Source organism: Shinella sp. JR1-6, from assembly GCF_004284735.1.
GTDB lineage: Bacteria > Pseudomonadota > Alphaproteobacteria > Rhizobiales > Rhizobiaceae > Shinella.
In genome coordinates this window covers 56348-110830 of the sequence record NZ_SHMI01000008.1, presented here as the reverse complement: position 1 = coordinate 110830, position 54483 = coordinate 56348, and the positions used below count along the sequence as shown (strand labels likewise).

58 protein-coding genes and 1 tRNA gene (2 of these 59 only partly in view) are annotated in these 54483 nt (G+C 63.9%); 34 read left to right on the top strand and 25 right to left on the bottom strand.

Translation table 11 applies throughout. The annotated features are described in order from the left end of the window. From EXZ48_RS16355 to EXZ48_RS16345, 3 genes are all read left to right on the top strand, one after another. A protein-coding gene (locus EXZ48_RS16355; RefSeq protein ID WP_130517072.1) for an aldose epimerase family protein crosses the window boundary here: on the top strand, positions 1-781 show its 3' portion. It extends 236 nt beyond the left edge of the window; the window shows 781 of its 1017 coding nt (coding positions 237-1017); its start codon lies off the left edge, out of view; it ends in the stop codon at positions 779-781. A gap of 141 nt (positions 782-922) precedes the next feature. Then, a complete protein-coding gene (locus EXZ48_RS16350; RefSeq protein ID WP_130517070.1) occupies positions 923-2830 on the top strand; it encodes a methyl-accepting chemotaxis protein in 1908 nt (635 codons plus the stop codon). 341 nt (positions 2831-3171) lie between these two features. Further along, positions 3172-4182, top strand: coding sequence for an AraC family transcriptional regulator (locus EXZ48_RS16345; protein ID WP_023515114.1), 1011 nt, complete (start codon positions 3172-3174; stop codon positions 4180-4182). A gap of 71 nt (positions 4183-4253) precedes the next feature. Here EXZ48_RS16345 and EXZ48_RS16340 read toward each other — a convergent pair. Further along, a tRNA-Gly gene (locus EXZ48_RS16340) sits at positions 4254-4328 on the bottom strand. A gap of 220 nt (positions 4329-4548) precedes the next feature. Between EXZ48_RS16340 and EXZ48_RS16335 the strand changes: the two genes are divergently transcribed. The 4 genes from EXZ48_RS16335 to EXZ48_RS16320 all read left to right on the top strand — a co-directional run bounded on the left by EXZ48_RS16335 (position 4549) and on the right by EXZ48_RS16320 (position 7084). Next, entirely contained in the window at positions 4549-5058 is a 510-nt protein-coding gene (locus tag EXZ48_RS16335) for a prolyl-tRNA synthetase associated domain-containing protein (RefSeq protein ID WP_130517068.1), read from the top strand. Positions 5059-5115: 57 nt separating this feature from the next. Continuing rightward, positions 5116-6078: a thioredoxin gene (gene trxA, locus EXZ48_RS16330; RefSeq protein WP_050745568.1), complete on the top strand. Its 963-nt coding sequence runs from the start codon at positions 5116-5118 to the stop codon at positions 6076-6078. A 127-nt stretch (positions 6079-6205) separates the two neighbouring features. Next, complete coding sequence (locus EXZ48_RS16325; RefSeq protein ID WP_024271119.1) at positions 6206-6886, top strand: LON peptidase substrate-binding domain-containing protein; 681 nt, start codon at positions 6206-6208, stop codon at positions 6884-6886. A gap of 9 nt (positions 6887-6895) precedes the next feature. Then, positions 6896-7084, top strand: coding sequence for a Trm112 family protein (locus EXZ48_RS16320; RefSeq protein WP_023515566.1), 189 nt, complete (start codon positions 6896-6898; stop codon positions 7082-7084). Between the two features lie 86 nt (positions 7085-7170). Here EXZ48_RS16320 and EXZ48_RS16315 read toward each other — a convergent pair whose 3' ends face one another. Further along, positions 7171-8391, bottom strand: a complete 1221-nt coding sequence (locus EXZ48_RS16315) for a ubiquinone biosynthesis hydroxylase (protein ID WP_130517176.1) — start codon at positions 8389-8391, stop codon at positions 7171-7173. Between the two features lie 99 nt (positions 8392-8490). Here EXZ48_RS16315 and tesB point away from each other — a divergent pair, with 99 nt between their 5' ends. From tesB to EXZ48_RS16285, 6 genes are all read left to right on the top strand, one after another. Continuing rightward, a complete protein-coding gene (gene tesB, locus EXZ48_RS16310; protein WP_023515564.1) occupies positions 8491-9375 on the top strand; it encodes an acyl-CoA thioesterase II in 885 nt (294 codons plus the stop codon). 218 nt (positions 9376-9593) lie between these two features. Further along, complete coding sequence (locus tag EXZ48_RS16305; RefSeq protein ID WP_037408526.1) at positions 9594-9944, top strand: P-II family nitrogen regulator; 351 nt, start codon at positions 9594-9596, stop codon at positions 9942-9944. Positions 9945-9974: 30 nt separating this feature from the next. Then, entirely contained in the window at positions 9975-11336 is a 1362-nt protein-coding gene (locus EXZ48_RS16300) for an ammonium transporter (protein ID WP_130517066.1), read from the top strand. Positions 11337-11579: 243 nt separating this feature from the next. Next, entirely contained in the window at positions 11580-14246 is a 2667-nt protein-coding gene (locus EXZ48_RS16295; RefSeq protein ID WP_023516742.1) for a DNA translocase FtsK, read from the top strand. Positions 14247-14359: 113 nt separating this feature from the next. Continuing rightward, positions 14360-15016: an outer membrane lipoprotein carrier protein LolA gene (locus tag EXZ48_RS16290; protein WP_024271120.1), complete on the top strand. Its 657-nt coding sequence runs from the start codon at positions 14360-14362 to the stop codon at positions 15014-15016. 93 nt (positions 15017-15109) lie between these two features. Then, a complete protein-coding gene (locus EXZ48_RS16285) occupies positions 15110-15916 on the top strand; it encodes an exodeoxyribonuclease III (RefSeq protein WP_130517064.1) in 807 nt (268 codons plus the stop codon). Between the two features lie 138 nt (positions 15917-16054). Here EXZ48_RS16285 and EXZ48_RS16280 read toward each other — a convergent pair whose 3' ends face one another. Beyond that, positions 16055-16510: a cyclic nucleotide-binding domain-containing protein gene (locus EXZ48_RS16280; RefSeq protein ID WP_023516946.1), complete on the bottom strand. Its 456-nt coding sequence runs from the start codon at positions 16508-16510 to the stop codon at positions 16055-16057. Positions 16511-16580: 70 nt separating this feature from the next. Continuing rightward, complete coding sequence (locus tag EXZ48_RS16275; RefSeq protein ID WP_024271121.1) at positions 16581-17264, bottom strand: response regulator transcription factor; 684 nt, start codon at positions 17262-17264, stop codon at positions 16581-16583. Between the two features lie 110 nt (positions 17265-17374). Here EXZ48_RS16275 and EXZ48_RS16270 point away from each other — a divergent pair, with 110 nt between their 5' ends. Together EXZ48_RS16270 and EXZ48_RS16265 are read left to right on the top strand one after the other, a co-directional pair. Then, entirely contained in the window at positions 17375-17920 is a 546-nt protein-coding gene (locus tag EXZ48_RS16270; protein ID WP_023514082.1) for a L,D-transpeptidase, read from the top strand. Between the two features lie 131 nt (positions 17921-18051). Beyond that, positions 18052-18882, top strand: a complete 831-nt coding sequence (locus EXZ48_RS16265) for an aldo/keto reductase (protein WP_023514083.1) — start codon at positions 18052-18054, stop codon at positions 18880-18882. A 290-nt stretch (positions 18883-19172) separates the two neighbouring features. Here the strand turns inward: EXZ48_RS16265 and EXZ48_RS16260 are convergent, their stop codons facing one another. Together EXZ48_RS16260 and leuC are read right to left on the bottom strand one after the other, a co-directional pair. Further along, on the bottom strand, positions 19173-19685 hold the full coding sequence (locus EXZ48_RS16260; RefSeq protein WP_130517062.1) for a histidine phosphatase family protein: 513 nt from the start codon (positions 19683-19685) through the stop codon (positions 19173-19175). A 73-nt stretch (positions 19686-19758) separates the two neighbouring features. Next, entirely contained in the window at positions 19759-21168 is a 1410-nt protein-coding gene (gene leuC / locus EXZ48_RS16255; protein WP_130517060.1) for a 3-isopropylmalate dehydratase large subunit, read from the bottom strand. A gap of 364 nt (positions 21169-21532) precedes the next feature. Here leuC and EXZ48_RS16245 point away from each other — a divergent pair, with 364 nt between their 5' ends. Next, on the top strand, positions 21533-23428 hold the full coding sequence (locus tag EXZ48_RS16245; protein ID WP_130517058.1) for a hypothetical protein: 1896 nt from the start codon (positions 21533-21535) through the stop codon (positions 23426-23428). Between the two features lie 6 nt (positions 23429-23434). On the opposite strand, the gene EXZ48_RS16240 is transcribed toward EXZ48_RS16245, so the two are convergent. The 3 genes from EXZ48_RS16240 to rplS all read right to left on the bottom strand — a co-directional run bounded on the left by EXZ48_RS16240 (position 23435) and on the right by rplS (position 25716). Further along, a complete protein-coding gene (locus tag EXZ48_RS16240) occupies positions 23435-24241 on the bottom strand; it encodes an amino acid ABC transporter permease (RefSeq protein ID WP_130517056.1) in 807 nt (268 codons plus the stop codon). A gap of 9 nt (positions 24242-24250) precedes the next feature. Beyond that, the gene (locus EXZ48_RS16235; protein ID WP_050745560.1) at positions 24251-25048 is read right to left on the bottom strand and encodes a transporter substrate-binding domain-containing protein; all 798 of its coding nucleotides are present in this window, start codon (positions 25046-25048) and stop codon (positions 24251-24253) included. Between the two features lie 149 nt (positions 25049-25197). Beyond that, positions 25198-25716, bottom strand: a complete 519-nt coding sequence (gene rplS / locus EXZ48_RS16230; RefSeq protein ID WP_023512165.1) for a 50S ribosomal protein L19 — start codon at positions 25714-25716, stop codon at positions 25198-25200. A gap of 304 nt (positions 25717-26020) precedes the next feature. On the opposite strand from rplS, the gene EXZ48_RS16225 reads away from it, so the two are divergent. After that, positions 26021-26767, top strand: a complete 747-nt coding sequence (locus EXZ48_RS16225; protein ID WP_023512164.1) for a sulfite exporter TauE/SafE family protein — start codon at positions 26021-26023, stop codon at positions 26765-26767. On the opposite strand, the gene trmD is transcribed toward EXZ48_RS16225, so the two are convergent. From trmD to EXZ48_RS16195, 6 genes are all read right to left on the bottom strand, one after another. Continuing rightward, positions 26749-27444: a tRNA (guanosine(37)-N1)-methyltransferase TrmD gene (gene trmD / locus EXZ48_RS16220; protein ID WP_130517054.1), complete on the bottom strand. Its 696-nt coding sequence runs from the start codon at positions 27442-27444 to the stop codon at positions 26749-26751. The two genes, EXZ48_RS16225 and trmD, sit on opposite strands and share 19 nt — an antisense overlap. Position 27445: 1 nt before the next feature. Then, positions 27446-28024: a ribosome maturation factor RimM gene (gene rimM, locus EXZ48_RS16215; RefSeq protein WP_023512162.1), complete on the bottom strand. Its 579-nt coding sequence runs from the start codon at positions 28022-28024 to the stop codon at positions 27446-27448. 199 nt (positions 28025-28223) lie between these two features. After that, on the bottom strand, positions 28224-28589 hold the full coding sequence (rpsP, locus tag EXZ48_RS16210; protein ID WP_130517052.1) for a 30S ribosomal protein S16: 366 nt from the start codon (positions 28587-28589) through the stop codon (positions 28224-28226). A 35-nt stretch (positions 28590-28624) separates the two neighbouring features. Continuing rightward, complete coding sequence (locus EXZ48_RS16205; protein ID WP_023512160.1) at positions 28625-28948, bottom strand: chorismate mutase; 324 nt, start codon at positions 28946-28948, stop codon at positions 28625-28627. Positions 28949-28959: 11 nt separating this feature from the next. Further along, a complete protein-coding gene (ffh, locus tag EXZ48_RS16200; protein ID WP_130517050.1) occupies positions 28960-30516 on the bottom strand; it encodes a signal recognition particle protein in 1557 nt (518 codons plus the stop codon). Next, complete coding sequence (locus EXZ48_RS16195) at positions 30516-30824, bottom strand: hypothetical protein (RefSeq protein WP_130517048.1); 309 nt, start codon at positions 30822-30824, stop codon at positions 30516-30518. The genes ffh and EXZ48_RS16195 overlap by 1 nt, the downstream gene beginning before the upstream one ends. Here EXZ48_RS16195 and EXZ48_RS16190 point away from each other — a divergent pair. From EXZ48_RS16190 to EXZ48_RS16155, 8 genes are all read left to right on the top strand, one after another. Next, complete coding sequence (locus tag EXZ48_RS16190; protein ID WP_130517046.1) at positions 30824-31906, top strand: MBL fold metallo-hydrolase; 1083 nt, start codon at positions 30824-30826, stop codon at positions 31904-31906. The genes EXZ48_RS16195 and EXZ48_RS16190 overlap by 1 nt on opposite strands. Before the next feature lie 79 nt (positions 31907-31985). Next, entirely contained in the window at positions 31986-32885 is a 900-nt protein-coding gene (dapF, locus tag EXZ48_RS16185; RefSeq protein ID WP_130517044.1) for a diaminopimelate epimerase, read from the top strand. Then, the gene (gene mtaB / locus EXZ48_RS16180; protein ID WP_130517042.1) at positions 32882-34159 is read left to right on the top strand and encodes a tRNA (N(6)-L-threonylcarbamoyladenosine(37)-C(2))-methylthiotransferase MtaB; all 1278 of its coding nucleotides are present in this window, start codon (positions 32882-32884) and stop codon (positions 34157-34159) included. The genes dapF and mtaB overlap by 4 nt, the downstream gene beginning before the upstream one ends. A 12-nt stretch (positions 34160-34171) precedes the next feature. Beyond that, the gene (gene ftsY, locus EXZ48_RS16175) at positions 34172-35689 is read left to right on the top strand and encodes a signal recognition particle-docking protein FtsY (RefSeq protein WP_130517040.1); all 1518 of its coding nucleotides are present in this window, start codon (positions 34172-34174) and stop codon (positions 35687-35689) included. Then, on the top strand, positions 35686-36336 hold the full coding sequence (locus tag EXZ48_RS16170; RefSeq protein ID WP_023512154.1) for a septation protein A: 651 nt from the start codon (positions 35686-35688) through the stop codon (positions 36334-36336). Before ftsY ends, EXZ48_RS16170 begins: the two co-directional genes overlap by 4 nt. Positions 36337-36452: 116 nt before the next feature. After that, complete coding sequence (locus EXZ48_RS16165) at positions 36453-38015, top strand: alkaline phosphatase (protein WP_130517038.1); 1563 nt, start codon at positions 36453-36455, stop codon at positions 38013-38015. Between the two features lie 133 nt (positions 38016-38148). Further along, positions 38149-39978, top strand: coding sequence for a translational GTPase TypA (gene typA, locus EXZ48_RS16160; RefSeq protein ID WP_023512152.1), 1830 nt, complete (start codon positions 38149-38151; stop codon positions 39976-39978). Positions 39979-40194: 216 nt separating this feature from the next. Next, positions 40195-40701: a GNAT family N-acetyltransferase gene (locus EXZ48_RS16155; protein WP_023512151.1), complete on the top strand. Its 507-nt coding sequence runs from the start codon at positions 40195-40197 to the stop codon at positions 40699-40701. Between the two features lie 14 nt (positions 40702-40715). Here the strand turns inward: EXZ48_RS16155 and EXZ48_RS16150 are convergent, their stop codons facing one another. Further along, on the bottom strand, positions 40716-41318 hold the full coding sequence (locus tag EXZ48_RS16150) for a hypothetical protein (RefSeq protein ID WP_130517036.1): 603 nt from the start codon (positions 41316-41318) through the stop codon (positions 40716-40718). 138 nt (positions 41319-41456) lie between these two features. Between EXZ48_RS16150 and ppa the strand changes: the two genes are divergently transcribed. After that, a complete protein-coding gene (gene ppa, locus EXZ48_RS16145; RefSeq protein ID WP_024271123.1) occupies positions 41457-41990 on the top strand; it encodes an inorganic diphosphatase in 534 nt (177 codons plus the stop codon). 6 nt (positions 41991-41996) lie between these two features. Here the strand turns inward: ppa and EXZ48_RS16140 are convergent, their stop codons facing one another. The 8 genes from EXZ48_RS16140 to hemC all read right to left on the bottom strand — a co-directional run bounded on the left by EXZ48_RS16140 (position 41997) and on the right by hemC (position 48688). After that, positions 41997-42302 (bottom strand): DUF167 family protein, encoded by a 306-nt coding sequence (locus EXZ48_RS16140; protein ID WP_130517034.1) that lies wholly within the window; start codon positions 42300-42302, stop codon positions 41997-41999. 20 nt (positions 42303-42322) lie between these two features. Continuing rightward, on the bottom strand, positions 42323-42613 hold the full coding sequence (locus EXZ48_RS16135; protein WP_024271125.1) for a YggT family protein: 291 nt from the start codon (positions 42611-42613) through the stop codon (positions 42323-42325). A gap of 145 nt (positions 42614-42758) precedes the next feature. Further along, positions 42759-43475 (bottom strand): glutamine amidotransferase, encoded by a 717-nt coding sequence (locus EXZ48_RS16130; RefSeq protein WP_130517032.1) that lies wholly within the window; start codon positions 43473-43475, stop codon positions 42759-42761. 2 nt (positions 43476-43477) lie between these two features. Beyond that, entirely contained in the window at positions 43478-43963 is a 486-nt protein-coding gene (locus EXZ48_RS16125; RefSeq protein WP_023515703.1) for a TerB family tellurite resistance protein, read from the bottom strand. A gap of 83 nt (positions 43964-44046) precedes the next feature. Next, on the bottom strand, positions 44047-45654 hold the full coding sequence (locus EXZ48_RS16120; protein ID WP_130517030.1) for a heme biosynthesis protein HemY: 1608 nt from the start codon (positions 45652-45654) through the stop codon (positions 44047-44049). A gap of 13 nt (positions 45655-45667) precedes the next feature. After that, on the bottom strand, positions 45668-46918 hold the full coding sequence (locus tag EXZ48_RS16115; protein ID WP_130517028.1) for a COG4223 family protein: 1251 nt from the start codon (positions 46916-46918) through the stop codon (positions 45668-45670). Positions 46919-47029: 111 nt separating this feature from the next. After that, positions 47030-47755, bottom strand: coding sequence for a uroporphyrinogen-III synthase (locus tag EXZ48_RS16110; protein ID WP_130517026.1), 726 nt, complete (start codon positions 47753-47755; stop codon positions 47030-47032). 3 nt (positions 47756-47758) lie between these two features. Next, positions 47759-48688, bottom strand: coding sequence for a hydroxymethylbilane synthase (gene hemC / locus EXZ48_RS16105; protein WP_130517024.1), 930 nt, complete (start codon positions 48686-48688; stop codon positions 47759-47761). Positions 48689-48763: 75 nt separating this feature from the next. Here hemC and tsaD point away from each other — a divergent pair, with 75 nt between their 5' ends. The 5 genes from tsaD to EXZ48_RS16080 all read left to right on the top strand — a co-directional run bounded on the left by tsaD (position 48764) and on the right by EXZ48_RS16080 (position 52343). After that, positions 48764-49858: a tRNA (adenosine(37)-N6)-threonylcarbamoyltransferase complex transferase subunit TsaD gene (gene tsaD, locus EXZ48_RS16100; RefSeq protein ID WP_130517022.1), complete on the top strand. Its 1095-nt coding sequence runs from the start codon at positions 48764-48766 to the stop codon at positions 49856-49858. After that, complete coding sequence (locus tag EXZ48_RS16095; RefSeq protein ID WP_130517020.1) at positions 49855-50841, top strand: NAD(P)H-dependent glycerol-3-phosphate dehydrogenase; 987 nt, start codon at positions 49855-49857, stop codon at positions 50839-50841. Before tsaD ends, EXZ48_RS16095 begins: the two co-directional genes overlap by 4 nt. 43 nt (positions 50842-50884) lie before the next feature. Continuing rightward, positions 50885-51178, top strand: coding sequence for a YciI-like protein (locus tag EXZ48_RS16090; protein ID WP_130517018.1), 294 nt, complete (start codon positions 50885-50887; stop codon positions 51176-51178). 6 nt (positions 51179-51184) lie between these two features. Then, a complete protein-coding gene (locus EXZ48_RS16085; protein WP_130517016.1) occupies positions 51185-51616 on the top strand; it encodes an EVE domain-containing protein in 432 nt (143 codons plus the stop codon). Between the two features lie 64 nt (positions 51617-51680). Then, positions 51681-52343 carry a methyltransferase gene (locus EXZ48_RS16080; RefSeq protein ID WP_130517014.1) on the top strand — a complete coding sequence of 221 codons (663 nt, stop codon included), beginning with the start codon at positions 51681-51683 and terminating at the stop codon, positions 52341-52343. A 15-nt stretch (positions 52344-52358) separates the two neighbouring features. Here the strand turns inward: EXZ48_RS16080 and EXZ48_RS16075 are convergent, their stop codons facing one another. Next, complete coding sequence (locus EXZ48_RS16075) at positions 52359-52823, bottom strand: hypothetical protein (RefSeq protein WP_130517013.1); 465 nt, start codon at positions 52821-52823, stop codon at positions 52359-52361. 299 nt (positions 52824-53122) lie between these two features. Here EXZ48_RS16075 and sdhC point away from each other — a divergent pair, with 299 nt between their 5' ends. The 3 genes in view from sdhC to sdhA are tightly spaced (at most 10 nt apart) and all read left to right on the top strand, a layout consistent with a single transcriptional unit that may run on beyond the window. Then, positions 53123-53515 carry a succinate dehydrogenase, cytochrome b556 subunit gene (gene sdhC, locus EXZ48_RS16070; protein ID WP_050745541.1) on the top strand — a complete coding sequence of 131 codons (393 nt, stop codon included), beginning with the start codon at positions 53123-53125 and terminating at the stop codon, positions 53513-53515. Positions 53516-53525: 10 nt separating this feature from the next. Continuing rightward, positions 53526-53906, top strand: a complete 381-nt coding sequence (gene sdhD, locus EXZ48_RS16065) for a succinate dehydrogenase, hydrophobic membrane anchor protein (RefSeq protein WP_023514882.1) — start codon at positions 53526-53528, stop codon at positions 53904-53906. 6 nt (positions 53907-53912) lie between these two features. Beyond that, on the top strand, positions 53913-54483 hold the beginning of the coding sequence (sdhA, locus tag EXZ48_RS16060; RefSeq protein ID WP_023514883.1) for a succinate dehydrogenase flavoprotein subunit. 1271 nt of this gene lie beyond the right edge of the window; the window shows 571 of its 1842 coding nt (coding positions 1-571); its start codon is at positions 53913-53915; its stop codon lies beyond the right edge, outside the window.

The window sequence follows — 54483 nt, the reverse complement described above, 5'->3', positions numbered from 1 at the left end:
GGGTGGGCGCTTCTCGATCGACGGCGTGGATTTCCAGCTTGAATGCAACGAAGGTGGCGTCACCCATCTGCACGGCGGTAGCGATGGCATCGCCCGACAGAACTGGCGGATTGCCGCACAAGGTCCGGACTTCGTCACCCTGTCGATGATCGATCCAGCCGGCCGCGCGGGCTATCCCGGCACCTGTGCCATTTCCTGCACCTACCGGCTTGCCGGTGACGGCGTGCTCTCCGTCGTCTACGAGGCGACGACGGATGCGCCGACCCCCGTCAACCTCTGCCAGCACAGCTATTTCAACCTCGACGGCGGGGCAGATGCGCTCGGCCATGAGATTCGTCTTGCGGCGGAGCACTACCTGCCCGTTGACGAAAGGTTGATACCGACCGGTGACGTTCGCCCGGTCGCCGGCACGCCCTTCGATCTGCGGCAATGGACGCCGCTGGACCGGCAGATGCAGGACGGCGGGATCGCCTTCGACCATAATTTCTGCCTCTCGTCTGAGCGGCAGGCGAAACGGCCGGTGATCGAGGTCCGTAGCCCGCAGTCCGGTGTTTCGCTGGCGGTGCTGACCACCGAGCCGGGTGTGCAGCTCTATAGCGGTGCCCATGTCGCCCCGGCCGCTCCGGGGCTGGAGGGCCGCCGCTACGGGGCTTTCGCCGGTTTCTGCCTCGAAACCCAGGTCTGGCCGGATGCCGTCAACCATGGCCATTTCCCGAATGCCGTTCTCCGGCCCGGTGAAACGTTGCGGCAGGAGACGGATTACATTTTCCGCAAGGGGTGAAATCCTAGATTGTGGTGCCGGAAGGCAATAAAATCGAAACCTTTGTGCCTGAAAAACCAATCTCAGGACCCGGCATGATGCGGGGTTGTGCGGGATTGAACGCGCCAGGACAGCGCCGGTCGCCCTCAGGGGACGTTGTCCATGAAAATCTCGGATCTCTCCATTTCCAGAAAAGTTGGTCTTCTCGTGCTCTTGATGGGCATCGCCGCCGGCACGATCGCTGCTGTCGGAGGCGGGGGTCTGCGGGCACTCGGCGCGGCGTTTCAGGACACCGGCGGACGGGAGGAAGTGGCGCGGGAAGCCATGGACCTGCGCATCGACGTCATCGCGATCAGCCGCATGACCTACCAACTGGCGCTTGCACCGGAAAAGGCCGCAGACTTTGCCGCCGAGACGGAAAAGCGCGCCAAGGAAATGCTCGATCGCCTGCCGAAGATCGCCTCGACTGCCGATGCGGAGGAGGCAAAGCTGCTCGATGGCGTGCGCGCATCGCTGGCGCCCTATTTCGAAGATATCCGGGCCATGGTGGCCGTTGCCGGCTCGCCGCAGGGCCAGGACCGTGCCGTCATGCTAGCCGCGCTCGACAAGGCGCTGGAGGGGCAGAAGGCCGTTACCGTTGCGCTCAAGCTCTACACTACCCATTCGGCCGAAACGCTTTCGCAATCGCGCGCCGATGCCATCGCGCGCTCGACGACGACGCAGGTCGTGCTTCTGGCCACTGCCTTCATCTGTATCGTCGCGGGTATGCTGCTCAGCACGCTGCTCGCCCGCACCGGCATCGTCCGCCCGATCCAGCTTCTGACCGGCGTGATGTCCAATCTTGCGGCCGGCAAGCTTGACGACGCCATTCCCTGCACGGAGCGCAAGGACGAGATCGGCGCCATGGCGCGCACGCTCGATGTCTTCCGCGCCAACGAAGCGCATATGCGCGAGATGGAGGTGCAGGAAGCTGCCCTGCAGACACAGAGCAGGGACCTGCAGTCGAATATCAGCACGATCGTGGCCGCCGCCGCAGCGGGCGACTTCACCCGCCGCATCACCAAGGCCTATGAGGACGAGGACCTTCGCCGCTTCGCCGCCGGTGTCAACGAACTGGTCGAGAATGTCGACCGGGGCGTCAGCGAAGTGCGCCGCGTGATCGCCTCGCTCTCCCATGCCGACCTGACGCAGGAAATGGCCGGCCATTTCCAGGGCGATTTCGCGGAGCTCCAGGCGAATGTCAACGGCGCCATGCTGACGCTGCGCAGCACGATGACAGGCATCCTCTCCACTGCCGGCACCATTACCGGCAATTCACGCGAGCTTTCGGCCGCCGCTGACCAGCTCGCCCATCGCACGGAGCAGCAGGCGGCCTCGCTGGAGGAAACCGCTGCCGCGCTCGAGGAAATCACCACGACGGTGAAGACCTCGACGACCCGTGCGCTCGAAGCCTCCGAGATTGTGCGCGAGACCAAGCACAGCGCGGAAAAGTCCGGCGGCATCGTGCAGGACGCCATCGATGCCATGGGGCGCATCGAGCAGTCGTCGCAGAAGATCAACCAGATCATCTCCGTCATCGACGAGATCGCCTTCCAGACGAACCTCCTGGCGCTGAACGCCGGCGTCGAGGCTGCCCGTGCGGGCGAGGCAGGCCGCGGCTTTGCGGTCGTCGCCCAGGAAGTGCGCGAGCTCGCCCAGCGCTCGGCCAATGCTGCCAAGGAGATCAAGACGCTGATCAACGCTTCGGCAGGCGAGGTGAAGGGTGGCGTGGCGCTGGTGCTGTCGACCGGTGACGTGCTCTCGGAAATCAAGGACCTCGTCAATCGCGTCAACGACCATGTCGTCTCGATTACCCGGGCGGCACAAGAACAGTCTGCGGCGCTCGGCGAGATCAACACAGCCGTCAACCAGATGGACCAGATGACCCAGCAGAACGCTGCGATGGTGGAGGAGACGACGGCGGCGAGCCAGGTGCTTGCCAACGAAGCCGCCCAGCTCCAGGCTGCGCTCTCGCAATTCCACATCGGCGACGGCCGCGACAGCGCCACCTACCAGCGCCGAGCCGCGTAAGGTCTTTCCGTATCACACGCCCAAGGGCCAGCGACCGGGATCGGTCCTGGCCCTTTGTCCTTGTCGGGGCGCTGGACGGCTTCTTCAGGCCGTCCCAGAGGGCACTGCTCGTGTTGTTTGCGTTCGGCGTGATGCTCGTCCACATGTTTCCTGTGCACTGGCTCGGTGGGCCGGAAACAGGGAAAGAGCGGATATCGAAACCTCGGCTTGCAGACCCACCGGTCGGCAAATCCGCGCCACGATCGCACCTTCGTCGTGTCCTCAATCGCGTTTGAGGTCGCCCTTGACCGCGATTGGCATCATGATGATCGCCAACAACGCCAACGGATTCGTGCTGCCCCGTGCTCTTCGTTCCCCTGCCTTTCGTCGTCGCCCTCCTGCTCCTCTCCCGCTTCGTCGCGCTCCTGCGCCAGCAGGATGGCGGCAATCGGCCGTTTCTGGCCTTGATCGCCCTCTGCATCCTGCAGTCGGTCGCCGTTGGCCTGCGCTGGGGCTATGATGTGTCGGCGGCGCGATATGTCCTGCCCGTGCTGGCGGGTGGCCTGCCGCCGCTGGTGCTGGCGAGCTTTCAGAGCTTGATCCACCGCGACCGGGCGGAGATTCCCTGGCTCAATGCTGCGCCGCCGGTGCTCATCCTCGCCCTTCTGGTGTTTGCGCCCTATCTCATCGATGGCGCACTCGTCGTCATCTTCGTTGGCTACGCCATCATCCTGCTGCGGCTCGCCTATGCCGGGCCCGACGGGTTGGACGAGGCGCGGCTCGATGGCGCCGCCGGCGCCCACAAGGCGCTTCTGATTGCTGCGGGTTCGCTTTGCCTCTCTGCCTCTTTCGATATTGCCGTACTGCTCGATTTCGAATGGAGCCGGGGCGAGAACGTGCCGATGCTCGTCGGCAATGCCAATCTGCTCGTCCTCTTCCTTGTCGGTGTCACTGCGACGGTCGCAGCACGCGCCCATGCCCTGCCGTCTGCTCCCGAGGAAAGGGACGAGGGTAGCGGGACGAACGAGCGGGACCGAGACGTGATGGAGCGGATTGATCGGCTTCTCTCGGAGCAGAAACTGTTCCGTGACGAAAATCTGACGCTTGCGCGCCTTGCCCGACGGGCGAGCGTTCCGGCCCGGCAGATTTCCGGTGCGATCAACCGTCTGACCGGCAGGAATGTCTCGCAATACATCAATGATTTCCGCATCGCCGAGGCCTGCCGGCTGCTGCGCGACACCGATATGCCGGTGATTTCGGCCATGCTCGAATCAGGCTTCCAGACCAAATCGAACTTTAATCGAGAATTCCGTCGGGTCACCGCCCGCAGCCCCGCCACCTGGCGCGCCGAAAACCGGCCACCATCGCCGTGAGCCAGCTGATATTCTCATTGGGGAAAACACAAAAGCCCCGGCGAACCGAGGCTTTGGACCATTTGGAAGAATGGAGCGGGTGAAGCGATTCGAACGCTCGACCCCAACCTTGGCAAGGTTGTGCTCTACCCCTGAGCTACACCCGCTCATTGTCGACGGCCTGGGGTAGTTGGTGGCCGAAGGTCGCTGCGTTGCGGCGACGGCCGGTATATGGCCCAAGGGATTTTCAAATGCAACAGGGAAATGTCAGATTTTGCAGAAAAAAATGCTGAGGCTTTCAAAGTCCCGGATTTTCAGGCGGTTGCGCTTGTGCGGTCGAAGCCCTATCAGCGGATGGACATCAATTGAGCCGGGGCAGGCAGGAAAATGACCGAAGCGCAGCCGAAGACCGACAGGGATCTCTTCCAGTTTCTCGACGATCTGGGCATTGCCCACAGCACGAAGGAGCACGCGCCGGTCTTCACCGTCGCCGAATCGGTGGCGCTGCGTGATGAAATTCCCGGCGGTCATACGAAAAACCTCTTCGTGAAGGACAAGAAGGACAATTATTTCCTGATGACCGTCGAGGAGCACGCGACGGTGGACCTGAAGACCGTGCATTCGGTCATCGGCGCCGCGAGCCGCGTCTCCTTCGGCAAGCCGGAGAAGCTGATGGAGTATCTCGGGGTCATTCCCGGCGCCGTCACTGCCTTCGGGGTGATCAACGACACGGCCGGCAAGGTGAAGATCATCATCGATGCGGACCTGATGGCTTTCGACACGATCAACGGCCACCCGCTGCGCAACGATGCGACGACCTCGATCGGCTCGAAGGATCTCCTGTGCTTCATCGAGGCGACCGGCCACGAGCCGCTTGTCTTGAAAGTCACGGCCTGACATACGATCTGGGGCACAGACACGACATCGAGGCGCTTGGCGCCACAGGAGAGACCCATGAGTGCAGGCGACAACCCCTACGCATCGTCCTATGGCGGCCAGATGAACGTCTCGGCGAGCTTTGGCGGCGCGGCACCGGCGGATGATCTCATCAAGGACACGACGACGGCGAATTTTTCGCGCGACGTGCTGGAGGCCTCGCGCCAGCAACCCGTTCTCGTCGATTTCTGGGCGCCCTGGTGCGGTCCGTGCAAGCAGCTCCAGCCGATCATCGAGAAGGTTGTGCGGGAAAGCGCTGGCCGCGTGAAGCTCGTCAAGCTCAACATCGACGACCATCCCTCCATTCCCGGCCAGCTCGGTATCCAGTCGATCCCGGCGGTCGTCGCCTTCGTTGGCGGGCGCCCGGTCGATGGCTTCATGGGTGCTGTGCCGGAAAGCCAGATCCGCGACTTTATCGACAAGGTCGCAGGTCCCGCCGGCGCCGACGAGAAGGCCGAGATCGAGGCGCTGCTCGCCGAGGCGAAGACCCTGTTCGATGCAGGCGATCTTGCCGGCGCGGCCGATCTCTACGGCGCGCTCCTGCAGGCCGATCCGGAGAATCCGGCTGCCCTTGCCGGCATCGCGGAATGCATGATCGCTGCCGGCCAGCCGGAAAATGCCCGGCAGATCCTCGGCAACCTGCCGGAGGCCGTCGCGGCCGATCCGGCGGTTGCGGCCGTGCTGAAGAAGCTCGACCAGATCGAGGAGGCGCGCAAGCTCGGCGATCCGGCCGCGCTCGAGCAGGCGTTGGCGCTTGATCCGGATGACCATGCGGCACGGCTGAAGCTCGCCAAGATCCGCAATGTCGAGGGTGACCGGCAGGCGGCGGCCGATCATCTGCTTCTCGTCATGAAGCGCGATCGCACCTTCGACGATGATGGCGCGCGCCGCGAGCTTCTGCAGTTCTTCGATGTCTGGGGTCCGAAGGATCCGGCGACGATCGCTGCCCGGCGCAAGCTGTCGTCGATCCTGTTTTCCTGAGGCATTTTCCGGGAGAACGGCGTGGCATCCCTTGAGAAATGCCACGCCTACCCCACATTCGGGAAGAAGCGCGTTGACGGGCGGCGAAGACGGATCGTCACGTTGCGCGCAATGGGAAGGCACTGCCATGCATGTGGGAAATGCACGTTATCTGAAGCCGGAGGACCTGCCTGAGGCCATCCCCGTCTTTCCGTTGACGGGTGCTCTTCTTTTGCCCGGCGGGCAGTTGCCGCTCAACATCTTCGAGCCGCGCTACCTCTCCATGTTCGACGACGTGCTCGCCACGCACCGGTTGATCGGCATGGTGCAGCCCGTCTTCGGTGCTGATCGCACGGATGATGCCGCAACCGACACGCCGGACCTTTGCCAGGTCGGCTGCATCGGCCGCATCACGTCCTTTGCCGAGACGGGAGACGGGCGTTACATCGTCTCGCTCACCGGCGTCTGCCGCTATCGCCTGCTGGAGGAACTGCGCGGCGACAAGTCCTATCGCAGCTTCCATATCGCTCCCTTCATCGCCGACCTTTCGGGACGCGACGACGAGCAGAGCGTCGATCGCGAAGCCCTGCTCGCTGCCTTCAAGGCCTATCTCGACGCCAACAAGCTGGAGGCCGACTGGGAGAGCGTGGAGCGGGCGAGCAATGCGACGCTGGTCAATTCCATGGCGATGATGTCGCCCTATGGACCTGCTGAAAAGCAGGCACTGCTGGAGGCACCGGATTTGAAGACGCGGGCGGAAACGCTGATCGCCATTACCGAAATCGTGCTGGCGCGCAGCTACGGCGACGTCGATACGATGCTGCAATAGGCCTGTGCGATGAACGTCAGCACCAGTCGTGTCGATCCCAAATTGCTCGAGCTTCTCGTTTGCCCGCTGACCAAGGGCCGGTTGACCTATGATGCGGCTGCGGGCGAGCTCGTTTCCGAAAAGGCCAAGCTCGCCTATCCGATCCGCGACGGTATTCCGATCATGCTGATTTCTGAGGCGCGGGAAATCAAGGATTAGGCCGCAGACAGAGCCCGATCATATCTTCTTCGTCACGATCGGATTTGAAGGGCCAGAACGAGCGCAGCGTTGTTGCGCCCTGCCAGTCAGATCCGTTGCCCGACCAGCATGCGCGGGTGCCCGTTCCCGGTGGTGCCTTCCGCCTGGCGGATGAAGAAGGATTTCAGTCCCGGCAGCCGATCGACGACGCCGAGGCCGACATCGCGCAGCACGCGCAGCGGCGTCACATCGTTGGAGAAGAGGCGGTTCAGCACGTCCGTGGTCACGCCCATGCGCACCGTGTCGAAGCGACGCCAGCCTTCATAGCGTTCCAGCACGGAGATCGCGCCGATATCGAGGCCGAGGCGATCGGCCTCGACGACGGTTTCGGCAAGCGCCGCCACGTCCTTGAAGCCGAGATTGAGGCCCTGGCCGGAAATCGGGTGGATACCGTGCGCGGCATCGCCCGCAAGCGCGAAGCGCGGCGCGACGAAGGCGCGGGCGAGCGTCAGGCCGAGCGGGAAGGCACGGCGGCCGCCGACGACCTTCAGTGCGCCGAGCTTGTGGCCGAAGCGGCGCTCCAGTTCCTCTTCGAAGACGAGATCGTCGCTCTCGATAAGCCGGCGGGCATCCTCCGTGCGCTCGGTCCAGACGAGCGAGGACCGGTTGCCAGCCAGCGGCAGGGTGGCGAAGGGGCCGGCGGACAGAAAATGCTCCTCCGCCGTGCCCTCGTGCGGGCGCTCGTGCTCGACTGTCGTAACGATGCCGGATTGGCCGTAGTCGAAGCGCACGGTCTTGATGCCTGCCATGTCGCGCAGCTTGGAGCGCACACCGTCGCAGGCGACGAGCAGGCGGGTCTGGCATTCGGTTCCGTCGGACAGGCGGACCGTTGTCGCATGTTGCTCGGTTGCAAAACCCTCCGCTGACGTTGCCCAACGCATGGGGATGCCGAGCACTTCGGCCTGGCGAAGCAGGCTGCGTGTCACCGCGCGGTTGGGCACCATATGGGCGAAGGGCTGGCCGTCGTCTCCGGAGCCGGCCCCCTCGAAGGTAAGGAAGACGGGACGCACGGGATCGGCCGTGCGCGAATCGGTGATCACCATGCGGCGGATCGGTTCCGCCTCCGGTGCGATCTCGCCCCATACACCAATGACGTCGAGCAGGTTGCGGGCGGCAGCGACGATCGCGAAGGCGCGCTCGTCCTTCTGCCAGGCGTGTTCCGGCGCACCGTCGACCACGGTGACGGCAAGATGCGGGGCGGCCTTCTTGATGGCGACGGCCAGCGACAGGCCGACATAACCACCGCCGGCGACAAGAACGTCGAGCATGGTCGCTTCGGGCATGGTGTACTCCTGGCCGCTTGAGGTCTTCCGTCCCTCTATATAGAGGAGGAGAAACCGTATTCCTACCTGCTGAGTCACGTCCAAATGTCGCGTCAGCCTGCGAAGAACCCCGCCATGGATGTCCTTTTGGAGACGCTGGATCTCGAGCGCCTGGAAAGCCGGCTGTTTCGCGGTAAGAGCCCGCAGGTCGGCTGGCAGCGGGTGTTCGGCGGGCAGGTGATCGGCCAGGCACTGGTTGCGGCGACCCGGACGGTGGAGGCGGGGCGCTTCGTGCATTCGCTGCATGCCTATTTCGTGCGGCCGGGCGATCCCGCCGTGCCGATCATCTACGACGTGGAAAACATCCGTGACGGCGGTTCCTTTGCCACGCGCCGCGTCATCGCCATCCAGCACGGCAAGCCGATCTACTTCATGACGGCATCCTTCCAGGACGACGAGGATGGGCTGGAGCACCAGGCGCCGATGCCCGACGTGCCGCAACCGGAAGACCTGCTCGGCGAGGCGGACCTGAAGCAGCGGTTCATGACCGAGGCACCGGAGCATATCCGCGCCTACTGGCAGCGACCGCGGCCGATCGAGCTGCGACCGGTTTCGCTGGACCACTACTTTTCGCGGGAGAAACTGGAGCCACGGCAGAACATCTGGGTGCGCACCACCGGCCCGGTACCGGCCGAACGCCATCTGCAGGCTGCCGTGCTCGCCTATCTCTCGGATATGACGCTGCTCGACACCTCGCTCTTTGCGCATGGCACCTCCGTGCTCGACCGCTCGCTGCAGGTCGCCAGCCTCGACCACGCCATGTGGTTCCATCGCCCGCCGAATGTCGACGACTGGCTGCTCTACAGCCAGGACAGCCCCTCCGCCTCAGGTGGGCGCGGGATGACCCGTGGCGCGATTTTCACCCGTAGCGGGACCCTCATTGCCTCCGTGGCCCAGGAAGGGCTGATTCGGAAAAAGGCAACTGACTAATTTTTATCCATCGTTGTATTTACGCCTATTTTTTGATCATGTGCGTTGGTGATTTTTTGCACTGCACCATGGCTTCTATTTTTATCGGTTTCATTTCAAAAGCTTAGCGATCCCGTTCGAATCTGGCACGCCCCTTGAATGTGTAGTTCCCAGTCGTGGCTGACGTGACGTCGCCAACGATGAGGAGAGATGGCCCCGGCTGGGGACAAGCACGAAGGATGGGAAACCAGATGAAAATTGTGATGGCCATTATCAAGCCGTTCAAACTCGATGAGGTGCGCGAAGCCCTCACCGCGGTCGGTATCCAGGGCCTGACCGTGACCGAGGTGAAGGGCTACGGGCGCCAGAAGGGACATACGGAAATCTATCGCGGCACCGAATATGCCGTCAGCTTCCTGCCGAAGCTGAAGATCGAGATCGCCGTGCCTGGCGATGTCGTCGACAAGGCCGTCGAAGCGATCGCTTCCGCCGCCAAGACCGGCCAGATCGGCGACGGCAAAATCTTTGTCTACGCGATCGACCATGCCGTGCGCATCCGCACCGGCGAAACCGATTCCGAAGCGCTCTAAGCAAACGGCCTATCAGGGAGCCTTTTCAACATGTCTTCATTTACGCTTTCGCAGACCTTCTCCCGCGTGGCTGCCGCCACGACGGCCGTGCTTCTTCCGGTCGTCGCCTTCGCGCAGGAAGCCGCACCGGCCGCCACCGAGGCCGCCGCTGCCGCGCCCGTGCCGGACAAGGCCGATACCGTCTTCATGTTCCTCGCCACGCTTCTCGTGTTCTTCATGCTGATCCCGGGCCTTGCGCTGTTCTACGGCGGCCTGGTGCGCACCAAGAACATGCTCTCGGTCCTCATGCAGTGCACCGTGATCGGTGCCATGATGATGATCGTCTGGGTGACTTACGGCTATTCCTTCGCCTTCGGCGGATCCACCAGCCCCTATTTCGGCGGCTTTGCGAAGATGTTCCTGTCGGGTGTGACGGTCGATAGCACGGCGGCCACCTTCTCTGATGGTGTCGTCATCCCGGAATACATCTTCATGCTGTTCCAGATGACCTTTGCGGCGCTGACGCCGGCGCTCATCATCGGTGCCTTCGCCGAGCGCATCAAGTTCTCCGCGGTGCTCCTCTTCACCGTTCTCTGGGCCACCTTCGTCTATTTCCCGATCGCCCACATGGTGTGGGACGGCAACGGCCTGATCTTCAACATGGGTGCGCTTGATTTCGCCGGCGGTACCGTCGTGCACATCAATGCCGGCGTCGCAGGCCTCATCGGCGCGATCATGGTCGGCAAGCGTACCGGCTTCGGCAAGGACATGATGGCTCCCCACTCCATGACGCTCACCCTCGTCGGTGCCGCCATGCTGTGGTTCGGCTGGTTCGGCTTCAACGCCGGCTCCAACCTCGAGGCCTCGGGCGGCGCGGTTCTCGCTACCGTCAACACCTTCGTTGCCACCGCTGCCGCGATCCTCGCCTGGTCGGTCGTCGAAACCTTCACCCGCGGCAAGGCTTCGCTGCTCGGTGCCGCCTCGGGCATGATCGCCGGCCTCGTCGCCGTCACCCCGGCCGCCGGCTCCGTCGGCCCGTTCGGCGCAATCGTGCTTGGCCTCATCGTCTCGCCGATCTGCTACTTCTTCGTCGCGGTCGTGAAGAACAAGTTCGGCTATGACGACACGGCCGATGTCTTCGGCGTCCATGGCGTCGGCGGCTTCATCGGCGCGCTCGGCACGGGCATCTTCACCGCCCCGTCGCTCGGCGGCACGGGTGGTGCGGACTTCTCCATCGCGTCGCAGTTCATGACCCAGCTTACTGCCGTCGTCATCACCATTGTCTGGTGCGCCGTCGTCTCGGCAATCCTCTACAAGGTGGTCGACATGATCGTCGGGCTGCGCGTCTCGGTCGAAGCCGAGCGCGAAGGGCTCGACCTCTCCTCCCACGGCGAAGCGGCTTACCACTCCTGAGATGCCTGCGGCGGCTCCCAGCGGCCGCCGCCAAACATCCCGTTGCGGCCATAGGATAATCTATGCCGCCCTTGGCCCGGACCCTGTGTCCGGGCTTTTTTCGTTTACCGGGGAGAAACCATGCTGCGGGATCGCATGGTTAACATGCCATTAAGGCTTCCTTCGTAGGGTTCACAGTCAGGCACAGTCCGCGAATCACGCGGGCACCGTGCGATTTCCTTGCGTGGACCATAGGCTGTAACCATGAGCAGAAGCATTTCGGCAGGACTGGACAACCGTCACGACCGCTTCGTTCTGTCGGCATTCGTCTGGCGACAGGTGCAGATCCTTCTCGGGATCATCGTCTTCCTCGGCCTCGCCTTCGCCATTGCCGCGCTGTCCACCTGGAACGTCTCCGACCCCAGCCTCTCTTATGCCTCCAGCGGCGAGCCGGCCAACATCCTCGGCTATTCGGGCGCCGTCTTTGCCGATATCTTCATGCAGTTCTTCGGGCTCGCCAGCGTCATCGCGCTCCTGCCGGTCGTCGCCTGGGGGCTGGCGCTGATCAGCGGCCGGCGCTTCAACCGGGTGCCACAGCGCGCCGGCGCCTGGCTCGGGGGGGCGATTCTCGCCTCTGCGGCGCTCGCCTGCGTGCCCGGACCCGTCACCTGGCCGCTGCCGACCGGACTTGGCGGCGTCTTCGGCGACATGATCCTGCGCTTTCCCGCGCTCTTCACCGGTGCCTATCCGACGGGGCTTTTCGCCTCCATCCTTGGCGGTATCATCGCCGTTCCCGCCGCCTGGCTCATGGTCTTTGCAGCCGGCCTGATCGGCTCCGTGGCGATCGACGACGAGGAGGATTTTGCTCCCGTTCCGACGCCGAGCCGGGCGCGCACCGTCGCCGAAGACGACGATGATGACGAGCGGGAAGGCCCGCTGACCGTCCTCGCCGGCGCCATGACCCATGCCTGGTACACCGGCCAGGCGCGGTTCCGCCGCATCTTCGGCCTTGCCAACCAGCGCCGCAAGGCGCGGGGTATCGAGCAGCCCTACGATTTCAACGAGGACGAGTTCGGCACGCTGAACGAGCCGTCCCGCGCCCGCACGCCGTCCCGTTCGGCCGACCGCGTCGAGCCCTCCCTCGATGGACGGCGTGTCGTCGCGGCCCCGCCGATGGCTGGCGATGACGACGACCTGCCCTTCGACATGGATGAGCCGATGGCCCGTCCAAACGGCATCCTGCCGGACGACGACATGGACGATATCGCCGCCGACTGGGCACCGCGCCGCGCGCCGGCCCGCCAACCCATGCCGGCGACGACCGCCCGGGTCGTTCCGGCTGCTTCCCGGCCGAAGCCCGGCCAACGCATCGAGCGAGAGGCGCAGACCTCCTTCGTCGGTCCCGATGGCTTTGCCCTGCCGCCGATCCACCTGCTCGCCGAGCCGAAGGGCCAGGTGCGCGACATGACCCTTTCGGCCGATGCGCTGGAGCAGAACGCCCGCATGCTGGAAGGCGTGCTGGAGGATTTCGGCGTCAAGGGCGAGATCATCCATGTCAGGCCCGGCCCGGTCGTCACGCTCTACGAACTGGAGCCGGCCCCCGGTATCAAGTCATCGCGTGTCATCGGTCTTGCCGATGACATCGCCCGCTCGATGAGCGCGATCGCCGCCCGCGTCGCCGTCGTGCCGGGCCGCAACGCCATCGGCATCGAACTGCCGAACCAGAGCCGTGAGACGGTCTACCTGCGCGAACTCATCGCCAGCCGCGATTTCGAGACGTCGAAGGCCAAGCTCGCCATGGCGCTCGGCAAGACGATCGGCGGCGAGCCGGTGATTTCCGACATCGCCAAGATGCCGCACCTGCTCGTTGCCGGTACAACCGGCTCGGGCAAGTCCGTCGCCATCAACACCATGATCCTCTCGCTGCTGTACCGCCTGAAGCCGGAACAGTGCCGCCTGATCATGATCGATCCGAAGATGCTGGAACTCTCCGTCTATGACGGCATCCCGCATCTGCTCTCCCCCGTCGTCACCGATCCGAAGAAGGCTGTCGTCGCCCTCAAGTGGACAGTCCGTGAGATGGAGGAGCGCTACAAGAAGATGTCGAAGATCGGCGTGCGCAACATCGACGGCTTCAACAGCCGCGTCGAGCAGGCGCTGGCCAAGGGCGAGCAGATCAGCCGCACCGTGCAGACCGGCTTCGACCGCCAGACCGGCGAGGCGATGTACGAGACGGAGGAGTTCGATCTCCAGCCCATGCCCTATATCGTCGTCATCATCGACGAGATGGCCGACCTGATGATGGTTGCCGGCAAGGACATCGAAGGTGCCGTTCAGCGGCTTGCGCAGATGGCGCGCGCGGCCGGCATCCACGTCATCATGGCGACGCAGCGCCCCTCGGTCGACGTCATCACCGGCACGATCAAGGCCAACTTCCCGACGCGCATCTCCTTCCAGGTGACGTCGAAGATCGACAGTCGCACCATCCTGGGCGAACAGGGTGCCGAACAACTGCTCGGCATGGGCGACATGCTCTACATGGCCGGCGGCGGGCGCATCCAGCGCGTGCATGGTCCCTTCGTCTCCGATGGCGAGGTGGAGGCGGTGGTCGCGCATCTGAAGACGCAGGGCGCGCCGCAGTATCTCGATGCGATCACCGAGGACGACGATGACGACGGCGAGGGCGGGAGCGGCCCGGCCGGCACCGCCAATCTCGACGATTCGGACGATCCCTATGACCAGGCGGTGGCTGTCGTGCTGCGCGACGGCAAGGCATCGACTTCCTATATCCAGCGCCGCCTCGGCATCGGCTACAACCGTGCCGCCTCGCTGATCGAGCGCATGGAGAAGGAAGGGCTGATCGGCCCGGCGAACCATGCCGGCAAGCGCGAGATTCTCGTGCCGACCGAGGATGAAATTTCGGGACGCTGACCGGGAACGGGCGCGCCTTCTGCGGCGTTTTCACCGGCAAGTCTCGCGTCAGGGCGAAACGCCATTATGGCGCCGCGTTTGGCCCGCATGAGAAACGCATGAAGGAGACCAACATGATCCGATCCGAGAACGGCCGCGCGACCGGAACGCTGACGCGCCGCGGCTTCACCTGCCTGATGGCCTTCACGCTTGCAACCGGCCTTTCGGCGTTTGCGCCTACCGACGCTTCCGCGCAGGCGAGTGGTGCCGCCCAGAAGATCGCCGATCACTTCGCCTCGGTGAAAACGATGATGGGTGAATTCGTGCAGTTCGGCCCGCGTGGCGAGCAGACCGGCGGCAAGTTCTACATCTACCGCCCCGGCAAGATCCGTTTCAACTACGAGGAACCCTCGCCGATGCGCGTCATCGCCGACGGCAAGGCCGTCGTGATCGGCAATCGCAAGCTGAAGACCTGGGACCTCTACCCGCTCTCAAAGACACCGCTCAACCTGCTGCTCGGCGAGAAGATCGACCTTTCCACCAAGATGGTGCGCAGCGTGAAGGAAGAGGCGGACCTGACGACGATCGTGCTCGGTGACCGGAACATGTTCGGCGATTCGACCATCACCATGATGTTCGACCCGAAGACCTACGACCTGCGCCAGTGGACCATTACCGATGCACAGGGCAAGGACACCTCGGTGATGATCTTCAATGTCAAGACTGGCATGAAGCTCGACGACAAGGTTTTCTCCATTCCTTACGACGAAGTGCGTAACAAGGGCGGCTAATTCGAGCCGCAGCCGTTTCCGTTTCGCCCTTCATGCGCTAAGACGCCCCGACCGGCCCGTGAGAACGGGCCGGATGTTTTTGAGGGCGACGGCATGGCACTTTCGATTGCGACCTGGAACATCAACTCGGTGCGGCTGCGCATGCCGCTCGTCGAACATTTCCTGAAGACCTTTTCGCCGGACATCCTGTGCCTGCAGGAAACCAAGTGCCCGAACGACCAGTTCCCTTCAAAGCCGCTGAAGGCGCTTGGCTACGAGCATATCGTCATGCATGGCCAGAAGGGCTATCACGGCGTCGCCACCGTCTCCCGCCTGCCGCTGACCGAACTTGTCGAGCGGCGGGACTACTGCGGCGTCGGCGATGCGCGCCATGTCTCGGTGCTCTTCCACCACAAGGGAAAGTCGATCCGCCTGCACAATTTCTATGTGCCGGCCGGCGGCGACGAGCCGGATCGCACGATCAATCCGAAATTTGGCCACAAGCTCGATTTTATCGAGGAGATGAAGCTGCTGCACGCCGAAGCCGAGGCTGGCATTTCCTCGGTCCTCGTCGGCGACCTCAACATCGCCCCGCTGGAACATGACGTCTGGTCGCACAAGCAGCTCCTCAAGATCGTCAGCCACACGCCGATCGAAACGGAGGGCCTGGTCGACGTCATGACGAAGGGGGCCTGGGTCGACCTAATGCGCAGCAAGATACCGGCCCATGATAAGCTCTATACGTGGTGGAGCTACCGCTCGGCCGACTGGGTCGCCGCCAACAAGGGCCGCCGCCTCGACCACATCTGGTCTTCCGCCGACCTCGAGCCGCACCTCAGCAACATCGCGGTGGTTCGCGAGGCCCGCGGCTGGGAGCGGCCGTCCGACCATGTGCCTGTCATTGCCGAATTCGATTTCTGAGGTGGTTTGCTCTTCACCCTAAGTGGAGAGAGGGAACGTGCCCCACGCGTGGAATTGGTTGGGGAAACCGGTGCGGCAATTCCCTTCGCCCCGCTTGCGGGGAGAAGGTGGCCGGTAGGCCGGATGAGGGGCCTTGCCTCACGCAAACCGCCCGGCAAGCCCCCGCATCGAGCTGATCATTGCCGCGAGGTTTTCGCGGATGCGGGCATCGACGAGCACGGCGACGTCGGGATACTCTTCCAGCATGCGCCGGAAGAGCGGGCGGTTGATGCGGATGACCTCGCTGTCCTCCGTCGCCACGGCCGTGTATTTGCGCTCGACGGCGGAAATCATCGCAAGTTCGGAAAGCAGGGTGCCGGCACCGGCCGTGCCTTCGTCCCGCGTTGCCCCGTCGCGTAGCGTCGAGGTCAGCCGGAACGCGCCATAGGCGACGACGAAGCCGCAATCCGCCGATGTGCCCTCGCGAAACAGCGTCTGCCCCTCCACCAGCCGCCGGCGCTCGGCGCCGAAGGCCATCAGCCGGAGCTTGTCGTCGGCAAGGCCGGCGAAGAGCGGCACGCGGGAAAGAAGGGCGATGTCGTCGCTGAGACCCACGGCGGGCGCTCCTCAAAAGCAATTCCAGGAAAGGTGCGAAGCGGTTTTCCGCCCGGAACTGCGTGAAATTCTAAGGTACGATCTTGTAACCGCCGTTCTCTGTCACGAGAATCTCCGCATTGGAAGGGTCCCGTTCGATCTTCTGGCGCAGGCGATAGACATGGGTCTCCAGCGTGTGGGTCGTGACGCCGGAATTATAGCCCCAGACCTCTTCGAGCAGCACGTCGCGCGTTACCACCTTCTGGTCGGCACGGTACAGGTAGCGGATGATCGCCGCCTCTTTCTCGGTCAGGCGGATCTTCTGGCCGTTTTCCAGCGTCAGCAGCTTCTGGCCGGGCTTGAACGTGTAGGGGCCGACCGTGAAGGTGGCGTCTTCGCTGCTCTCGTGCTGGCGCAGTTGGGCGCGGATGCGCGCGAGAAGAACGGCGAAGCGGAAGGGTTTCGTCACATAGTCGTTCGCGCCGGCTTCAAGGCCGAGAATCGTGTCCGAATCGGTGTCATGGCCGGTCAGCATGATGATCGGCGCCTTGAAGCCGCCCTTGCGCAGCAGCTTCACGGCTTCGCGACCGTCCATATCAGGCAGGCCGACGTCCATGATCAGGAGATCGATCTGGTTGGCGCGGGCAGTCTGGATGCCCTTGCCGGCGGTGGTTTCCTCGAGCGTCGAGAATTCCTCGTAGAGCGAAAGCTGCTCGACGAGCGTCTCGCGCAGGTCGTTGTCGTCATCGACAAGTAGGATTGTGCGGGATGTCATGCTTTACCTCTCGGCATTCCTCTGGAAAGTAAGGGAATTGGGACTTTTGGCAAGCCCGCCCATGGCTTAGCCAGTCAGGTTACCACAAGGCGCGAATATGGCGGAGTGACATGAGCCGGATCACATTTCCTGAACATTGCGTGAAGACGATCCTGGTGCGCCCGGCACCGGGCAGGAAAACACGCGCCATCGTCCAGGTCGGCCCCCTGCGCCTGCCCGCCGCCATCGGCCGTTCCGGCGTTACCGCCCGCAAGCGGGAGGGGGACGGTGCGACGCCGATCGCCGCCATGCCGCTTCTCTCCGGCTTTGTGCGTGGCGACCGCCTGTCCCGGCCGCAAAGCCGGCTGGCGCTCCGGCGTATCCGGCCCGATATGCTCTGGTGCGACGCGCCGGAGCATCCGTCCTACAACCGCCTCGTGCGCGGACCCTTCAAGCCGAGTCACGAGGAGATGCAGCGCAAGGACGAGCTCTACGACATCTGCCTGGTGCTCGACTGGAACGTGACTGCGCGCCGACGAAATGCCGGCTCGGCGATCTTCTTCCATCTCATCCGTCCCGGTTATGAACCGACGGCCGGCTGCATCGCCCTTGCGCAGCGGGACATGCTGCGCATCATGCCCTATCTGCGGCGTGGCACGGTCGTGCGCGTGCTTTGAGGATTTTGTCGGCGACGGGCTGAAATGCTGCGATGCGGAGCCTATATCAGCCTCGACCGTCGCCGGGCTTCAAGGCGCCACGGGAAACCCGCCCGGGTTCAAGCACGCCATTTTTTCACGGAGAGATTCTGATGAGCGATCAACCGACAATCCTGTTTCACGACGGCAACAGCATTCCCCAGGTCGGCCTTGGCGTCTGGCAGACCCCGAACGACACGGCCGGAACCGCGGTCAAGGCCGCGCTCGATGCCGGCTATCGGCATATCGATACGGCCGCCATCTATGAAAACGAGGAGGGTGTCGGCGAAGGTCTCCGTACCTCCGGGGTCGCCCGTTCGGAGATATTCCTGACGACGAAACTCTGGAACTCCGAGCAGGGTTACGATGCGACGCTAAAGGCCTTCGACGCGAGCCTGAAGCGGCTCGGCACCGATTATGTCGATCTCTATCTCATCCACTGGCCGGCGCCGAAGCGCGACCAGTATGTCGACAGCTGGAAGGCCTTCATCCAGCTCCAGAAGGAAGGTCGCGCCCGCTCGATCGGCGTGTCCAATTTCTATCCGGAGCACCTGCAGCGGCTGATCGACGAGACCGGTATCACCCCGGTCATCAACCAGATCGAGCTGCATCCGGATTTCCCCCAGAAGGACGCGCGGGCCTATCATGAGAAGCACCGGATCGTCACCCAGTCCTGGAGCCCGCTCGGTCAGGGCACGCTCCTGGAAAACCCTGTCGTAGCCAGGGTTGCGGCAAAACATGGTCGCACGCCGGCACAGGTCATCATCCGCTGGCATATCGACAACGGGCTGGTGGTGATCCCGAAATCCGTGACGCCCTCGCGCATCGTGGAGAACTTCAAGGTGTTCGATTTCAGGCTCGACGACGAGGACATGGCGATCTTGGCGAGCCTTGAAAAGGATGGCAAGCGCATTGGGCCTGATCCGATGACGGCAACGTTCTGATGGAGCTCGGGTGACGCTTGCCATCAATCAGGGAATGACACGGCGGCAGGCGAAACCGTTCAATGGCGCGCCCAACTCTCCCCCGTCACCTCGGACTAGATCCGGGGGCCAGCCGTCGCGCGTCTGCGCGGCGAGCGGATACACCGCTCCGGCGAAAGTGTTTTCCCGCGTAAGGACTTGCGCGCGCTGGATGCCGGCTCAAGGCCGGCATGACGAAGGAGAGGTTGGGATAGGGCGAGAAGCCGCCCCGTGGGCCAGCGTTGGAGGATGTTGCAGGTTTCAAGCTTTCCTTACGGCAAGGTCTTCGGCGTCACGAAGGCGTCAAGCCTTCCCTTTCCAGGCGCAGCATCCGCCCACGCCTCGATATCGAAGGCGATCACGGCAAGGCCTGCCGTTGGATACTTCGTGCCTAGCCGGGCTAGCGCACCCGCCTCGCCCTCAGGTGCCAGCAAAGCCACCAGATCCTCGAAACCTGGATTGTGGCCGATGACCAGCGGCGTCCTGCTTTCTGCCGGCGCTTCATGGATGGCCTTGAGGATGGCCGCAGGATCAGCTTCGTAGATCGCCGTCACCGTGCGGGACGGGCAGGGCTTCGCGAGGGCAGGGGCGATGAGAGCCCAGGTTTCCTGCGTGCGGCGGGCGGAAGAGACCAGCGTGAAATCCGGGTTGAGGCCCGCTGCAGAAATGTGCGCACCCATGCGTGGGGCATCGCGGCGGCCACGGTCGGCGAGGGGGCGGTCGTGGTCCTCGACACCATCCGGCCAGGCGGATTTGGCGTGGCGCAGGAGGAGAAGGTGTTTCATGGGAATTTCTCCTTCAAACGAAAAGGCCGGGAGCATGCTCCCGGCCTTTATCATATCGGCAATGACGCCGGGATCACGTCCAGTCGCGGATATCGACGAAATGGCCGGCGATCGCAGCGGCAGCGGCCATGGCCGGGGAAACGAGGTGCGTGCGGCCCTTGAAGCCCTGGCGGCCCTCGAAGTTACGGTTCGAGGTCGATGCGCAGCGCTCGCCCGGCTTCAGGCGGTCGTCGTTCATGGCAAGGCACATGGAGCAGCCCGGCTCGCGCCAGTCGAAGCCTGCTTCCTTGAAGATCTTGTCGAGGCCTTCGGCCTCCGCCTGCTCCTTCACGAGGCCGGAGCCCGGAACGATCATGGCGTTGACGGTGGAGGCCACCGTCTTGCCTTCGACAACGGCGGCGACGGCGCGCAGGTCCTCGATGCGGCCATTGGTGCACGAGCCGATGAAGACCCGGTCAATGGCAATGTCGGTGATCTTGGTATCCGGCTTCAGGCCCATATAGTCGAGTGCGCGCCACTTGGAGGCGCGCTTCGTTTCATCTTCGATGGCGTCCGGGTTCGGCACGACGCCCTCGATGGAGACGACATCTTCCGGCGAGGAACCCCAGGAGACGATCGGCGGCAGGTTGGCGGCATCGAGCACGACCACGCGGTCGAAATGCGCACCGTCTTCCGTGTAGAGCGTCTTCCAATAGTCGATCGCCATGTCCAGCGCATGGCCCTTCGGCGCGCGCGGCTTGCCCTTGATATATTCGAAGGTCTTTTCGTCCGGTGCGATGAGGCCGGCGCGTGCGCCGCCTTCGATCGTCATGTTGCAGATCGTCATGCGACCTTCCATCGACAGCGAGCGGATCGCCTCGCCGGCAAACTCGATGACGTGGCCGGTACCGCCGGCCGTGCCGATCTCCCCGATGATGGCGAGGATGATGTCCTTGGCAGTGACGCCCGGCGGCAGCTGGCCGTCAACGCGCACCAGCATGTTCTTCGCCTTCTTCTGGATCAGCGTCTGCGTGGCGAGCACGTGCTCGACTTCCGACGTGCCGATACCATGCGCCAGCGCGCCGAAAGCGCCGTGCGTGGAGGTGTGGCTGTCACCGCAGACGATGGTCATACCCGGCAGGGTAAAGCCCTGCTCGGGGCCGACGATGTGCACGATGCCCTGGCGCACGTCCTTTTCCGAATAATATTCGACGCCGAATTCCGCGGCATTGTTGGCGAGCGCCTCGACCTGGATGCGGCTCTCCTCGTTCTTGATGCCCTGGTGGCGATCCGGCGAGGTGGGGACGTTGTGGTCGACGACGGCGAGCGTCTTCTCCGGCGCACGCACCTTGCGGCCGGCCATGCGCAGGCCCTCGAAGGCCTGCGGCGACGTCACTTCGTGAACGAGGTGACGGTCGATGTAGAGAAGACAGGTTCCGTCTTCCTGGCGGCTGACGATGTGGTCGTCGAAAATCTTGTCATAGAGGGTACGGGGTGCGCTCATGGCTCTTCATCCGTCTTGGCAGTTTCTGGGCATGTTGAAGGGTGTAGGACGTTGGCGAGCACGCGGCTCGCTGGACCGCAAACGGTCAGGATAGGCGGCTGATGAGCGCCCCGAAGACACGCGCAAAGAAGCGTGCCGGCAGGCGCTTGTGATCCTGCAGCACGACGACATGCTTTTCCGTGCATCCGAACTTGGATTCCATACCTCCGCATATAGCGATTTTTCGAAGGCTCGGCAAGTTGACGCGCGGCGGCGGCCATTTACGCTTCTTCCGAAAATTTCCGGCCGCCCTTCTTGCCGCGATCACGAATTTTTGAGACTCGATAGACGTATCCCGGCGGAGAGCCGGCATGAGGGGACATAGATGAAGATGATTACCTGGCGGGATCGCCTGCGCTACCAGTTCGACAAGAGCATGGCAGCAGGGCCGATCGCGCTTATCGGCTGGCTTGCGGTCATTTCGCTGATCGTCATCGTCATCGCCGGCCTGTTTCTCGCCTTGACCGGAATCACTCCGGAAGGGGGTGAGCCCGTCTCCTTCATCGAGGGGGCCTGGGAATCCCTGATGCGCACCATGGACGCCGGCACGATGGGCGGCGATGCCGGCTGGAGCTTCCGCGGCGTGTCACTCGTCGTCACGGTCGCCGGCATCTTCGTCTTCTCCGCGCTTATCGGTGTTCTCAGCTCGGGTCTTGACGAGAAGCTGGACGAGTTGCGCAAGGGTCGCTCGCACGTGCTCGAAAAGGAGCACACGATCATCTTCAACTGGTCGTCCTCGATCTTCGACGTGATTTCCGAGCTTGTCATTGCCAACCAGAGCCGCCGCAACCCGCGTATCGTCATCATGGCGAGCAAGGACAAGGTGGAGATGGAGGACGAGATCGCCGACAAGATCGCCGATCTCGGCAACACCCGCATCATCTGCCGCAGCGGCGATCCGACGGACCTCTATGACGTCAACATCGTCAACCCGCAGGCCTCGCGTTCGATCATCGTGCTGTCGCCGGAAAGCGATTATGCGGATTCCGAGGTCATCAAGACGGTGCTGGCGCTGGTCAACGATCCGGACCGGCGCAAGGAGCCCTACCAGATCGCTGCGGAAATCCGCGACGCCAAGAATGCGGAAGTTGCGCGCATCGTCGGCGGTTCGGAACTGCAGCTCGTGCTGGCCGACGAGCTGATCTCGCGCATCGTCGTCAGCTCCAGCCGGCAGGCGGGCCTTTCCGCCGTCTATACGGAACTGCTCGACTTCGACGGGTCTGAGATCTATGCGGTCGAGCAACCGGCGATCGTCGGCAAGTCCTTCGGCAATGCGGTCATGTCCTACGACACCTCGACGCTGATCGGCATCTGCGACACAGACGGCGTGGTGCATCTCAACCCGCCGACAAGCCGCCCGATCGCCGCCGGCGAGCGGGCGATCCTCATTGCCGAGGACGATGCGATGATCAAGCTGCGCAGCGGGGATTTCGAGGTCGACCGGGAGATCGTACGCCCGCCCGTCCATCACCAGCCCACCTCGGAACGCACGCTGCTGCTCGGCTGGAACCGGCGAGGGCCGATCATCACGCAGGAGCTGTCGCGGTATGTCGCGCCGGGATCCGAGCTGATGATCGCGGCCAATACACCGGACCTGGAGAGCGCGGTCGCGGGGCTGTCCTATCTGACGGAGAACCTTGCGGTCCGCTGCGCGGTCATCGATACGACCAATCGTGCGGCACTCGATGCGCTCGACGTGCCCTCCTATGATCATGTGCTGGTGCTCGGCTATAGCGACGACATGGCAGCCCAACCGGCCGATACCACGACGCTCGTCACCCTGCTGCAGCTTCGCAAGATCGCCGATGCGGCCAACCAGCATATCGGCATCGTCAGCGAGATGATCGATGTGCGCAACCGCAACCTCGCGGCCGTGACGCGCGCCGACGACTTCGTCGTCAGCAACAAGCTGGTCAGCCTCATGCTGGCGCAGGCTTCGGAGAACGAGCTGATGGCGCAGATCTTCGATGAGCTGCTCGACGAGGACGGGTCCGAAATCTACATGCGCCCCGTGACCGATTACATCGCCATCGATCGGCCGGTGAATTTCTACACCGTGACGCTGGCTGCGCTTATCCGTGGCGAAGTCGCCCTCGGTTACAGCCGCGCGGGTGTGTCCGGCCACGACCCGCGCAACATGGGCGGGGTCGTGGTCAATCCGGCGAAATCGGACAAGGTGACGTTCGGTGCCAATGACCGCCTGATCATCCTTGCCCGCTGACGCGCTCTAGGTCCGCCGCAAGCGCCTTTCCAGCGCCCTCAGGGCCAGGGAAAGGCCGATGGTCAGGATAAGATAGACATAGGCGACGATGGAGTAGGTCTCGAAGAAGCGGAAGGAGCCCGACGCGTAGACCTTGCCCATCTGGGTGATGTCGGCGACGCCGAGTACGGAGACGAGCGACGAATCCTTCACCATCGCCACGAAGTCATTGCCTAGCGGTGGCAGGATGACGCGCACGGCCTGCGGGAAGACGACCAGCCGGAAGCGCTGGAAGCGCGAAAGGCCAAGTGCCTTCGCCGCCTCGATCTGCCCCTTGTCGACCGACTGGATGCCTGCGCGAAAAACCTCGGCGATGAAGGCCGAATAGCCGATCATCAGCGCGATGATCGCCCGCCACATCAGCGAAAGGTCACGCACCTGCATCGGCTCCATGGTGCCGGCGGCAATAAGCGGCCCGATCGCGAAGTTGATCACCGCCACCAGTGCCGGCGCGCCGACAAAGGCGATGTAGAAGAGCAGGACGAGCACCGGAACGCCACGGATCACCTCCGTGTAGAAGCGGGCGATCTGGCGCAGCGCCTTGCTTTCGGAGAGCGCCATGAGGGCGATGCCGAGGCCGAGCATCGTGGCAAGCAGGAAGGCGACGAGGGTCACGAAGATCGTCACCCACAGCCCTTTCAGCACGACACCGAAGACCTGCGCATAGAGATCGTTTGCGATGATGACGCCGGCAAGAGCAAGCGCGATGACGCCGAGGGCGACCAGCCACCAGGGATAGTCGCCCTTCGCCGTGTCAGAGGAAACGGGAGCCATGGCAGCCCGCTACTGACCCATCTTGTAGTCGAGGAACCACTTCTTGTTGAGATTGTCGAGCGTGCCGTCCGCCTTCAGCGCCGCGATCGCCGCGTTGACCGGAGCGACGAGGTCGGATCCCTTCGGGAAGATGAAGCCGAAATCCTCGGTGCCGAGCGGCCCGCCGACCACTTTCAGCTTGCCGCCCGAGGCATCGACATAGCCCTTGGCAGCCACGCTGTCGGTGAGCACGAGATCGACGTCGCCGGCCTGCAGCGCCTGGACCGTTGCGCCGAAGGTCTCGAACAGCTTGATGCGCGGGTTCTGCTCGTTGCCGTCGAGGATTTCATAGACGGCGGTGTAGAAGGGCGAGGTGCCGGGCTGAGCGGCGATCAGACCGTCGGTCAGCGCCGCGAAGGATTTTGCATCGTTGAAGCGTTCTTCGTCGCCACGTACTAGCATGAACTGCTGCGAGCGCATATAGGGGTCGGAGAAATCGACCTTCTCCTTGCGGTCTTCCTTGATGGTGATGCCGGTCATGCCGATGTTGTACTGGTTGTCGGAGACCGCCTGGATCATCGTGTCCCAGCTGGCGTTCTGGTATTCGACCTTGAAGTTCAGCCGCTTTGCGATCTCGTCCATCGCGTCATATTCCCAGCCGATCTGCTTTCCGGTCTTGGGATCGATGAACTGTATCGGCGGATAGGCGTTTTCCGTGACGACGACGACGGTCTTGCCGGCGAGGTCGGGCAGGTCCGCGGCGAAGGTGACGGCGGGCATGAGGGCGGCGGCGGCAAGGCCTGCGAGAACGGCGCGGCGGGAAAACATCAAAACATGCTCCTGAAATTGCGGCGGCGGAACACTCTCACAGGTTCAGGCTGGGAGGCAAGCACGGCGCTTGCGTGCAAAGGCTTTTCCTTGAAACAAAAAAGCCGCCGGCCAGGCCGACGGCTCTTTCGAATGGACGCGCTGCCGGATTATTCGGCGGCGGCTTCCGCAGCCTTTGCGGCTTCGGCAGCTTCTGCTGCGGCCTTTTCAGCGGCGAGCGCCTGGGCGGCTGCTACCTTCTCGGCTTCGAGACGGGCCTTTTCCTCGGCAACAGCCTGGCGCTCGGCGTCGTTCAGCTTGCGGGCGCGCGTACCGGTGTTCTCGACGATACGAGCCGACTTGCCGCGACGATCGCGCAGGTAGTAGAGCTTGGCGCGGCGGACCTTACCGCGGCGGACGATTTCGACGCTTTCGACGAGCGGCGAGTAAACCGGGAATACGCGCTCGACGCCTTCGCCGTAGGAAATCTTGCGGACGGTGAAGCTCTCGTTGATGCCGCCGCCGGAACGGGCGATGCAGACACCTTCATAGGCCTGTACGCGGGTACGCGTGCCTTCCGTGACGCGGACGTTGACGCGCACGGTGTCGCCCGGGGAGAATTCCGGGAGGGTGCGCTTGGCTTCGATCTTCGCGGCCTGTTCGGCTTCGAGCTGCTGGATGATGTTCATCGGTCTAACCTTCGTGGTTCTTCTGAAACAGCCAGAGCGCTCGACGGTCACCTTGAGAGGTCATGCCTCGTTCGGTTAGTCCGTTGCCGGACGGAGCGGATTCGCCATTCTTTGATTGCAGGTCGGCGGGAGGTAATCCCAAATCCGTGCGGGCCAATACACCAATCGAACCGGCTTGTCATCCCCGATGCGAAAGAATCCGCACGGGAGAGGCGGTTTTTCGGGCCTTGCCGGGCCAGCGGCACCACGTTATCACGCTTTGCGGAGGAGGCCGCGCTTCTTTGCGGCTGCGGGTGGAAAGATCATGACGCTTGCCGATGCCGTTTTGCTGTTCGTTGCCGGATTCCTGTCCGGCGTGGTCAATGCGATTGCCGGTGGCGGCACCTTCCTCACCTTTGGTGCGATGACACTGGCCGGCCTGCCACCGATCGTTGCCAATGCCACGTCCTCGATCACCCAGTTCCCCGGCTACGTCACCTCCTCGCTTGCCTATGCCAAGGAGATCAGGGCCGACTGGCGCGAGGCTGCGCTGCTCGGGGCGCTCTCGCTTGTCGGCGGGCTTGCCGGGGCGCTGCTGCTGTTGTCGCTCTCCAACCCGTCCTTCCGGGCGCTGGTGCCATGGCTGTTGTTGGCGGCGACCGCCATCTTCGCCGCCGGACCCTATCTGAAGCCCAAGACGCTGAGCCCGGAAAAGCCGATCACGCCGTTCGGCCTTGTCGGCCAGTTCGTCACCTCTATCTATGGCGGCTTCTTCGGGGCCGGCATGGGCATCATGACGCTCGCCGTTCTCGGTCTCACCAAGGGCGGTGACTACCATCGCCTGAATGCGCTGAAGAACTTCCTTGCCGTGGTGATTGCCGGCATGGCGATCGTCGTTTTTGCCAGCGGCAATGTGGTCGGCTGGCCGCAAGCGGCGGTCATGGTGCCGGCGGCGGCGCTCGGCGGCTGGTCCGGAGTCTGGGCGGCACGGCGCGTGCCGCAGCCGGTCATCCGCGGCCTGGTCGTCGCGGTCGGTATCGCGTTGACGATCTATTATTTCGTGACGGGCTGAGTGGCGAGAAGATCCGGCCGCCGCTCGCGCGTCAGCGTCTCTGCCTCATTGCGTCGCCACTTTTCGATCGCCGCATGGTGACCGGAGGTGAGGACACCGGGAATCTCCATGCCTTCCCAGACCTGCGGGCGGGTATAGTGCGGGTGCTCCAGCAACCCGCCTTCGAAGCTCTCATGCTCGCCCGAGAGCGCATTGCCCATGACGCCCGGCAGGATGCGGACGATGGCGTCGAGCAGGATCATCGCCGCCGGCTCGCCGCCGGAGAGGATGTAGTCACCGATCGAGACCTCTTCGAGCTGGCGGCCATCGATGACGCGCTGGTCGACCCCCTCGAAGCGACCGCAGACGATGATTGCGCCGTCGCCCGCCGCCAGTTCCCGCACGCGCGCCTGCGTCAGGGGACGGCCGCGAGGACTCATCAAGAGGCGCGGCCGGCTGTCTCCGTCGGAGGCATGGTCGATAGCACGGGCGAGAACGTCGGGCTTCAGCACCATGCCCGCGCCGCCGCCGGCCGGTGTGTCGTCGACGGTGCGGTGGCGGTCGGTGGTGAAATCGCGGATCTGCACGCAGTCGAGCGCCCAGTCGCCGCGGAAGAGCGCCTTGCCGGAAAGCGATTGGCCGAGAAAACCCGGGAACATCTCCGGATAGAGCGTCAGGATGGTGGCGCGGAAAGCCACGTCATTCCCCGCCGTCTTCTTGCGGCGGACGGCGGCGCCTGCTGCCTGGACCTTCGCTCTCTTCCTCTTCCAGGCCTGCGGCGACGGCATCGATCAGAAGGCGCCCGCCTTCGACGTCGATCTCCAGCACGGCCGCTTCGGAGAAGGGAATGAGCACGGGCCGTTTGCCCGGCCCCTTGAGCTCGAGAAGATCGCCGGCGCCGAAATCGAAGATGCCGGTCACCTTGCCGTGGCTGCGGCCGGCGGTATCGACGGCTTCCAGCCCTTCAAGGTCGGCGTAGAAGAACTCGTCCTCGTCCAGCTCCTCGTCCGGCAGGTTGTCGCGCTCGATGTAGAGGTCGGTACCGTTCAGTGCCTCGGCGGCGTTGCGGTCGTTGATGCCGCGAAAACGCACCACGACGACGTTCTTCGCCTCGCGCACTTCAAGCACCTCGAAAGACCGGCCGTCCTCGGTATGCAGATGGCCGTAGTCGCCGATCGCCGTCGGGTCGATCGTGTAGGATTTCACACGGACTTCGCCACGCAGGCCCTGCGCCGCGCCGACGGTGCCCATGAGGACGGGATTTTCCAATTTCGCCATGGTTTGGTTCCGTGTGGTTTGTGGAGCCTCTTACGATGTTCGTGGCAAGGCTCCAAATGAAAACGGGCGGCGTGAAGCGCCGCCCGTCAGCTTGGTAAAGAACCTCGCCCATCCGCTGACGTCATCCAGGCCTCATGTGCGGCGGGTGGATGCCCGGGTCAAGCCCGAGCATGACGGAGGGGAGGCTCGTCGCGAAAGATTATTCGCCAGCGGCGGCAGCAGCGGCGTCTTCTTCCTTCTGCTTCTTTTCGGCAGCGCGCTCGAGCGCCTTCTTGCCCGGCTTTGCCTTTTCAGGGTTGCTGCGGGTGTCGCGCTTCACGACGCCGGCTTCATCGAGGAAGCGGGCAACGCGGTCGGTCGGCTGGGCGCCCTTGGCAAGCCATTCCTTGGCGCGGTCGGCATCGATCTGGACGCGGTTGGCGTCGTCCTTGCCGAGCATCGGGTTCCAGGAACCGAGCTTTTCCAGGAAGCGGCCGTCGCGCGGCGAGCGGGCGTCGGCAACGACGATCTGGTAGTACGGGCGCTTCTTGGAGCCACCGCGGGCGAGACGGATTTTCAGGGACATGTCATTACTCCTTGGATGTGACGTGGCCGCTTTTTTCAAGCGGTGTTCTGGTTGACGCCGCTGTGTTCAGCGGCAATGGCTTCATGGTGCCGGATCACCTCGCGGATGATGAAGTTCAGGAACTTCTCCGCGAAATCCGGATCCAGATTTGCATCCTTCGCCAGACGGCGGAGGCGTTCGATCTGGTATTCCTCGCGCGCCGGATCGGCCGGCGGCAGTTCATGCGTCGCCTTCAGGACGCCCACCGCCTGGGTGCAGCGGAAGCGTTCGGCGAGCATATGCACAAGGGCCGCGTCGATATTGTCGATCGACTGCCGGTATTCCCCCAATTGCTTCTTGACCTCTTGGTCGATCGTCATCGGCAATTCCCTCACTTCTTCTTGGGCAGGCCGGGAAGACCCGGCAGGCCGCCGAGACCGGGCAAGCGCCCGCCACCGAGGCCCGGAAGGCCACCGCCGCCGCCAAGGCCCGGCATGCCGCCCGGCTTGATGCCGGCGGCTTCCGCCTGCTTGGCGAGCGCTTCGAGCTGCTTCGGGTCCATGCTGGAGAGATCGGGCATGCCGCCCATGCCGCCAAGGCCCATCTTGCTGGCAAGACCGCCCATCATCTGCTTCATCATGCCGCCCTTCTTGCCGCCCATCATCTTCATCATGTCCGCCATCTGGCGGTGCATCTTCAGAAGCTTGTTGATGTCGGCCGCATCCGTGCCGGAGCCGGCGGCGATGCGTTTCTTGCGGGAATGCTTGAGCATGTCGGGGTTGGCGCGCTCGGCCTTGGTCATCGAATTGATGATGGCGATCTGGCGGCCGAACAGCTTGTCGTCGAGGCCGGCGGCGGACATCTTGTCCTTCATGCCGGCCATGCCGGGCATCAGCCCCATGATGCCGCCCATGCCGCCCATCTTCTGCATCTGGCGCAGCTGGTCGGCGAGGTCGTTCAGGTCGAACTTGCCCTTGGCCATCTTGGCGGCCATGGCGGCCGCCTTCTCGGCGTCGATGTTTTCAGCGGCCTTCTCGACGAGCGAGACGATGTCACCCATGCCGAGGATGCGGTCGGCAACGCGGCGGGGATGGAATTCTTCCAGCTCGCCCATCTTTTCGCCGACGCCGATCAGCTTGATCGGCTTGCCGGTGACGGCGCGCATCGAAAGCGCCGCACCGCCGCGGCCGTCGCCGTCCATGCGGGTGAGCACGAGGCCGGTGATGCCGACGCGGTCGTCGAAGTTGCGGGCGAGGTTGACGGCATCCTGACCGGTCAGCGCGTCGGCGACGAGCAGGATCTCGTGCGGATTGGACTTCCGCTTGATCTCCGCCATCTCGATCATCAGCGGCTCGTCGATGTGGGTACGGCCGGCGGTGTCGAGGATGACGACGTCATGGCCGCCGAGCTTTGCGGCCTGCACGGCGCGCGCGGCGATATCGGTCGGCGACTGGCCTTGAATGATCGGCAGCGTATCGATGCCGGTCTGGACGCCGAGCTGGCGAAGCTGCTCCTGCGCGGCCGGACGGCGCGTGTCGAGCGAGGCCATCAGGACCTTCTTCTTGTCGCGCGTCTTCAGTCGGTTGGCGATCTTGCCAGAGGTGGTCGTTTTACCGGAGCCCTGCAGGCCGACCATCATGATGACCACCGGAGCGGCGGCATTGAGGTCGATCGACACGCCCTCGGAGCCGAGCATCGAGATCAGCTCGTCATGCACGAGCTTGACGACCATCTGGCCGGGCTTGATCGACTTCAGGATTTCCGCGCCGACGGCCTTTTCGCGCACCGCATCGGTGAAGGAACGCACCACTTCCAGCGCCACGTCCGCTTCGAGAAGCGCACGGCGGACCTCGCGCAGCGCCGCCGAGACATCCGCCTCGGAAAGCGCGCCACGGCCTGTCAACCCATTCAGAATGGAGCCAAGGCGGTCCTGGAGTGTTTCAAACATCACGTCTTCCTTGTTGTTTCCGCGTCAGGCGGAAACGTCGGTGCAATCGGCGACAAAAACAAGACGCAAAGCCAAAAAGCACCCGAGGGCGCATCGCGCTGTCGGGTGTTGACCTCCGGGATCTGTTTATACCGCAATGGGTCCCGGTCGGCGGCTTCAAGCATCGTCACTTGTCGCTGATGGCGCGGCTTAAACAGCAAAGAGGCTGGAAAGTCAAGGACGGCGGGTAAATCCGGCGGTTCGTAACATTTTTGCGAAGCCATGCCGTCGCATTGCAGCATGGCCTGGCGCACCTTATCTTTCGTCAATGAACCGTCGTACGTTTCTCAAATGGTCGAGCCTTGGCGCGCTGGCGACGCTGGCGGGCGGTGCCTTTGCGAGCCGCACCTTTGCGGCCAATCGTTATTACGAGGGGCCGGCCAGCGATCATTTCAACGGTGCGCATTTCTTCAATCCGGATGGCGAGGAGCCGAACAACTTCTTCGAGCTGATGCGCTGGCAGTTCGGGGGCGGGCGAGCGGCCTGGCCGGCCAATTGGCCGAGCCCCTTTCCAGCCGCCGTGCCGGAGGCGCGCGTTGCCGGTGATCGCCTCGTCGTGACGCTGGTTGGCCATGCGGCGGTGCTCATCCAGACGGCGGGCCTCAACATCCTCACCGATCCCGTCTGGAGCGACCGCGCCAGCCCCTTCACCTTCGCCGGTCCCAAACGAGTCAATCCGCCAGGTATCCGCCTTGCCGATCTGCCGAAGATCGACCTCGTGCTTGTCACGCACAATCACTACGACCATCTCGACCTTGCGACATTGAAAGTGCTCGCGGAGCGGGACCAGTGCCGTATCGTCACGCCGCTCGGCAATGACCGGATCATCGCGCCAACGGTCGACAAGGCGCTGATCACGACGATGGATTGGGGTGGCGTGTTGGCAGTGGCCGAGGGCGTGACGCTTCACTGCGAGCCCTGCCACCACTGGTCGGCGCGCGGGCTCGGCGACCGGCGTATGGCGCTCTGGTCCGCCTTCCTCGTGGAGACGCCGGGCGGCAAAATCTATCACATCGGCGATACGGGCTTTCACCGGGGCATCAACTATCGGGAGATCCGCGAGAAACACGGTGCGATCCGGCTCGCCAACCTGCCGTTCGGCGCTTATGAGCCGCGCTGGTTCATGCGTCCGCAGCATCAGAACCCGGACGAGGCGGTTCAGGGCATGGCCGCCTCCGGTGCGGCCTATGTTGCGGGCCATCATTGGGGTACCTTCCGGCTGACGAACGAGGCGATCGACGAGCCGCTTGCCGCGCTGGCGGCGGCACTCGATGCGGCCGGCATTGCCCGCGAACGGTTTCGTGCGCTCCGGCCGGGTGAGGTGTTCGAGGTTCCCGCGGCCGCGGTCTGAGCGAGGCACTGGAAATCCGCGGGCTTTTCGGCCATATACGCGCGCAATGGGCGTGTTCGGCCCAAACGGGCAGAGTGTGATGACAAAGACGGTCGATTTCGCGAAGATGAACGGGCTGGGAAACCTGATCCTGGTCGTGGACATGCGCGGCCGCGGCGATGTCGTGACGCCGCAGGCGGCGATTGCCCTCAATGCTGATCCCGCCACCCGCTTCGACCAGATCATGGCGATCCACGACCCGAAGGTCGACGGCACCGATGCCTTCATCGACATCATCAATTGCGATGGCTCCAAGGCGCAGGCCTGTGGCAACGGCACGCGCTGCGTCGTGCAGGCACTGGCCGCCGAGATGGGCAAGAAGGTTTTCACCTTCCAGACCGTCGCCGGCATTCTCAACGCTGTCGAACATGAAGACGGCACGATCTCGGTCGACATGGGCAAGCCGGTCTTCGAATGGGACCGCATCCCGCTTGCCGAAGAATTCTTCGATACGAGCCGCATCGAATTGCAGATCGGGCCGATCGACGCGCCGGTGCTGCACTCGCCCGCGGCGATGTCGATGGGCAATCCCCATGCCGTCTTCTGGGTCGATCGCGATCCGATGAGTTTCGATCTCGATCGTTTCGGCCCTCTGCTCGAAAACCACCCTATGTTCCCCGAAAAGGCGAATATCACGCTGGCGCAGATCACATCGCCCGAGGCAATGACGACGCGCACATGGGAGCGCGGCGCGGGGCTGACGCTCGCCTGCGGCTCGGCCGCCTGTGCGGCCGGCGTTTCCGGCGCACGCACGGGCCGAACGGGCCGCAAAGTGGCAATCACCGTCGCGAGCAGCCCGAACCGCGGCGTGCTGACCATCGAATGGCGCGACGACGATCACGTCCTCATGACCGGGCCGGCTGAATGGGAATGGTCGGGCACGCTTGATCCCTCGACCGGCGCCTTCCGCCGGGATGATGCCGAGGTGGCCGCCCTTTGAGCGGCGTTACGGTCATAACCTTCGGCTGTCGGCTCAACACCTACGAATCGGAAGTGATGCGTGCCGAGGCCGAGAAGGCGGGGCTGAACAACGCCGTGCTGGTGAATACCTGCGCCGTGACGGGCGAGGCCGTGCGCCAGGCCCGCCAGGCGATCCGCCGCGCGCGGCGCGACAATCCGCATGCCCGCATCATCGTCACCGGCTGCGCCGCGCAGACGGAAAGTGCGACATTCGCGGAGATGCCGGAAGTCGATGCCGTGCTTGGCAACGAGGAGAAGCTGAAAAGCGCTGCCTATCGCGCGCTTCCGGATTTCGGCGTCTCGGCGGAAGAGAAGCTGCGCGTCAACGACATCATGAGCGTGCGCGAGACCGCGCCGCAGATGGTGAAGCTGATCGACGGCCATGTGCGCGCCTTCGTGCAGGTGCAGAACGGCTGCGACCATCGCTGCACCTTCTGCATCATCCCCTATGGCCGCGGCAATTCCCGCTCGGTGCCGATGGGCGCCGTCGTCGATCAGGCGCGAAAACTCACCGAGAGCGGTTATTGCGAGATCGTGCTGACGGGCGTCGACGCCACCAGCTACGGTGCGGACCTGCCGGGCGGGCCGAGCCTCGGCTACCTTGCGAAAACGCTCTTGAAGCAGGTGCCGGATATCCGGCGTCTGCGCCTTTCCTCCATAGACAGCATCGAGGCGGATGATCATCTCTGGGACCTGATCGCGGGCGAGCCGCGCTTCATGCCGCACCTGCATCTGTCGCTCCAGCATGGCGACGACCTGATCCTGAAACGCATGAAGCGCCGCCATTCCAGCGCCGATGCGCGCGCCTTCTGCGGGCGCGTGCGCGCGCTTCGCCCGGAGGCCAGCTTCGGCGCTGACATGATCGCCGGCTTTCCGACCGAAACCGAGGACATGTTCGCCAATGCGGCGCGGCTTGCGGAAGATTGCGGCATCGCGCATCTGCATGTCTTTCCCTACAGCCCGCGCCCCGGCACGCCGGCCGCGCGCATGCCGCAGCTTGACCGTGCGCTCGTCAAAGAGCGTGCCAGCCGCCTGCGTGAGACTGGAAAACGGCTTCACGAGGCCCATCTCGCGTCCATGATCGGGAAGCGGGAAATGATCCTTGTCGAGAACAACGGCCTTGCCCATACGGAAAACTTCACGCTCGTCGATGCTGCAGGCCTTGAGGCCCGCGATCTTGTGCCGGTCACGATCACCGGCCACAATGGAAAACACCTGACGATGCGGCCCGAAACCGCCCTCTCGCATAACTAGCGGACATCCTTCATGGCCCTCGGCTTCATCAAGAAGATATTTACGTTCGGAAAAGACACCGCCCCTGAGCAGAAGCCGGAGGTGGAGGCGCCTGCTGTCGCCAAGGTCGAGGACGCCGCGCCGGAGCCGGTTGCAGAAATCCTGGAACCTGTGGCGGTTGAAGAACGGGATGCGCTGCTCGATGAGGCGGAGGCAGCCAATCCTGAAGCGGCGCACCATGTGCCCGACGAAACCGAACCCGACATCTATCCGCTGCCGCACGCCCCGGAATTGCCCATTGCGGAGGATCCGGTCGCGCCGGCCGAAATCGAGACTGCCGGTGGCCCGGCGGATGACGTGCCTGCTGCCGAGATAGTGGAGGAGGTCGCCGAGGAAGAGCCTGTTGCTCCTGCCGCGGAGATTGTCGAGGCCGAGCCTCTAGCGACGGAAGAGGTGGCCGAGCCGGAAAACGAGATCGTACCGGTGGAGGAGACCATACCCGCAGAGGTGGAGGATCCGGTCCTTGAGGAGGCGATGCGCAGCGAGCCGAGAGCCGAGGCGCTCGTCCTGCCGAAGGGTTTTGCGACGGCGGCGCGCGAGCTGGCGGTGGAGGTTCCGGTGCCGCAAGTCAAGCGCACCTGGTTCCAGCGCCTGCGCGACGGGCTTGCTCGCACCTCCTCGCAGCTCACCGGGCAGATCACCAGCCTCTTCACGAAGCGCAAGCTCGACGACGACACGCTGCAGGATCTCGAAGACCTGCTGATCCAGGCCGATCTCGGCGTGGAGACCGCGCTGCGCATCACCGATACGCTCGCCTCCGAACGCTATGGCAAGGATGTCACCGGTTCGGATGTTTCGCGCATCATGGCGAGTGAGATCACCAAGGTTCTGGGCCCCGTCGCAAAACCGTTGGCGCTCGATCTCAACCACAAGCCGCATGTCATCCTCGTCGTCGGCGTCAACGGCACCGGCAAGACGACGACGATCGGCAAGCTGGCGGCCAAGCTCTCGGGCGCAGGCCTGAAGGTGATGATGGCGGCGGGCGACACGTTCCGCGCGGCGGCCATCGAGCAGTTGAAGATCTGGGCGGAGCGCACCGGGTCCGACATCGTCTCCTCGAAACTCGGTGCGGATGCCGCGGGGCTCGCCTATGAAGCCTATGAGCAGGCAAAGCTGAAGAAGAGCGACGTCCTGATCATCGACACGGCCGGTCGCTTGCAGAACAAGACGGAACTGATGGCGGAGCTGGAAAAGATCGTGCGCGTGCTCGGCAAGCTCGATCCGGACGCGCCACACACCGTTCTCCAGACGCTCGACGCAACCACCGGGCAGAACGCCATGAACCAGGTGGAGATTTTCCGCAACGTTGCGGGCGTCACGGGCCTGATCATGACAAAATTGGACGGTACGGCCCGCGGCGGCATTCTTGTGGCCATTGCCGCCAAGCACAAGCTGCCGGTCTATTTCATCGGCGTCGGGGAGGGGATCGACGATCTCGAACCCTTCGAGGCCAAGGATTTCGCGGAAGCGATCGCAGGAGTTGAGGCATGAGCAAGGCAACGCTGGACGCCCCCGCCAAGGCGGAGGAGAAGATCAGCCCGCTTCTCAAGATGGTGCTGGAGCTTGGGCCACTTGCCGTGTTCTTCTTCGCCAATTCGCGCGGCGAATGGCTTGCGGAAAAATTCCCGGTGCTGGCCGAAATGGGCGGGCCGATCTTCATCGCTACGGGCCTCTTCATGGCCGCGACGGCGATCGCCCTCGTCGTCTCCTGGATCCTGACGCGCACCCTGCCGATGATGCCGCTGATCTCGGGCGTCGTCGTCTTCGTTTTCGGCGCGTTGACGCTGTGGCTGCAGAACGACACCTTCATCAAGATGAAGCCCACGATCGTCAATTCGCTGTTCGGTGCGATCCTGCTCGGCGGCCTTCTCTTCGGCAAGTCGCTGCTCGGCTACGTCTTCCACGCCGCCTTCAAGCTCACCGACGAGGGCTGGCGCAAGCTGACGTTGCGCTGGGGCCTGTTCTTCGTCTTTCTCGCGGTGCTCAATGAAGTGGTCTGGCGCTCCTTCTCGACGGATTTCTGGGTCGCCTTCAAGGTCTGGGGTACCATGCCCATCACCATTCTCTTCACGCTCTCGCAGATGCCGCTGATCATGCGCCACTCGATCGAACAGCCGGAAGAAGGCAAGGCGCCGTAAAAAGCGTCATTGTCCCGTCACCGAAACTTTGGTGAAACGTCATCGTCCCGTTACTGGACTGACACGCTCAGGACTCATGGTCTGCCCGTCGATTCGCGGGCTTGGCCGGAGGTGGCATGGCGATTGTTCCCGAGACGCTGACGCGGCGCTCGTTTCTTCTCACCGCAGGGGCCGGGGCGCTTGCAACCTCCTCGGCGCTCGCCGTTCCCTATTACAAACGACGACACGGCAGTCCGGTCTTTTCCCATGGCGTGCAGTCGGGTGATGTCGATTGTTCCTCCGGCATGGTCTGGGCGCGGGTCGATCGTCCTGCGGAACTGACGCTGGAATATTCGACGACCGAAAGCTTTCTCGATGCAACGCGCCTGCCGGTCCAGAAGGCACTCGGCGCTTCGGATCATACGGTCAAGGCGATGCTGCAGGGCCTCCTGCCGGACCAGGATATTTTCTATCGCTTCACCGCCAGCGATCCCTATTCCAGCCACCTTGTCTCAGAGCCGATCGTCGGCCGCTTCCGCACGGCGCCGATGCGCAAGCGCTCGGTGCGCTTCGTCTGGTCGGGCGACACCGCCGGGCAGGGCTGGGGCATCGACGATGTCGGCATGAAGACCTATTCGACCATGCTGCGCCACGAGCCGGACTTTTTCATCCATTCCGGTGACACCGTTTATGCGGATGGTCCGATCCCGGATGAAATCCCGCTGCGGGATGGCGGCGTCTGGAAGAACCGCATCGTCACGGACGAGAAGCGCAACGTGGCGCGCACGCTGGAAGAGTTTCGTGGGCAGTGGAAATACAATCTGCTCGACGAGCACCTCCTGTCCTTCAACACGCAATGCCCGACCTTCTTCCAGTGGGACGACCACGAGGTCTTGAACAACTGGTCGGAATCGAGCGACCTCACGGGTGACCGGCGCTATCCGGAAAAGGAGATCGGCGTCTACGAACAGCGCGCCCGGCGCGCCTTCCACGAGATGACGCCGATCCGGTATTTCCCGACCGAGCCCGGCCGCATCTTCCGCAAAGTCGCCTACGGGCCGCTGCTCGACGTGTTCTTCGTCGATCTCCGGTCCTATCGCAGCCCGAACCGGGGCGGCACCGAGAACGGCCTTTTCGGCTGGCGGCAGGCGGATTGGCTGCGGCGGGAGCTCGCGGCCTCTGAGGCCGTCTGGAAGGTGATCGCCTGCGATATGCCGCTTGGCCTCGTCATCTGGGACGATTTTTCGAACAGTCTCGGCTATGAAGGTGTGGCGGACGGGCTCAACGGCCCGCCTGCGGCGCGCGAACGGGAGATCGCGGATCTGCTCTCCTTCATGCGCGACAACGCCATCCACAACGTTGTCTGGCTGACCGCGGACGTGCATTACACGGCTGCACACCACTACGATCCGTCGCGGGCAAAGTTTCAAGAATTCAATCCGTTCTGGGAATTCGTTTCCGGGCCGCTGCATTCCGGCACCTACGGACCGAAACCGCTCGACATGACCTTCGGACCGGAGGTGCGGTTCATCAAGTCTTCCAAGGGCGGTATCGACAGCAACCTGCCGCCCTCGGCCGGCCTGCAGTTCTTCGGCCTGGTTGACATAAACGGGGCGAGCGAGGAGATGACGGTGCGCCTGATGGACCGGGAAGATCGCGAGCTTTGGAACATTACCCTGCCGCCGGTGCGCCCGTCGTGAGGCCGAGCTCCGCGCGGCGCGGGCAACAGAGTTGCAGCCCGCCCCTTTCGCATTTGCGGAAAAACATGTAAGAGCCCGGCCATTGAAGACGGCGCCCCCCATACCGCGCGCCCCGAACCTCAGAGATTAAACCATGTCCATCCGCAATATCGCGATCATCGCGCACGTCGACCATGGCAAGACCACACTCGTCGACGAGCTCCTGAAACAGTCCGGTTCGTTCCGTGAAAACCAGCGCGTCGCCGAGCGCGTGATGGACTCCAACGACATCGAAAAAGAACGCGGCATCACCATCCTCGCCAAGGCAACTTCGGTGGAATGGAAGGGAACGCGTATCAACATCGTCGACACGCCCGGCCACGCCGATTTCGGCGGCGAAGTGGAGCGCATCCTCTCGATGGTGGATGGCGCGATCGTTCTCGTCGATTCGTCGGAAGGCCCGATGCCGCAGACCAAGTTCGTGGTCGGCAAGGCGCTGAAGGTCGGTCTGAAGCCGATCGTCGCGATCAACAAGATCGACCGTCCGGACGGCCGCCACGAGGAAGTGCTGAACGAGGTGTTCGACCTGTTCGCCAACCTCGACGCCACCGACGAGCAGCTCGACTTCCCGATCCTCTACGGTTCGGGCCGCAACGGCTGGATGAACGTCAATCCGGAAGGCCCGCAGGACGAAGGCATGGCGCCGCTGCTCGACCTAGTGCTCAAGCACGTTCCCGAGCCCACCGTTGCCGAAGGCCCGTTCCGCATGATCGGCACGATCCTCGAAGCCAATCCCTTCCTCGGCCGTATCATCACCGGCCGCATCCATTCCGGCTCGATCAAGCCGAACCAGGCCGTCAAGGTTCTGGGCCAGGACGGCAAGCTCATCGAAAACGGCCGTATCTCGAAGATCCTCGCCTTCCGCGGCATCGAGCGCACGGCTATCGACGAAGCCCATGCGGGTGACATCGTCGCCATTGCCGGCCTCACCAAGGGCACGGTCGCCGACACGTTCTGCGACCCCTCGGTTTCCGAGGCGATGAAGGCCCAGCCGATCGACCCGCCGACCGTCACCATGTCCTTCATCGTCAACGATTCGCCGCTCGCCGGCACCGAAGGCGACAAGGTAACGAGCCGCGTCATCCGTGACCGCCTCTTCAAGGAAGCCGAAGGCAACGTCGCACTGAAGATCGAAGAGTCGGGCGACAAGGATTCGTTCTTCGTTTCCGGCCGCGGCGAATTGCAGCTTGCCGTTCTCATCGAAACCATGCGCCGCGAAGGGTTCGAGCTTGCCGTCTCGCGTCCGCGCGTCGTCATGCACAAGGACGAGACGACCGGCCAGATGCTGGAGCCGATCGAGGAAGTCGTCATCGACGTCGATGAAGAGCATTCCGGCGTCGTCGTGCAGAAGATGTCGGAGCGCAAGGCCGAGATGGTCGAGCTGCGCCCCTCCGGCGGCAACCGCGTGCGTCTCGTGTTCTTCGCCCCGACCCGCGGTCTCATCGGCTACCAGTCGGAGCTTCTGACGGACACGCGCGGCACGGCGATCATGAACCGCCTGTTCCATGACTACCAGCCTTACAAGGGCGAGATCGGTGGCCGCGTCAACGGCGTGCTGCTCTCCAACGAAGCCGGTGAAGCCGTCGCCTACGCGCTGTTCAACCTGGAAGACCGCGGCCCGATGGTCATCGACGCGGGCGAGAAGGTCTATATGGGCATGATCGTCGGCATCCACACGCGTGACAACGATCTCGAAGTGAACGTGCTGAAGGGCAAGAAGCTCACCAACATCCGCGCCGCCGGCAAGGATGAGGCCGTGCGCCTGACGCCGCCGATCAAGATGACGCTGGAGCGCGCGCTTTCCTGGATCCAGGACGACGAACTCGTGGAAGTGACGCCGAAGTCGATCCGCCTGCGCAAGCTCCACCTCGACGCGAACGACCGCAAGCGATTCGAAAAGCAGCGTTCGGCCGGCGCGGCCTGACCGGCTTTTTCCGAAACGGCACAGTTTTGAACCCCGGCGCCCATGACAGATGGGCGCCGGGGTTTTTCATGTGTGTGTCATCGTTTTACGACTTGTGACGCCTGTTAAAAAAGCGTTAACTTTTCTATGTGCCGCCCGGAACTCGCCTGTGGGCAATGGAAGCCTCCGCGCCCTGCGGGATTCCGGTGGAATCGGTGCCGGAATATGAGTCGTGTTATGAAGACACTGTCGATCGATGTGCGGCGCGCCGAGCCGCAGGACGCGCGCGCGATATCCGAGACGCATCGGGTATCGTGGCTGCAGGCCTATGGCGGCCTCATTCCGCACAAGCCGCTTATCCAGATGGTTGATCGCCGGGGTGAGACCTGGTGGCGCAAGGCGACACGCGGTCCTGCGACCTTGTTGGTGCTCGACGTTGCCGGTACGGTGGCGGGCTACGCTACGCTGGGCCTCAACCGTGCCCGCGCGCTGCCGCAGGAAGGCGAGGTCTACGAACTCTACCTGCGGCCGGAATATCAGGGTATCGGCCTCGGCCGCCTCCTCTTCGGTGAGGCGCGGCGGCTTCTGAAGTCGCTCGGCTGCCAGGGCATGATCGTCTGGTGCCTGGAAGACAGCGAGCATGCAGAGCGCTTCTTCCGTTCCGCCGGTGGGCGCGATATCGCCGAGGGCATGGAGAATTTCGGCGACAAGGAATTGAAGAAGCTCGGCTTCATCTGGCCCTGACGGATTCAGGGCCCCTATTCTGCGGTGCCGGGCAGGTGGCGCATCGGCTCGCCGGCCAGTTTCCCTCTTGATCCATACCATTGCGGCTCGCTTACGCCGCAGGCGAAATCATGTGCTTCCTCGTCTGCCACCGTGCGGGCGAGCGCGTTGGCGTCCTTGTTCTCCAGTGCGTCGATATAGCCGACGACGCAGCTTTCCGGGTTTTCCGCCGTTGCGATTGTCGAGACGACGAGGACCTGGCCGTAGCGCGTGTCCGTATCGCTGGTCGTTTCCGGGTCGGAGACGAACCAGCGTACGATGGTCGCCACGGGCTTACCTGCCGCAATCCGCCATTCGATCTTGGCATTGGTGTGGTTGAACGGGCCGAAGCTCTCGAAGGCCTCATCGAGATAGGCCTTGCTGATCGGGCCATAGGTCTGGCTCTGGCGCAGGTCGCCTTCCTTGAAGTAGACGGGAAAACCCTTGTAGCCGGCGCATTCGAGGGTGATGCTCGGGCCTTCATCCTCCTGCGAAAGCGTCTTGCAGGCATCGAGGTTGCGGTCGGAATAGGCGCTTTCGTTGGCCTTGGCGGCCGAAGCGGCGAGGGTAGCCACAAAGAGAAGGGATATCAGGCGCATGGATCATCATCCTCCGGTCTTCAAGGAGACGGAGAAGGCGCGCCGTCTATTCGCCTGCGGCGAAAGTCATGTTGCGCTGCAATGGGATTCGCATTAGGAAGCCCGCGAACAGAACCATTCCACCTGAGGGAGCCCCCCATGCGTATCGATGCGATTTCCGTTGGCAAGAACCCGCCGGATGACGTGAACGTCATTGTCGAGGTGCCGGTCGGCGGCCATCCGATCAAGTACGAGATGGACAAGGAAGCCGGCGCGCTCGTCGTCGACCGTTTCCTCTACACGCCGATGACCTATCCGGGCAATTACGGCTTCGTGCCGCATACGCTTTCGGAAGACGGCGACCCGATCGACGTCCTGATCGCCAACACCCGCCCGCTCGTTCCGGGCTGCGTGATCAACGTGCGCCCGATCGGCGTATTGGTCATGGAAGACGATGGCGGCAAGGACGAGAAGATCATCGCCGTGCCGGTGCCGAAGCTGACGCGCCGCTACGACAAGGTCGAAAACTACACCGACCTGCCGGAAATCACCCTGAAGCAGATCGAGCACTTCTTCTCGCACTACAAGGATCTGGAACCCGGCAAGTGGGTGAAGATCGCAGGCTGGGAAGACGTCAAGGTCGCCAAGAAGATGATCCTCGAAGCGGTCGATCGCTACAACGCGCAGAAGTAAGCGATCTTACTGCGCTGCCGCGCTCTCGAGCTTGAACATGATGTCCTCCGGGTCGCCCTCGATCCGGAGGATTTTCTTTCTCTGGGTATCGCCGCTCAGGAGGCTGACTGCCGATTTCGGCACGCCGGCCGCCTTGGCGATCAGGGCAAGCAGTGCCTTGTTGGCTTTGCCCTTGTCCGGCGGGTCGCTGACACGCACCTTCAGGTAACAGGCGCCGTCACTGCCTGTATCCCAGCCGTCGATCGCGTCGCGCCCACCATTCGGCGTGAGCCGTACGGTCAGGCGCACATGGTAGGCGTCTTGGCGCCGCAAGGCGGCGCCGGGTGCCTGCGTCACAGGACGGCGGGCGCCAGAACGCTGCGGATCACCTGCTCCAGGAAGAACAGGATGACGAGCACGACGAGCGGCGAAAGGTCGACGCCGCCGAAGTTCGGCAGAACGCGGCGGATCGGGCGGTAGATCGGCTCCGTCAGCTGATACAGCGAGCGGCCGATGGTGGCGATCACCTGATTGTTCGCGTTGATGACGTTGAAGGCATAGAGCCAGGAGAAGATCGCCGAGGCGATCACCAGGAACCACGCTATGCTGATGATGAACAATAGGGTGTTGATGACCGCTATCATTGATGTCTCCAATTGGTTTCGTCTCGACATGTAGCCATTGCGCGCCCTGCCAGCAAGGCCGGGCGCCGGGCGGTGCGGCAACATGTTTAATGGTGCGGGCCCGGCACGGATGTGAAACGGTCGTCCAGATTTGCCGGACGTAGGCTCAGGCCTCGTGGAAGATGCGCTCGAGGAAGGAGGTCATCCAGAGGCGGAGCGCAGCATCGTGCAGGAGGCGTCCGTCGAGATGGGCGCGACCGACCTGCGCGCCCGGCAGCTCGAAGCGATGCGCACCGTGCACCACCCAGCGATGCATCATGGCGAGCGTCAGCTCGCCGTGGAACTGGATGCCCCAGGCATTGTCGCCGTAGCGGAAGGCCTGGTTCTCGTAGTGGTGGCCGGTGGCGAGCAGCGTTGTGTCCCGCGGCAGGTCGAAGCCCTCGCGATGGAACTGGTAGACCATGTCCGGCCAGGGCATCAGCGCCGTGCCCGCCTCGGTCGCCGCCAGCGGATACCAGCCGATCTCCGTCCAGCCTTCCGCATGGCCGAAAACCGTGCCGCCGAGATTCTTCACCAGCATCTGTGCGCCGAGGCAGATGCCGAGGAAGGGGCGGTTCTCGGCAAGGGGGACGGAGAGCCAGTCGATCTCCGCGCGCACATAGGCCTCGTCGTCATTGGCGCTCATCGGCCCGCCAAAGACGACGGCGCCCGCATGCTGCGACAATGTGGCGGGCAGTGGATCGCCGAGCACGGGGCGGCGGATGTCCAGTGCATGGCCCATCGTCTGGAGGATCTGCCCGACACGGCCGGGGCTGGAGGTCTCCTGGTGCAGAACGATCAGGACGGGGCGCCTGCGGCGCGGCTTGCGGGGAAAATCGAGCATGCTCAGCCTTCGTCCGGTTCCTCCGGGCCTGTCGCCGCGCCGACCCGTTCGGCCACTTCCTGCCGCTTCATGATGCGCTCCCGGCCGGAGACGCCGAGCAGATCCGCGATGCGCCAGATGGCGTGGTCCTCCATCTCGCTGCGCTCGCCGTCGGCATAGACGATCTCCCAGAGCAGGCCGATCAGATCGACGCGCTGCTCCTCCGAAAGCTGGCGTTTCAGTTCCGAGGTGAAGCGGAAGAAGTCGATCGCCTCGCTCTCCGCATCGGTACCGGCAGCGACCAGCGCATCGAGCTCGCTCTCGTCGAGGCCGTAGAACTCCTTGAAGCGGGCGCGCAACGCCCTTTTCTCGACATCGAGAATCTTGCCGTCTGCTTCCATCACCTGGATGCAAAGCGCCATGACGGCGACCCGGGGGTCGTCGGCGGCAAAGGCCGGCCTGTCACCGCCGGAAAGGCTCGCCAGAAACTGCTGCAAGCGTTCGAACATTCAGTGTCGCCCCGTTCCTCAAGCCCTATGAGATTTCCGCCTCTTTCCGATAGGCGGAATCCTTATCTTCATGCGCAATTGTTCTAGAACAAGCGGAAGCCGCTTGTTCCGTCCCGTTTGACCGCACCTTCCTTGACGCCCGGATCATCCGGCAGACCGAAGAACGGGCGCTCGTCCTCCTCGATGGCCACCGTCTCCTTGACCTTTTCCGGTGTCGCAGCCTTCACTGGTGCAGCCTCCACCACCGTGGCGATGACGACGGGTTTCTGGACGACTTCCACGGTCTCGACCCTGGCTGCCTCTTCGGCCCGCCTGACGGGCCTGCACTCGATAGCGAGCGGCGGCAGGGTGCGGATAGCCTCGTCGACGGCGGCGGTCGAGCCTTCCTCGATCGGTCCATCGAGCGGGCTGACCGGCGTCTTCCATTCGAAGGCGTCGAGATGGCCCGTGACCGGCGAGACGGCCCGCCACTCCGGTGCGGTGATGCCGTCGGCGGTCCAGGCCGGATCGCGCGGCGCCTTCAACGCCTGGTTCATCCAGTGGCGGATGCGGCCCTGGTCGCCCGTCTCGGCATCCTCGATATCGGCAAGCAGCAGGAAGGCGCTTTCGCGGGGCGCCAAGCGGGCAGCCGCTTCGGCCTTGCCGCGGGCAAGCGCGAAGTCGCGGGTTTCCAGCGCGGTTTCAGCGACGGCATAGAGTGCTTCGGCATTGTTCGGGCGTATCGCTTCAAGCTTTTCCGCCCGTTTCAGGCGGTCTGTCGCCGAATCGCCGCTGCGGGCACGGACATAGAGTTTCGCGACATCGCCGTGTGCGGTCGCCTTCCAGAGTTTTTCGAGGATGGCGGCGGCCTTGCGCAGGTTGTCCTCGCGCAGATAGGCCTTGGCCGCGATGAGGCCGGCGGGCACGAAATTCTCGTCGAGCTTCAGCGCCTGCTGGGCATCCTCGCGCGCGCCCTTGGGGTCGGCATCGAGCCTGGCGGCGGCGCGGGCGGTGAGCAGCACGACCTTGCGGCGGGTATAGGTCTTCTTTTCCTCGGCCGAGCCGGAACGGCCGTCGCCGAGAAGCTTCAGAGCCTCATCCCAGTCTCCTGCCTCGGAGCGGTATTCCAGCGCGGCTTCCGCCGCCCAGGGAAGCTGCGGCGCCTTTTCCGCGGCGCGCTCGGCATATTGCCGTGCAGCCTCGTTCGCGCCGAGCCGGCGGGCTTCGAGATAGAGGCCGCGCAAGCCGAGTTCACGTGTTTCGGGATCGTCCGCCATCAGTTCGAATTTCCGACGGGCGTCGTCGTAGCGACCCTCGATCATCGCCGCCTGCGCTTCGAGCAGATGGATGAGCGGCTCCTGGTCGGCACTCAGGAGGCCCTTGGTGCGACCCAGCATCTTTCGCGCCCCGGCGGCATCGCCGGCACCGGCGGCGATCAGGCCGGTGGAAAGCGCCTGGTAGCCACGGTCGCGCTTGCGGGCGCGGAAATAGCGCTGGATGGAGTGCGGCGAGGTCCAGACGACGCGCACGATCCACCAGGAGAACATCACGGCGGCGACCAGCGAGACGACGAGGGTGGCGGCGACCATCAGGCTCATGTCGGCGCGCTGGCCCTGCCAGATGATGGAGAGTTCGCCGGGGCGATCGGCAAGCCAGGCGAAGCCGGCGGCAAGCGCGAGGACGAAGAGGGCGAAGACCAGAATGCGAATCATGAAGCCTGTCTCCTCAGCCCTGGTTGCCGGTGGCGCCCGTGGTCGTGCCATTCAGGGCGCCGGAAACAACGGCGCCGATCAGGCCTTCCACGCTGACACGTTCATCGAGCTTGCGCTTGTAGTCGGTCGCTGCGGCCTGACCCTTTTCCGGCAGGGTCTGCCATTCGATCTGCGCACCCTTGAAGTCGCCGTTCTGCAGCTTGTTCTCGATGCGGGCGACCACCGCTTCCGGCGTGTCGCCCTCGATGCTGCCGACGGGACGCACGCGGATCGCCGAGGCGGCGCTCGACATCAGGCGGTTGAAGATGCCCTCGTCGCCGTCCGGCTGGTGCACGGCGTCGAGAATGGCATCGGCCGTCGGCTGGAAATCACGCACGAGATCCGAGCGTGCCGAAACACCGATGGCGGCATGTTCGCGCAGGCCCGCAAGGGAGGGATCGTCCGGCGCAATGCTTGCGAAGGCCTCCAGTTCGGCGAGATACGGACCGCCGCGGTCGATCGCGGTCTTCAGGGCGCTCGCGGCAACGGCCCGCGCCATTTCGATGTCGCTGCGCGGCTCGTCGAGCTTCTGCTCGGCGGCGGCGATGCGTTCGGTGAGCTGGCTTTCCGTTGCACTGACCGCTTCTGCGGTGCGCGCCATGGCCTCGCGCAATGTCGCAAGCTCTGTAGTCAGGCGGGTCACGTCGCCTTCGAGTTTGCTGACGGCTTCAGGGTTTGCACCCTGCGCGCTCGTGCCATCACCGGCCGATTTTTCCAGTGCGGCGATCCGCGTTTCGATCGGCTGGAGATCGACCGGGCTTGTGGCCGGGGCCTCGGAAAACCGCGTCTTCAGCGCCTCGACTTCGTTTGCCAGGGTGGACACGGCGTCGGATTGGCCGGAACGGTCGGGCCCGAGTGCCGGCAGGTAGCCGCCATATTGCAGGCTGCCGGCGCCGAGAAGTGCGATCAGGCCACCCAGGATGCCGGCGGCCAGCGTACTGGCATTGCTGCGCTGCGGTGAAGGTTGCGTTTCGGCGCGCGCCGGTTCCTCATAGGTCGTGCGGGCAGGTTCGATCGGCTCGGCTTTTTCTTCGGCGGGCTCGGCGGCGGTTTCCGTCGTCGCGGTATCAGCCGCTTCCGCTGCCTGGTTTTCCGGCGTTTCGGCCTTTGCCGCTTCCTCGACCGCCAGCGTCTCGTTGCTGACGGAGGCGGGAACCGCTTCGAGATCGATTGTCACGGGCTCGTCGCCTGCCTTCTTGCGACGGGACGGGGTTTCCGGTTCCATGGCGACCTCCTCGCGTTCATGTGCATTGCATTAAACGTAGACAGGGAAGGCAGCGAGGGAAAGACCCTTGCGGCAAATTCGTCCGTCGCCGCCCGCCTTCGCCCCTTGCTCTTACAGCAAATCCAGCAGGCTTTCCTCGTTGGGCAAGGATGCGACGACAGTCGATGCGGCAAAGCGCGGCGGCACGGCTTTGGCGACATTGGCGCTCATGCAGAGCATCAGCGTGGACAGGAAGCGCTCGGGAATTTCCACGAGCGGGGAGAGTTTGAAGAAGGCCCGCGCGCTTTCGCCGGAATAGAACAGCACGGCATCCGGCACCGGTTTGAGAAGGGCCGCCTCCGCCTCCGTGCGCCGGGGAACGACGGATACCATGCGGTAGGCTTCCACGGTGCGGAACGGGATGCCGGCTTCGGCAAGGCGCGCCTCGAAGCCCTGTGCGCGCGGCAGGCCGGCGAGATAGAGGATCGGTTCGGCCGGCATGCCGAAATCCCGGCAATGCGTGATGATCATCTCGGCAAGGTCCCTGCCGTCCCCGCCGGGGGTGAGCACGGTGCGGAAGCCGGCCGCGCTCGCGGCATCCGCAGAAGCACGCCCGACCGAAAAGACCGTGGTCAGGAGGTGGCGGTCGAGCGTTTCACCGAGATGACCGAAGAGGCGCGCGACCTCGGCGCTGGTGATGGCGATGGCCGAATGCCGCTCTGCGAGCGCTGCTTTCACCGCATCGAGGTCGTGTTCGGGCTTCGACAGCTGCAGGCAGGCGGTCTCGTGGCCCAGCGCCGCGAGCTTGCGGGCGGTCCGGGCCGCCGCCTGTTGCGGGCGAAGGACGAGAACGCGCACGGATCAGCCCCAGCTTTCGAAGAAATCCGCTCCCGCCTTGCCGCGGATCGCCTGCCCCGCCGCTTCGCCAAGCCGGCCGGCTTCGTTTGCCGAGCCGCTCGTCTCGATCTCGTGGAACCGGCTGCCGTCAGGCGTCAGGATCATGCCGCGGAACTGGAGATGTTCGCCCTCGACCGTCGCATAGCCGGCAATCGGCGTGCGACAGGAGCCGTCGAGCGTGGCAAGGAAACCGCGTTCGCAGGAGACGGCCGCGCGCGTCGCGCGGTCGTCGATGGCTGCAAGCAGGCTTTCTGTCTGCGCATCGCCGATGCGGCTTTCGATACAGATCGCGCCCTGTGCCGGAGCGGGGGGGAAGGAGACGGGATCGAGGATCTCCGTCGGCACGTCCAGCTTGCCGAGGCGCTTCAGCCCGGCATAGGCGAGCAGCGTTGCGTCCGCCTGGCCTTCGGCGAGCTTGCCGAGGCGGGTATCGACCTGGCCGCGGAAGACGATGACATTGATATCGGGCCGAAGACGGCGGATGAGCGCCTGGCGGCGAAGCGAGGCGGAACCGACGGTCGCGCCCTGCGGCAGGTCGAGGAGGCGGGCGGCGCTGCGGCCGATGAACGCATCGCGCACGTCCTCGCGCGGCAGGAAGGCCGAGAGATGCAAACCCTCCGGCAGCTTCGTCGGCATGTCCTTGGAGGAGTGTACGGCGAAATCGAGCTCGCCGGAGGAAAGCTGCGCCTCGATCTCCTCTGTGAACAGGCCCTTGCCGCCGATCAGCGCCAGCGAACGGTCGGTGATACGGTCGCCCTTCGTTGAAAGCACGACGATCTCGAACATGTCTTCCGGCAGGCCGTGGGCAGCCATCAGGCGTGAGCGGGTCTCGTAGGCTTGGGCGAGCGCCAGCGGGCTACCCCGTGTGCCGATCCTGAAAGGTTTTGTTTGCATCCGCCTTGATCCGTTGTTACCGGGATGTCTCGTAACCGGGTTTCCGGCCCATCGCAATCAATTCCCAAGTGCTACATGTCGTCCCATCTGACCATTCTGGGCATCGAAACGAGCTGCGACGAGACCGCGGCGTCCGTCGTCGTGCGTGATGCCGAAGGCCGGGGCGTGATTCTTGGCGAGGTGGTGCTGAGCCAGCTCGAGGAACACAGCGCCTATGGCGGCGTGGTGCCGGAGATTGCCGCGCGCGCCCATGTGGAAGCGCTGGACAGCCTGATTTCCGAAGCCTTGCTACGAGCCGGCCGCTCGCTCGAGGATGTCGATGCCATTGCCGCGACCAGCGGTCCGGGGCTGATCGGCGGCCTCATCGTCGGGCTGATGACCGGCAAGGCGATCGCCCGGGCGACGGGCAAGCCGCTCTACGCCGTCAACCATCTCGAAGGTCATGCGCTGACGGCGCGGCTGACGGACGGGCTCTCCTTTCCCTATCTCATGCTGCTCGTCTCCGGTGGTCACACGCAGCTCGTGCTGGTGCGCGGCGTCGACGACTACGAGCGCTGGGGCACGACGATCGACGATGCGCTCGGCGAAGCCTTCGACAAGACGGCCAAGCTGCTCGGCCTGCCCTATCCCGGTGGGCCAGCGGTGGAGCGCATGGCGAAGACGGGCAATCCGGAGCGCTTCACCTTCCCGCGGCCGCTCGTCGGCGAAGCGCGGCTCGATTTTTCCTTTTCCGGCCTCAAGACGGCGGTGCGGCAGGCCGCGCAGTCGATCGAACCGGTGACGGAGCGGGACATCGCCGATATCTGCGCCTCCTTCCAGCGCGCCGTCTCGCGCACGCTGAAGGACCGTATCGGCCGCGGTCTCGAGCGCTTCCGCACGCTGTTTCCGGATGCCGGGGCACCGGCGCTGGTCGTTGCCGGCGGGGTGGCGGCCAATGCAGAGCTGCGTGCGACGCTGCAGGCGCTGTGCGACAAGCAGAAATTTCGCTTCATCGCGCCGCCGCTGGCGCTGTGCACCGACAATGCATCCATGATCGCTTGGGCGGGGCTGGAGCGTATGGCGGCCGGTTTTCCGCCCGATGACCTTGCCGTCGCGCCGCGTTCGCGCTGGCCGCTTGACCGCGAGGCGGCAACCGTTCTCGGATCCGGCAAACGGGGAGCCAAGGCATGAGCACCAGTCCGAGGATTGCTGTCGTTGGTGCAGGCGCCTTCGGGACGGCGCTGGCGAGCGTGGCCGCGGCAAGCGGCGGTGACGTCACCCTGATCGGCCGCGACAAGGCGGCCGTTGATCTGATGTGCACCTCGCGGCGCAACGAAAAGGCGCTGCCCGGCATCGACCTGCCGCCGGCGCTTTCCTTCAGTGCCGATGCGGAGGCGATCCGCGGTGCGGGTATCGTGCTGTTCGCCATGCCCTCGCAGGCCCAGCGTGATGCGGCGCGGTCCCTTGCGCCCCTGCTTGCGCCGGGTGCGGCTGTGGTGATCTGCGCCAAGGGCATGGAAAAGGGCACCGGGCGGTTGCTGACGGAGGTTCTGGAGGAAGAGCTTCCCGGCCGCGAGATCGCCGTGCTTTCCGGCCCCGGCTTTGCAGCCGACATCGCGAAAGGCCTGCCGACGGCGATGGTGGTCGCCGCGCGTACCGCCGAAACCGGCGCGGCGCTGGCGCAGGCCCTTTCGGGACCGACATTCCGGCTCTACCCTTCGACCGATCGCATCGGCGTTCAGCTCGGCGGTGCGCTGAAGAATGTGCTGGCGATCGCCTGCGGCATCATCGAAGGCGCCGAACTCGGCGATTCGGCACGGGCGGCGCTGATTTCGCGTGGACTTGCGGAGCTGTCCCGCTTCGTCGCGGCCCATGGCGGGGAGGGCATCACGGTCACCGGGCTCTCTGGCCTCGGCGACCTCGTGCTGACGGGAACGAGCCACCAGTCGCGCAATTTGCGTTTCGGCATCGCGCTCGGCCGTCATGGCAACGCCGCCGGCTGGTCGGGCGATCTCGTGGAAGGCGCCTTTGCCGCCTCGGTCGCATCCGGTGTTGCCGCTGAAAAGGGTATCGACATGCCGATCACCGATGCGGTCGCCCGCATCATCGACGGCAGCCTCGACGTGAAGACCGCCATAGGGCAGCTGATGACGCGCCCGATCACCCAGGAATGACAGAGCGGCCAGGAACAGCCCGGAACAGAAAAAGGATCGTTTCATGCATTTCGCATTTCTCTGCCAGGACAAGCCCGGTGCGCTGCAGGTGCGCCTCGATACGCGCCCGGATCACCTCGCCTATCTGAACGGCCTGAATTCCGACGGCAAGCTCGCCTTCGCCGGTCCCTTCCTCGGCGATGATGGCAAGCCGACCGGCAGCCTGGTGGTGGTCAAGGCGGAGACGATCGAAGAGGCACGGCAGATCGCCGAAAACGATCCCTACGCCAAGGCCGGTCTTTTCGCCTCTGTCGAGGTAAAGGCCTGGAACTGGGTCTTCAACAGTCCGGAGGCCTGATTTTCCATGGCATACTGGCTCTACAAGTCCGAACCCTTCAAATGGTCCTGGCAGATGCAGAAGGATGCCGGTGAGGCGGGCACCGAATGGACGGGCGTACGCAACTATCTCGCGCGCAACCACATGCGGGCGATGACGATCGGCGACAAGGGCTTCTTCTACCACTCCAACGAGGGATTGGAGATCGTCGGCATCACCGAGGTCTGCGCGCTTTCGCATCCCGATTCGACGGCCGGTGAAGATCCGCGCTGGGATTGCGTCGATATCCGCGCCGTGCGCGACATGCCCAAGCCCGTCTCGCTGAAGGACGTCAAGGCCAACCCGAAGCTGGCCAACATGTCGCTCGTCACCTCCATGCGTCTTTCGGTGCAGCCGGTGACCGAGGAAGAGTGGATCGAGGTCTGCCGCATGGGCGGTCTCGACAAGCCGCCGCGCTGATGGTTCGGCCCTTCGCCCGCCACATTGCTTTCCTTAGAGGCCGACGCCGCGGAGCGATGTTTCCGTGAAGACGGATCCCGAGGTCTTCATTCGCGACAACACCGACGTGCTCTCTCCGCCGCATGTGCCGGAGGTGAGGCTGCGGCTTGCCACGGAGGCGCATGACCTCTGGCTGAAGACCGAGGAGGAGCTGCAGGAGATCGGCCTGCCGCCGCCCTTCTGGGCGTTCGCCTGGGCGGGCGGACAGGGGCTTGCCCGGCACATTCTGGATCATCCCGCCCTGGTGACCGGAAAATCGGTGCTGGACTTTGCCAGCGGTTCCGGCCTTGTCGGCATCGCGGCGCGGCTCTCCGGTGCCTCATCCGTGCTGGCGGCCGATATCGACCCCTGGAGTGAAGCAGCTGTTCGTCTGAACGCGGTCCTGAATGGTGTCGATCTCATCCACACTGCGGAAAACATGATCGGCCGGGACGAGGGCTGGGACGCCGTGCTGGCCGGCGATGTCTTCTATGACCGCGGTTTTGCGGATGTGCTCATTCCCTGGTTCTCGACGCTAGCGGCGCGGGGCGCCATGGTGCTCGTCGGCGACCCCGGCCGGGCCTACTGCCCGCGCGAGCGCATGGAGGCGCTCGCCACCTATACGGTGCCGGTGACACGGGCGCTGGAGGACAGCGAGGTCAAGAAGACGACGGTCTGGCGCTTTGGCGTAATCCCGCAAAAGGCGTAATGCTTTGCCCGACCGTCAAAGGCCCGGGCGGATGACGCAGACGCCGGCTTCCCACGAGCAACCATTCTGGCCTGGCGTCACCACAATGACTTTCGGTCCGTGGTTCTCGGCCAGGGGAGCATCGAACAGGTCGTCATAGTAACGCTCCCGATCGATATAGAAGTAGATGCTGTTGCCCTTGTCGCGATAGGCGGAGATGGCGCCGCCGTAGAAATTGCGGTCCTTGCGCCAGTGGTGATCGCGATGCCGCTCGACCCGGCGATCGTCGCGGTAGCGATCGCGTGGCCGCCATTGGCGGTGCTCACGCCGTTCGATGCTGCGGCCGATGAAGCTGCCTTTCGACCAGTCCGCGCCGGAATTGTCCGACCAGCCGGTATCGGGGGTACGGTCGCGGGCTGCGACGGGCGTCATGCCGCCGGCCGCAAGGGCGACCGCAAGTGCTAGAACTTTGGTCGCATGGGGCGCTGAAAACAGAGTCATTCTGTCGTGCCTTCCGGATTACGCTTAACAGATCCTTAACGGCAAGATGGGGCAGCGCCCGGCAAAAGTCACGGATTTGGTTATGATTTTTCCGGTTATCGTTAATTGGCGGAGCGTGTCCCGGAATGGCACAAAAGCGGCAGGCGCTTAATCGATTAAATTCATTTTGCACTGCAAGAAGGCTTGTGGTTCCGCTTTCCGGTGATTAAACGTCGCAATCACTGCATTGTGCACAACATACTGCAATTCCGGAGAAATTCTGTCCAGTTTATGGCTCTCCGGGGTTCCGTGAGGTTCAGATGGCGAATGTCACTCGAAGCCGGCCGCTCTCGCCGCATCTCCAAGTCTATAAGCCGATCCCGACGATGGTCATGTCCATCGTGCATCGCATAACCGGCGCCGCCCTTTATTTCGGCACGGTGCTCGTTGCCTGGTGGCTCATCGCCGCCGCTTCGGGCGAAGCCTATTTCGATTGGGTCAACTGGTTTTTCGGCACGCTGATCGGGCGCCTCGTGCTCTTCGGCTACACCTGGGCGCTGATGCACCACATGCTGGGCGGTCTTCGCCACTTCATGTGGGACATGGGGCGCGGCTATGAAAAACACTTCAATACAAAGCTCGCCATCGCCACCCCGATCGTCTCCGTCGCCCTGACGGTTTTGATCTGGATCGTCGGTTACCTGGCGCGCTGAGGAGAAACCCATGGACATGCGCACTCCCCTCGGCAAGGTTCGTGGTCTCGGCTCGGCCAAGGATGGCACGGAGCATTTCTGGCGCCAACGCCTGACGGCCGTTGCCAACGTTCCGCTTCTCTTGTTCTTCGTCGGCTTCCTGATCTGCTACAACGGCGCGTCCTATGCGGAAGTCACCGCGGCGCTGTCGAACCCGATCGTCGCCGTGCTCATGGGCCTTGTCGTCGTCTCCGGCCTCATCCACATGAAGCTCGGCATGCAGGTCATCATCGAGGACTACGTGCATGCGGAAGGCGTGAAGATCGCGCTCCTCATGCTCAACACCTTCTTCGCGATCCTGGTCGGCGGGCTCTGTCTTTTCGCCGTCCTCAAGATCGCCTTCGCAGGATAATCCATCATGGCAGCGAACTCCTCCCCGGCGGCCAACGGCAAGGCCTATACTTATGTGGACCACTCCTTCGACGTGATCGTCGTCGGTGCCGGCGGTGCGGGCCTGCGTGCCACGCTCGGCATGGCCGAACAGGGGCTCAAGACCGCCTGCATCACCAAGGTTTTCCCGACACGCTCGCACACGGTCGCTGCCCAGGGCGGCATCGCGGCCTCGCTCAGGAACATGACGCCGGACAGCTGGCAATGGCACCTCTACGACACCGTCAAGGGTTCCGACTGGCTCGGCGACGTCGATGCCATGCAGTATCTCGCCATGGAAGCGCCGAAGGCGGTCTATGAACTGGAGCACTACGGTGTTCCCTTCTCGCGCAATGCGGAAGGAAAAATCTACCAGCGGCCGTTCGGCGGCCACATGCAGAATTACGGCGAAGGCCCGCCGGTGCAGCGCACCTGCGCTGCCGCCGACCGGACCGGCCATGCCATCCTGCACACGCTCTACGGCCAGTCGTTGCGCAACAATGCGGAATTCTTCATCGAATATTTCGCGCTCGACCTGATCATGTCGGCCGACGGCCGCT

What these genes read in the sequence shown, in the direction of transcription:
- EXZ48_RS16350 (WP_130517070.1), top strand. Translation starts at nt 923, where the DNA reads ATGAAAATCTCGGATCTCTCCATTTCCAGAAAAGTTGGTCTTCTCGTG.
- EXZ48_RS16335 (WP_130517068.1), top strand. Translation starts at nt 4,549, where the DNA reads ATGACCGAAGCGCAGCCGAAGACCGACAGGGATCTCTTCCAGTTTCTC.
- trxA (WP_050745568.1), top strand. Translation starts at nt 5,116, where the DNA reads ATGAGTGCAGGCGACAACCCCTACGCATCGTCCTATGGCGGCCAGATG.
- EXZ48_RS16325 (WP_024271119.1), top strand. Translation starts at nt 6,206, where the DNA reads ATGCATGTGGGAAATGCACGTTATCTGAAGCCGGAGGACCTGCCTGAG.
- EXZ48_RS16320 (WP_023515566.1), top strand. Translation starts at nt 6,896, where the DNA reads ATGAACGTCAGCACCAGTCGTGTCGATCCCAAATTGCTCGAGCTTCTC.
- EXZ48_RS16315 (WP_130517176.1), bottom strand. Translation starts at nt 8,391, where the DNA reads ATGCTCGACGTTCTTGTCGCCGGCGGTGGTTATGTCGGCCTGTCGCTG.
- tesB (WP_023515564.1), top strand. Translation starts at nt 8,491, where the DNA reads ATGTCGCGTCAGCCTGCGAAGAACCCCGCCATGGATGTCCTTTTGGAG.
- EXZ48_RS16305 (WP_037408526.1), top strand. Translation starts at nt 9,594, where the DNA reads ATGGGAAACCAGATGAAAATTGTGATGGCCATTATCAAGCCGTTCAAA.
- EXZ48_RS16300 (WP_130517066.1), top strand. Translation starts at nt 9,975, where the DNA reads ATGTCTTCATTTACGCTTTCGCAGACCTTCTCCCGCGTGGCTGCCGCC.
- EXZ48_RS16295 (WP_023516742.1), top strand. Translation starts at nt 11,580, where the DNA reads ATGAGCAGAAGCATTTCGGCAGGACTGGACAACCGTCACGACCGCTTC.
- EXZ48_RS16290 (WP_024271120.1), top strand. Translation starts at nt 14,360, where the DNA reads ATGATCCGATCCGAGAACGGCCGCGCGACCGGAACGCTGACGCGCCGC.
- EXZ48_RS16285 (WP_130517064.1), top strand. Translation starts at nt 15,110, where the DNA reads ATGGCACTTTCGATTGCGACCTGGAACATCAACTCGGTGCGGCTGCGC.
- EXZ48_RS16275 (WP_024271121.1), bottom strand. Translation starts at nt 17,264, where the DNA reads ATGACATCCCGCACAATCCTACTTGTCGATGACGACAACGACCTGCGC.
- EXZ48_RS16270 (WP_023514082.1), top strand. Translation starts at nt 17,375, where the DNA reads ATGAGCCGGATCACATTTCCTGAACATTGCGTGAAGACGATCCTGGTG.
- EXZ48_RS16265 (WP_023514083.1), top strand. Translation starts at nt 18,052, where the DNA reads ATGAGCGATCAACCGACAATCCTGTTTCACGACGGCAACAGCATTCCC.
- EXZ48_RS16260 (WP_130517062.1), bottom strand. Translation starts at nt 19,685, where the DNA reads ATGAAACACCTTCTCCTCCTGCGCCACGCCAAATCCGCCTGGCCGGAT.
- leuC (WP_130517060.1), bottom strand. Translation starts at nt 21,168, where the DNA reads ATGAGCGCACCCCGTACCCTCTATGACAAGATTTTCGACGACCACATC.
- EXZ48_RS16245 (WP_130517058.1), top strand. Translation starts at nt 21,533, where the DNA reads ATGAAGATGATTACCTGGCGGGATCGCCTGCGCTACCAGTTCGACAAG.
- EXZ48_RS16240 (WP_130517056.1), bottom strand. Translation starts at nt 24,241, where the DNA reads ATGGCTCCCGTTTCCTCTGACACGGCGAAGGGCGACTATCCCTGGTGG.
- EXZ48_RS16235 (WP_050745560.1), bottom strand. Translation starts at nt 25,048, where the DNA reads ATGTTTTCCCGCCGCGCCGTTCTCGCAGGCCTTGCCGCCGCCGCCCTC.
- rplS (WP_023512165.1), bottom strand. Translation starts at nt 25,716, where the DNA reads ATGAACATCATCCAGCAGCTCGAAGCCGAACAGGCCGCGAAGATCGAA.
- EXZ48_RS16225 (WP_023512164.1), top strand. Translation starts at nt 26,021, where the DNA reads ATGACGCTTGCCGATGCCGTTTTGCTGTTCGTTGCCGGATTCCTGTCC.
- rimM (WP_023512162.1), bottom strand. Translation starts at nt 28,024, where the DNA reads ATGGCGAAATTGGAAAATCCCGTCCTCATGGGCACCGTCGGCGCGGCG.
- rpsP (WP_130517052.1), bottom strand. Translation starts at nt 28,589, where the DNA reads ATGTCCCTGAAAATCCGTCTCGCCCGCGGTGGCTCCAAGAAGCGCCCG.
- EXZ48_RS16205 (WP_023512160.1), bottom strand. Translation starts at nt 28,948, where the DNA reads ATGACGATCGACCAAGAGGTCAAGAAGCAATTGGGGGAATACCGGCAG.
- ffh (WP_130517050.1), bottom strand. Translation starts at nt 30,516, where the DNA reads ATGTTTGAAACACTCCAGGACCGCCTTGGCTCCATTCTGAATGGGTTG.
- EXZ48_RS16190 (WP_130517046.1), top strand. Translation starts at nt 30,824, where the DNA reads ATGAACCGTCGTACGTTTCTCAAATGGTCGAGCCTTGGCGCGCTGGCG.
- dapF (WP_130517044.1), top strand. Translation starts at nt 31,986, where the DNA reads ATGACAAAGACGGTCGATTTCGCGAAGATGAACGGGCTGGGAAACCTG.
- ftsY (WP_130517040.1), top strand. Translation starts at nt 34,172, where the DNA reads ATGGCCCTCGGCTTCATCAAGAAGATATTTACGTTCGGAAAAGACACC.
- EXZ48_RS16170 (WP_023512154.1), top strand. Translation starts at nt 35,686, where the DNA reads ATGAGCAAGGCAACGCTGGACGCCCCCGCCAAGGCGGAGGAGAAGATC.
- EXZ48_RS16165 (WP_130517038.1), top strand. Translation starts at nt 36,453, where the DNA reads ATGGCGATTGTTCCCGAGACGCTGACGCGGCGCTCGTTTCTTCTCACC.
- typA (WP_023512152.1), top strand. Translation starts at nt 38,149, where the DNA reads ATGTCCATCCGCAATATCGCGATCATCGCGCACGTCGACCATGGCAAG.
- EXZ48_RS16155 (WP_023512151.1), top strand. Translation starts at nt 40,195, where the DNA reads ATGAAGACACTGTCGATCGATGTGCGGCGCGCCGAGCCGCAGGACGCG.
- EXZ48_RS16150 (WP_130517036.1), bottom strand. Translation starts at nt 41,318, where the DNA reads ATGCGCCTGATATCCCTTCTCTTTGTGGCTACCCTCGCCGCTTCGGCC.
- ppa (WP_024271123.1), top strand. Translation starts at nt 41,457, where the DNA reads ATGCGTATCGATGCGATTTCCGTTGGCAAGAACCCGCCGGATGACGTG.
- EXZ48_RS16135 (WP_024271125.1), bottom strand. Translation starts at nt 42,613, where the DNA reads ATGATAGCGGTCATCAACACCCTATTGTTCATCATCAGCATAGCGTGG.
- EXZ48_RS16130 (WP_130517032.1), bottom strand. Translation starts at nt 43,475, where the DNA reads ATGCTCGATTTTCCCCGCAAGCCGCGCCGCAGGCGCCCCGTCCTGATC.
- EXZ48_RS16125 (WP_023515703.1), bottom strand. Translation starts at nt 43,963, where the DNA reads ATGTTCGAACGCTTGCAGCAGTTTCTGGCGAGCCTTTCCGGCGGTGAC.
- EXZ48_RS16120 (WP_130517030.1), bottom strand. Translation starts at nt 45,654, where the DNA reads ATGATTCGCATTCTGGTCTTCGCCCTCTTCGTCCTCGCGCTTGCCGCC.
- EXZ48_RS16115 (WP_130517028.1), bottom strand. Translation starts at nt 46,918, where the DNA reads ATGGAACCGGAAACCCCGTCCCGTCGCAAGAAGGCAGGCGACGAGCCC.
- hemC (WP_130517024.1), bottom strand. Translation starts at nt 48,688, where the DNA reads ATGCAAACAAAACCTTTCAGGATCGGCACACGGGGTAGCCCGCTGGCG.
- tsaD (WP_130517022.1), top strand. Translation starts at nt 48,764, where the DNA reads ATGTCGTCCCATCTGACCATTCTGGGCATCGAAACGAGCTGCGACGAG.
- EXZ48_RS16095 (WP_130517020.1), top strand. Translation starts at nt 49,855, where the DNA reads ATGAGCACCAGTCCGAGGATTGCTGTCGTTGGTGCAGGCGCCTTCGGG.
- EXZ48_RS16090 (WP_130517018.1), top strand. Translation starts at nt 50,885, where the DNA reads ATGCATTTCGCATTTCTCTGCCAGGACAAGCCCGGTGCGCTGCAGGTG.
- EXZ48_RS16085 (WP_130517016.1), top strand. Translation starts at nt 51,185, where the DNA reads ATGGCATACTGGCTCTACAAGTCCGAACCCTTCAAATGGTCCTGGCAG.
- EXZ48_RS16075 (WP_130517013.1), bottom strand. Translation starts at nt 52,823, where the DNA reads ATGACTCTGTTTTCAGCGCCCCATGCGACCAAAGTTCTAGCACTTGCG.
- sdhC (WP_050745541.1), top strand. Translation starts at nt 53,123, where the DNA reads ATGGCGAATGTCACTCGAAGCCGGCCGCTCTCGCCGCATCTCCAAGTC.
- sdhD (WP_023514882.1), top strand. Translation starts at nt 53,526, where the DNA reads ATGGACATGCGCACTCCCCTCGGCAAGGTTCGTGGTCTCGGCTCGGCC.